Annotated in this window: 56 protein-coding genes (1 of these 56 running past the window's edge); 31 read left to right on the top strand and 25 right to left on the bottom strand. The window is 57.5% G+C overall.

Annotated elements, in window-relative coordinates:
* The 4 genes from selD to ROO76_02190 form a co-directional block, all read right to left on the bottom strand.
* A protein-coding gene (gene selD, locus ROO76_02205) for a selenide, water dikinase SelD (protein MDT8066958.1) crosses the window boundary here: on the bottom strand, window positions 1-536 show its 5' portion. 505 nt of this gene lie to the left of the window's left edge; only the first 536 of its 1,041 coding nucleotides appear in the window; it begins with the start codon at window positions 534-536; its stop codon lies beyond the left edge, outside the window.
* 60 nt (window positions 537-596) lie between these two features.
* Entirely contained in the window at window positions 597-1,061 is a 465-nt protein-coding gene (locus ROO76_02200; protein MDT8066957.1) for a DinB family protein, read from the bottom strand.
* Window positions 1,058-1,366 (bottom strand): rhodanese-like domain-containing protein, encoded by a 309-nt coding sequence (locus ROO76_02195; protein MDT8066956.1) that lies wholly within the window; start codon window positions 1,364-1,366, stop codon window positions 1,058-1,060. Before ROO76_02195 ends, ROO76_02200 begins: the two co-directional genes overlap by 4 nt.
* Before the next feature lie 93 nt (window positions 1,367-1,459).
* Window positions 1,460-1,921, bottom strand: a complete 462-nt coding sequence (locus tag ROO76_02190) for a M67 family metallopeptidase (GenBank protein MDT8066955.1) — start codon at window positions 1,919-1,921, stop codon at window positions 1,460-1,462.
* A 265-nt stretch (window positions 1,922-2,186) separates the two neighbouring features.
* Here ROO76_02190 and ROO76_02185 point away from each other — a divergent pair, with 265 nt between their 5' ends.
* The 3 genes from ROO76_02185 (at window position 2,187) to mnmG (ending at window position 6,034) form a co-directional block, all read left to right on the top strand.
* A complete protein-coding gene (locus ROO76_02185) occupies window positions 2,187-2,660 on the top strand; it encodes a hypothetical protein (protein MDT8066954.1) in 474 nt (157 codons plus the stop codon).
* Window positions 2,661-2,842: 182 nt separating this feature from the next.
* Entirely contained in the window at window positions 2,843-3,583 is a 741-nt protein-coding gene (locus ROO76_02180) for a lipid-binding SYLF domain-containing protein (GenBank protein ID MDT8066953.1), read from the top strand.
* A gap of 462 nt (window positions 3,584-4,045) precedes the next feature.
* The gene (mnmG, locus tag ROO76_02175) at window positions 4,046-6,034 is read left to right on the top strand and encodes a tRNA uridine-5-carboxymethylaminomethyl(34) synthesis enzyme MnmG (GenBank protein ID MDT8066952.1); all 1,989 of its coding nucleotides are present in this window, start codon (window positions 4,046-4,048) and stop codon (window positions 6,032-6,034) included.
* Here the strand turns inward: mnmG and ROO76_02170 are convergent, their stop codons facing one another.
* The 3 genes from ROO76_02170 to ROO76_02160 are packed head-to-tail and all read right to left on the bottom strand — an operon-like array spanning window position 6,035 to window position 8,068.
* Window positions 6,035-6,904 (bottom strand): hypothetical protein, encoded by an 870-nt coding sequence (locus ROO76_02170; protein ID MDT8066951.1) that lies wholly within the window; start codon window positions 6,902-6,904, stop codon window positions 6,035-6,037. It lies immediately after the preceding gene.
* A complete protein-coding gene (locus tag ROO76_02165) occupies window positions 6,901-7,446 on the bottom strand; it encodes a PadR family transcriptional regulator (GenBank protein MDT8066950.1) in 546 nt (181 codons plus the stop codon). The genes ROO76_02170 and ROO76_02165 overlap by 4 nt, the downstream gene beginning before the upstream one ends.
* 37 nt (window positions 7,447-7,483) lie before the next feature.
* Window positions 7,484-8,068 carry an outer membrane beta-barrel protein gene (locus ROO76_02160; GenBank protein MDT8066949.1) on the bottom strand — a complete coding sequence of 195 codons (585 nt, stop codon included), beginning with the start codon at window positions 8,066-8,068 and terminating at the stop codon, window positions 7,484-7,486.
* A 212-nt stretch (window positions 8,069-8,280) separates the two neighbouring features.
* Here ROO76_02160 and ROO76_02155 point away from each other — a divergent pair, with 212 nt between their 5' ends.
* Window positions 8,281-9,348, top strand: coding sequence for a 4Fe-4S binding protein (locus tag ROO76_02155; protein ID MDT8066948.1), 1,068 nt, complete (start codon window positions 8,281-8,283; stop codon window positions 9,346-9,348).
* Between the two features lie 73 nt (window positions 9,349-9,421).
* On the opposite strand, the gene ROO76_02150 is transcribed toward ROO76_02155, so the two are convergent.
* Window positions 9,422-10,075 (bottom strand): hypothetical protein, encoded by a 654-nt coding sequence (locus ROO76_02150; protein MDT8066947.1) that lies wholly within the window; start codon window positions 10,073-10,075, stop codon window positions 9,422-9,424.
* Window positions 10,076-10,173: 98 nt separating this feature from the next.
* On the opposite strand from ROO76_02150, the gene rsmG reads away from it, so the two are divergent.
* The 3 genes from rsmG to ROO76_02135 all read left to right on the top strand — a co-directional run bounded on the left by rsmG (window position 10,174) and on the right by ROO76_02135 (window position 12,990).
* Window positions 10,174-10,794 (top strand): 16S rRNA (guanine(527)-N(7))-methyltransferase RsmG, encoded by a 621-nt coding sequence (rsmG, locus tag ROO76_02145; GenBank protein MDT8066946.1) that lies wholly within the window; start codon window positions 10,174-10,176, stop codon window positions 10,792-10,794.
* A gap of 478 nt (window positions 10,795-11,272) precedes the next feature.
* Window positions 11,273-12,091, top strand: coding sequence for a ParA family protein (locus tag ROO76_02140; protein MDT8066945.1), 819 nt, complete (start codon window positions 11,273-11,275; stop codon window positions 12,089-12,091).
* A 2-nt stretch (window positions 12,092-12,093) separates the two neighbouring features.
* Complete coding sequence (locus ROO76_02135; GenBank protein MDT8066944.1) at window positions 12,094-12,990, top strand: ParB/RepB/Spo0J family partition protein; 897 nt, start codon at window positions 12,094-12,096, stop codon at window positions 12,988-12,990.
* A 70-nt stretch (window positions 12,991-13,060) separates the two neighbouring features.
* Here ROO76_02135 and ROO76_02130 read toward each other — a convergent pair whose 3' ends face one another.
* The 8 genes from ROO76_02130 to rpmH form a co-directional block, all read right to left on the bottom strand.
* Window positions 13,061-13,735 (bottom strand): 3'-5' exonuclease, encoded by a 675-nt coding sequence (locus tag ROO76_02130; GenBank protein MDT8066943.1) that lies wholly within the window; start codon window positions 13,733-13,735, stop codon window positions 13,061-13,063.
* Window positions 13,717-15,645: a DUF294 nucleotidyltransferase-like domain-containing protein gene (locus ROO76_02125; GenBank protein MDT8066942.1), complete on the bottom strand. Its 1,929-nt coding sequence runs from the start codon at window positions 15,643-15,645 to the stop codon at window positions 13,717-13,719. Before ROO76_02125 ends, ROO76_02130 begins: the two co-directional genes overlap by 19 nt.
* 117 nt (window positions 15,646-15,762) lie before the next feature.
* Window positions 15,763-17,031, bottom strand: coding sequence for an amidohydrolase family protein (locus ROO76_02120; GenBank protein ID MDT8066941.1), 1,269 nt, complete (start codon window positions 17,029-17,031; stop codon window positions 15,763-15,765).
* Between the two features lie 179 nt (window positions 17,032-17,210).
* Window positions 17,211-17,759 (bottom strand): R3H domain-containing nucleic acid-binding protein, encoded by a 549-nt coding sequence (locus ROO76_02115; protein ID MDT8066940.1) that lies wholly within the window; start codon window positions 17,757-17,759, stop codon window positions 17,211-17,213.
* A gap of 33 nt (window positions 17,760-17,792) precedes the next feature.
* A complete protein-coding gene (gene yidC / locus ROO76_02110; GenBank protein MDT8066939.1) occupies window positions 17,793-19,523 on the bottom strand; it encodes a membrane protein insertase YidC in 1,731 nt (576 codons plus the stop codon).
* 79 nt (window positions 19,524-19,602) lie between these two features.
* Entirely contained in the window at window positions 19,603-19,878 is a 276-nt protein-coding gene (gene yidD, locus ROO76_02105) for a membrane protein insertion efficiency factor YidD (GenBank protein MDT8066938.1), read from the bottom strand.
* Window positions 19,878-20,285 (bottom strand): ribonuclease P protein component, encoded by a 408-nt coding sequence (gene rnpA, locus ROO76_02100; protein ID MDT8066937.1) that lies wholly within the window; start codon window positions 20,283-20,285, stop codon window positions 19,878-19,880. The genes yidD and rnpA overlap by 1 nt, the downstream gene beginning before the upstream one ends.
* Before the next feature lie 85 nt (window positions 20,286-20,370).
* Window positions 20,371-20,526 (bottom strand): 50S ribosomal protein L34, encoded by a 156-nt coding sequence (rpmH, locus tag ROO76_02095; protein ID MDT8066936.1) that lies wholly within the window; start codon window positions 20,524-20,526, stop codon window positions 20,371-20,373.
* A gap of 921 nt (window positions 20,527-21,447) precedes the next feature.
* Here rpmH and dnaA point away from each other — a divergent pair.
* The 7 genes from dnaA (at window position 21,448) to ROO76_02060 (ending at window position 30,929) form a co-directional block, all read left to right on the top strand.
* Window positions 21,448-22,857: a chromosomal replication initiator protein DnaA gene (dnaA, locus tag ROO76_02090; GenBank protein MDT8066935.1), complete on the top strand. Its 1,410-nt coding sequence runs from the start codon at window positions 21,448-21,450 to the stop codon at window positions 22,855-22,857.
* A 414-nt stretch (window positions 22,858-23,271) separates the two neighbouring features.
* Window positions 23,272-24,552 carry a tetratricopeptide repeat protein gene (locus tag ROO76_02085; protein MDT8066934.1) on the top strand — a complete coding sequence of 427 codons (1,281 nt, stop codon included), beginning with the start codon at window positions 23,272-23,274 and terminating at the stop codon, window positions 24,550-24,552.
* Between the two features lie 356 nt (window positions 24,553-24,908).
* Window positions 24,909-25,832 (top strand): OmpA family protein, encoded by a 924-nt coding sequence (locus ROO76_02080; protein MDT8066933.1) that lies wholly within the window; start codon window positions 24,909-24,911, stop codon window positions 25,830-25,832.
* 264 nt (window positions 25,833-26,096) lie between these two features.
* The gene (locus ROO76_02075; protein MDT8066932.1) at window positions 26,097-28,145 is read left to right on the top strand and encodes a PAS domain S-box protein; all 2,049 of its coding nucleotides are present in this window, start codon (window positions 26,097-26,099) and stop codon (window positions 28,143-28,145) included.
* A gap of 52 nt (window positions 28,146-28,197) precedes the next feature.
* A complete protein-coding gene (locus ROO76_02070; protein ID MDT8066931.1) occupies window positions 28,198-28,701 on the top strand; it encodes a methylated-DNA--[protein]-cysteine S-methyltransferase in 504 nt (167 codons plus the stop codon).
* Window positions 28,702-28,836: 135 nt separating this feature from the next.
* The gene (locus ROO76_02065) at window positions 28,837-29,871 is read left to right on the top strand and encodes a diacylglycerol kinase family lipid kinase (protein ID MDT8066930.1); all 1,035 of its coding nucleotides are present in this window, start codon (window positions 28,837-28,839) and stop codon (window positions 29,869-29,871) included.
* Window positions 29,872-30,050: 179 nt separating this feature from the next.
* Entirely contained in the window at window positions 30,051-30,929 is an 879-nt protein-coding gene (locus tag ROO76_02060; protein MDT8066929.1) for an energy transducer TonB, read from the top strand.
* 76 nt (window positions 30,930-31,005) lie between these two features.
* Here the strand turns inward: ROO76_02060 and ROO76_02055 are convergent, their stop codons facing one another.
* Both ROO76_02055 and ROO76_02050 read right to left on the bottom strand, forming a co-directional pair.
* A complete protein-coding gene (locus tag ROO76_02055) occupies window positions 31,006-31,305 on the bottom strand; it encodes a YtxH domain-containing protein (GenBank protein MDT8066928.1) in 300 nt (99 codons plus the stop codon).
* Between the two features lie 77 nt (window positions 31,306-31,382).
* The gene (locus ROO76_02050) at window positions 31,383-31,967 is read right to left on the bottom strand and encodes a CBS domain-containing protein (protein MDT8066927.1); all 585 of its coding nucleotides are present in this window, start codon (window positions 31,965-31,967) and stop codon (window positions 31,383-31,385) included.
* Between the two features lie 338 nt (window positions 31,968-32,305).
* On the opposite strand from ROO76_02050, the gene efp reads away from it, so the two are divergent.
* The 4 genes from efp to ROO76_02030 all read left to right on the top strand — a co-directional run bounded on the left by efp (window position 32,306) and on the right by ROO76_02030 (window position 35,702).
* Window positions 32,306-32,866 carry an elongation factor P gene (gene efp / locus ROO76_02045; protein MDT8066926.1) on the top strand — a complete coding sequence of 187 codons (561 nt, stop codon included), beginning with the start codon at window positions 32,306-32,308 and terminating at the stop codon, window positions 32,864-32,866.
* 55 nt (window positions 32,867-32,921) lie between these two features.
* Complete coding sequence (locus ROO76_02040) at window positions 32,922-33,209, top strand: acylphosphatase (GenBank protein ID MDT8066925.1); 288 nt, start codon at window positions 32,922-32,924, stop codon at window positions 33,207-33,209.
* Between the two features lie 3 nt (window positions 33,210-33,212).
* The gene (locus ROO76_02035) at window positions 33,213-33,755 is read left to right on the top strand and encodes an adenine phosphoribosyltransferase (GenBank protein ID MDT8066924.1); all 543 of its coding nucleotides are present in this window, start codon (window positions 33,213-33,215) and stop codon (window positions 33,753-33,755) included.
* A 240-nt stretch (window positions 33,756-33,995) separates the two neighbouring features.
* Window positions 33,996-35,702 carry a SpoIIE family protein phosphatase gene (locus tag ROO76_02030; GenBank protein MDT8066923.1) on the top strand — a complete coding sequence of 569 codons (1,707 nt, stop codon included), beginning with the start codon at window positions 33,996-33,998 and terminating at the stop codon, window positions 35,700-35,702.
* A gap of 334 nt (window positions 35,703-36,036) precedes the next feature.
* Here the strand turns inward: ROO76_02030 and ROO76_02025 are convergent, their stop codons facing one another.
* From ROO76_02025 to bcp, 4 genes are all read right to left on the bottom strand, one after another.
* Entirely contained in the window at window positions 36,037-36,294 is a 258-nt protein-coding gene (locus tag ROO76_02025; GenBank protein MDT8066922.1) for a hypothetical protein, read from the bottom strand.
* Between the two features lie 723 nt (window positions 36,295-37,017).
* Complete coding sequence (locus ROO76_02020) at window positions 37,018-38,229, bottom strand: glycine C-acetyltransferase (protein MDT8066921.1); 1,212 nt, start codon at window positions 38,227-38,229, stop codon at window positions 37,018-37,020.
* A gap of 76 nt (window positions 38,230-38,305) precedes the next feature.
* The gene (locus ROO76_02015; GenBank protein MDT8066920.1) at window positions 38,306-38,971 is read right to left on the bottom strand and encodes a DNA-3-methyladenine glycosylase; all 666 of its coding nucleotides are present in this window, start codon (window positions 38,969-38,971) and stop codon (window positions 38,306-38,308) included.
* Window positions 38,972-39,047: 76 nt separating this feature from the next.
* Complete coding sequence (bcp, locus tag ROO76_02010) at window positions 39,048-39,509, bottom strand: thioredoxin-dependent thiol peroxidase (GenBank protein MDT8066919.1); 462 nt, start codon at window positions 39,507-39,509, stop codon at window positions 39,048-39,050.
* A 13-nt stretch (window positions 39,510-39,522) separates the two neighbouring features.
* Here bcp and ROO76_02005 point away from each other — a divergent pair, with 13 nt between their 5' ends.
* Window positions 39,523-40,848: a hypothetical protein gene (locus ROO76_02005; protein ID MDT8066918.1), complete on the top strand. Its 1,326-nt coding sequence runs from the start codon at window positions 39,523-39,525 to the stop codon at window positions 40,846-40,848.
* 69 nt (window positions 40,849-40,917) lie between these two features.
* On the opposite strand, the gene gatB is transcribed toward ROO76_02005, so the two are convergent.
* Both gatB and ROO76_01995 read right to left on the bottom strand, forming a co-directional pair.
* Window positions 40,918-42,390: an Asp-tRNA(Asn)/Glu-tRNA(Gln) amidotransferase subunit GatB gene (gatB, locus tag ROO76_02000; protein MDT8066917.1), complete on the bottom strand. Its 1,473-nt coding sequence runs from the start codon at window positions 42,388-42,390 to the stop codon at window positions 40,918-40,920.
* Between the two features lie 131 nt (window positions 42,391-42,521).
* On the bottom strand, window positions 42,522-43,172 hold the full coding sequence (locus ROO76_01995; GenBank protein MDT8066916.1) for a hypothetical protein: 651 nt from the start codon (window positions 43,170-43,172) through the stop codon (window positions 42,522-42,524).
* Window positions 43,173-43,332: 160 nt separating this feature from the next.
* Between ROO76_01995 and ROO76_01990 the strand changes: the two genes are divergently transcribed.
* Genes ROO76_01990 through ROO76_01960 form a run of 7 tightly spaced genes read left to right on the top strand, consistent with a single transcriptional unit; the run spans window position 43,333 to window position 49,597 of the window.
* Complete coding sequence (locus ROO76_01990) at window positions 43,333-44,607, top strand: 3-deoxy-D-manno-octulosonic acid transferase (GenBank protein MDT8066915.1); 1,275 nt, start codon at window positions 43,333-43,335, stop codon at window positions 44,605-44,607.
* A 5-nt stretch (window positions 44,608-44,612) separates the two neighbouring features.
* Window positions 44,613-45,566, top strand: coding sequence for a tetraacyldisaccharide 4'-kinase (lpxK, locus tag ROO76_01985; protein MDT8066914.1), 954 nt, complete (start codon window positions 44,613-44,615; stop codon window positions 45,564-45,566).
* Between the two features lie 39 nt (window positions 45,567-45,605).
* Window positions 45,606-46,628, top strand: coding sequence for a PfkB family carbohydrate kinase (locus tag ROO76_01980; protein MDT8066913.1), 1,023 nt, complete (start codon window positions 45,606-45,608; stop codon window positions 46,626-46,628).
* Between the two features lie 21 nt (window positions 46,629-46,649).
* A complete protein-coding gene (locus ROO76_01975; GenBank protein ID MDT8066912.1) occupies window positions 46,650-47,120 on the top strand; it encodes an adenylyltransferase/cytidyltransferase family protein in 471 nt (156 codons plus the stop codon).
* Between the two features lie 22 nt (window positions 47,121-47,142).
* Entirely contained in the window at window positions 47,143-48,213 is a 1,071-nt protein-coding gene (locus tag ROO76_01970; GenBank protein ID MDT8066911.1) for a glycosyltransferase family 9 protein, read from the top strand.
* The gene (locus ROO76_01965) at window positions 48,206-48,760 is read left to right on the top strand and encodes an isoprenylcysteine carboxylmethyltransferase family protein (GenBank protein MDT8066910.1); all 555 of its coding nucleotides are present in this window, start codon (window positions 48,206-48,208) and stop codon (window positions 48,758-48,760) included. The genes ROO76_01970 and ROO76_01965 overlap by 8 nt, the downstream gene beginning before the upstream one ends.
* A 15-nt stretch (window positions 48,761-48,775) precedes the next feature.
* Entirely contained in the window at window positions 48,776-49,597 is an 822-nt protein-coding gene (locus tag ROO76_01960; GenBank protein MDT8066909.1) for a DUF3108 domain-containing protein, read from the top strand.
* 100 nt (window positions 49,598-49,697) lie between these two features.
* On the opposite strand, the gene ROO76_01955 is transcribed toward ROO76_01960, so the two are convergent.
* The gene (locus tag ROO76_01955; GenBank protein ID MDT8066908.1) at window positions 49,698-50,840 is read right to left on the bottom strand and encodes a serpin family protein; all 1,143 of its coding nucleotides are present in this window, start codon (window positions 50,838-50,840) and stop codon (window positions 49,698-49,700) included.
* Here ROO76_01955 and ROO76_01950 point away from each other — a divergent pair.
* The 5 genes from ROO76_01950 to gyrA form a co-directional block, all read left to right on the top strand.
* Window positions 50,839-50,970, top strand: a complete 132-nt coding sequence (locus ROO76_01950) for a hypothetical protein (GenBank protein ID MDT8066907.1) — start codon at window positions 50,839-50,841, stop codon at window positions 50,968-50,970. The two genes, ROO76_01955 and ROO76_01950, sit on opposite strands and share 2 nt — an antisense overlap.
* A gap of 70 nt (window positions 50,971-51,040) precedes the next feature.
* Window positions 51,041-52,636 carry a DUF4139 domain-containing protein gene (locus ROO76_01945; protein MDT8066906.1) on the top strand — a complete coding sequence of 532 codons (1,596 nt, stop codon included), beginning with the start codon at window positions 51,041-51,043 and terminating at the stop codon, window positions 52,634-52,636.
* Window positions 52,637-52,750: 114 nt separating this feature from the next.
* A complete protein-coding gene (locus tag ROO76_01940; protein MDT8066905.1) occupies window positions 52,751-53,926 on the top strand; it encodes a hypothetical protein in 1,176 nt (391 codons plus the stop codon).
* A gap of 84 nt (window positions 53,927-54,010) precedes the next feature.
* On the top strand, window positions 54,011-54,769 hold the full coding sequence (locus ROO76_01935) for a hypothetical protein (GenBank protein ID MDT8066904.1): 759 nt from the start codon (window positions 54,011-54,013) through the stop codon (window positions 54,767-54,769).
* 224 nt (window positions 54,770-54,993) lie between these two features.
* Window positions 54,994-56,816, top strand: a 1,823-nt coding sequence (gene gyrA / locus ROO76_01930) for a DNA gyrase subunit A (protein ID MDT8066903.1), incomplete at its 3' end; no start/stop codon positions are given.

Raw genomic sequence — 56,816 nt, 5'->3', positions numbered from 1 at the left:
CCGAGAGGCTTGGTGAGGATGAGGCGGTCTCCGGGACGCGCGCCAGAGTTGGCCATGATCCGATTGGGGTCGATGGTGCCGGTGACGGCATAGCCGAACTTGATTTCTGGATCGCGGATGGAGTGGCCGCCAATGACGGTGCAACTGGCCTCGACCATCTTGCTGAGCCCCCCGGCGAGGATCTGCTCAAGAATTTCGAAATCGCCTTTCTCGGGGAAGCAGACCATTGCGAGTGCGGAGACGGGCTTGCCGCCCATCGCGTAAACGTCGCTCAGCGCATTGACTGCGGCGACCTGCCCGAAGGTGTAGGGATCGTCCACGATTGGCGTAAAGAAATCGACAGTCTGAACCAAGGCGAGGTTGGGCGCGATGAGGTACACGCCAGCGTCGTCGGCTTTGTCGAAGCCAACCAGCACATTCGCGTCCTGTTGCCGGGCTAATTTCCCAAGCACCGAGTCCAGCACCGCCGGACTTAGCTTGCTAGCTCAACCGGCCGCCTTGACCTGTTCGGTCAGGCGCACTCGTTTGTCGGTCATTACACTATTTTAATCATGCCGGACAGCAACCGCGGATTTCGCGGAGCAGGGCGGATTGCCTCAACCTGTAACATAGCCCTTTCGAACCGATTCGATGAAGTCGATGTAGGGCGGCTCAACGCCAAGTTCCCGGATGATACGGACAACCTGGCCGCGGTGATAGTGCGAGTGCAGGAATACGTGCGTCAGGGTGTCGCGAACGTTGCTTTCGAAGTGTTCGCCCTTGGTGTTCGTGTAAGGGTACGTCGAATCGAACTCGGTGGAGCGGAGCAAGTTGTCCCATGCCTCGCGAAGTTTCGGCAATTCCTGGTCGCACGCGTCGAGGGAGATTCCGGGCCAGACTTTCATCGCCGGCGTGGAGCCGTGGATGCGGCCCAGCCACGTCCACTCCGTGCCGAGAATATGGGCCATGATGTCGAGGGCGCGCTGCGGCGGGGAAGTCAGGTTCCGCAAGGCTTCGATGAGTTTGCGATTCGCCCACTCGTCGTGTGCGGCGAGGCGGCGGAAATATGTCTGCTCATTCATACTCTCCCCTTCAGACGCGGATCCACTTTTTCCGCCCAGGCGAGAATGCCGCCGGTGAGATTCTTCACGTTGCTGAAGCCTTGGGCGCGCAGGAATTCGACTGCCCTGGTGCTGCGCACACCGGAGCGGCAGTACACAACCGTCTCCCGATCAGGATCTAATTCGCCAAGTCTCCCAGGGAGGTCGTTGAGTGGGATCAGGTGGCCGCCGATATTGCCGGCCTGATATTCGTGCGGTTCACGAACATCGAGGACGAAAACGTCATCTTGGGCATCGAGTCGCTGTTTCAGATCTTCTGCGTGCATTTGTGGGACATCGGACAAACGTGTACCTCGGCGGCAGTAGCCGCTGCTGTCTTCTGAATGGATGAGCGGGACGGTGGATCGGACGCGATTCTGTTAATGGATTTTGCCGTTTCGGCCACGGTCGTTGGGCAGAACACGGATGCCTTCTTCCTCGAAATTGCGCTTATCCTCGCCGCCTTCCAGCAAATACGATCGGACGTCTGCTGCGCATCCACGGAGTACGCTGGCGATGACGTAGGAGCAGCCCATCCAATACGCCTCGTCGAGATCGTTGCGCGAGAAATGAGGCGGGGCATCGGGATGCGAGTGATAGAAGCCGACGATGCTCAGGCCGCGATCGCGGGCCTCGCGCTGAACGTCTATTAGCTCTTTTGGGGCAATCCTGTAGCGAGTGCGGGCCGATTGGCCGCGGGTGTTTGAGCAGCGCACGACTTCGCTGACGAGGTGGTGTGCGCCCGCGACGTGGCCGAGCAGAACTCCACAGCACTCATTGGGATAGGTCAATTCGCCATGGGTGCGGATCATGTCGAAATTGTTCTGCGACAGTACCAGCATTGTGATTCAGGTTACTCGGGTGCTCGACCTCACGATATAGGGTACAAGGGATCCGTCTTGCTGGAACGCCTCCGATGTGCGACATTCTAACCGGGTCGCCGAGTTTTGTAAGAGCGACGTCGTTTTACAGGTTTTGTAGATTAGAGAAGCGAAGGTTCCGTTGTGTCCTGATATTTCTCGTGCCGCTTCGGGGTGAGACAACCCTGCAACGCAATTGGAAGTCAGGTAAGAGGCTGGGCGCGAAGGGCGACAGAAGCAGGTATTCATGACAAAGAAAGTTCAACCGAAGAAATTTGATGACGCTACAGCTTGGCTGCGCGATCACGCATTTGATCTGCTGGAAGCACCAGGGACACAGGGTCGCGTGTTCTTGAAGAAATATAACGTTTCGGCGGCGATCGAGCGGACAGCCAACGGTGGCGTGAAAATATTTGCTTACCCGGGATACCTGGTCGGCGGCGAAATCTCCAAGCTCGTGGATCGCGGCTACCAGAAGTTCTTGAAGACAACCAAGACGGAAATCGCGGCGACGGCGGATCATCTCAAGGCATTGCATTCATTCAGCGAGGAATTGAAAGACGCGATGGGCTTGAACAGCCTTTATAACGAGTCGCTGGGAACCGTGAGCGAGTCGTATCACTATGACCGCGTCAAAGATCGGGACCTTCCCGAGCAGTCGCGACCGAAGCGTCCTTGGGAAGCGGCGAAGGTGAGTGCAGGAGCGAAAAAGCGCGCCTGAAACGCTAAGTTCGGGAAGTCAACTCAGGTGCCCCCTTTTACTCCACCAACCGGGGCTGTTCGCCTGCAGCTCTGCCGAGCCTCTCTGAATATAAAGACAATTCTCTTGGCCTTTCTGAAAACCCCTGCCCTTCATGACCCTTCCAAATAAAGACGAGCGGTGTATTTAGAGGGGGAGATTCTATGAAGAGAATTGCCGTATCAGCCGTGTTCAGCGTAATGGCCCTGGCGTTTGTGGGATGCGCTCACCACGAGACGACACATGTTAATGCCGCAGGGCAACCGGTTACAGAAGCGCGTGCAGATGTCCTGAGCCGCATGTCGGATTCGGGAAAGATTCTTACACAACTGACGTCTGCACCCGATCAGGGCATCCCTGAGAATGTACTAGCGGATGCGAAGTGCGTGGCCATCGTTCCCGATATGGTTAAAGGCGGCTTCGTGGTGGGCGCACAGCACGGACGTGGCGTCGCCACCTGCCGGACCGCGAACGGTCGCTGGTCTACTCCTGCGTTCTTCACCTTGACCGGCGGTAGTTGGGGAGCGCAGATCGGAGTTGAATCCGTAGATCTCGTAATGCTCATTATGAACCAGAAGGGCATGGATCAATTGCTATCGGCGAACTGGAAGCTCGGCGCCGGGGCTTCGGTGGCCGCGGGTCCGGTGGGGCGAGACGCCAGTGCTAACACCGACTGGAAGCTCCGGTCCCAGGTACTGACGTATTCGCGGACGCGTGGATTGTTCGCTGGATTGACGCTGAGCGGCGCGAACATTCGGCAGGACGATGACTCAACTCAAGCGTTCTACGGAAAGGAATACAGCTTCCGTACGCTGCTGGCCGGAAATGTGGCCCCGCCGCCGCAGGCTCGCGATTTTCTGGCATCGGTGCGGACCAACTTCCGCGAGGCAAACGCGACAAAGTAGGGTTGGAGCGGAAGAACGAGGAGCCGGGCCCGCGGGCTCGGCTCTTTCATTTCTTACGCGGCTTTTTGTCAGGCGGCGTGGCGAAAAAAGTCGACTCGCTTTTTGAAACGGAGGTCAAAGAACCGCTCGTCGCAGTCCAGGCAGCGATAGGGGCGCTGCAGCGTTACGGTCAGCCAAATGCGCTTGCCCATGCTTTCCGACCAGGGATGCACTTGCGAGCTGCGAACTGCGGTGCTTCCACAGTGAGGACACTGGCGATATGTGGAGCTAAATATCATGGCCAACTTCGTCCATCTGTGAGTAGCTGCTCAGTACGATGCGCAGAATGCGCCTTATAGCATTACTCTCTTGGTAAAATGATAGTACGGTTTCGCGCCAAATTCAGCCGCGCGTGGGGAGCGGTGGAGCTTCTTGGTCGAACCCACGGAATCACTCTAAGTTGTGTCTCTTTAGTGCCGCAGAATGCAATACACGGAACAATACGACGTAGTTGTAGTTGGGGCCGGTCATGCGGGATGTGAAGCGGCTATGGCCACGGCAAGAATGGGGCTAAAAACCGCTTTGGCGACTCTGAACGCCGACTTGATCGCCCAAATGTCGTGCAATCCTGCGGTCGGGGGAATTGCCAAGGGACACCTCGTGCGCGAAGTGGATGCGCTCGGCGGCGTCATGGGCGAAGTCACCGATGCTGTCGGAATACAGTTCCGCCTGCTCAACACCTCTCGGGGACCGGCGGTGTGGTCTCCGCGGGCGCAATGCGACAAGCAGCAGTACCGTGTGAAGATGAAAGAGGTGTTGGAATCGCAACCGGAACTGACGATCAAGCAGGCTGAGGTTGCGGAACTGCTCATCGAGGAGTTGCCGGCTGGCGATGGGCAGCGGAGCGAGACCCTGGAACGGACGCGAGTCTGTGCCGGAGTTCGGTTGCGCGATGGGCGAATGATTCGCGCACGGGCTGTCATCGTCACGACGGGGACATTTCTTAACGGGCTGATTCATTGCGGCGAGCAGAAATATTCAGCAGGCCGCAGCGGCGAGCCACCGTCGGTTCTGCTCGGAGAATCGCTGAAGACGTTAGGGTTGCGCGGGTGTCGCCTCAAGACAGGCACGCCGCCGCGCCTGCATGGGCGGACCATCGACTGGAGCAAGTTCCAGGAGCAGCCGGGAGACGAGGATCCGACTCCGTTCAGCTTCCGGACGAAGAAGATCGAGCAGAAGCAGATCTCCTGCTACATCGCGTTCACGACCGACGAGACGCATCGCATCATTCGCGAAAACGTGCATCGCTCACCGATGTATAGCGGGCAGATTCAGTCGATTGGGCCGCGCTATTGTCCCAGCATCGAGGACAAGATCGTCAAGTTCCCGGACAAGGTGACGCACCAGCTCTATCTCGAGCCCGAGGGCCTGCACACCAACGAGATCTATGTGAACGGGATGAGCACATCGATGCCAGTGGAAGTACAACTGGCGATGATCAAGTCCATACCCGGGCTTGAGACGGCGGAGATGCTGCGGCCGGGCTATGCGATTGAGTACGACGCGATCGATCCGACAGAATTGCAGCGGACGCTCGAGACGAAGAAGATTGCTGGGCTCTACCTGGCCGGGCAGATCAACGGAACGAGTGGGTATGAAGAGGCAGCGTGCCAGGGAATCATGGCTGGGATCAACGCCGCATTGGCGATTAAAGGCGAGGGGCCGCTGACGCTGGATCGCACCGAGGCCTACACGGCGATCCTGATCGACGACCTGATCAGCAAGGGGACGAACGAGCCCTACCGCATGTTCACCTCGCGCGCAGAGTTTCGGCTGCACTTGCGCATCGACAACGCTGACCGGCGTTTGACTCCTTATGGTCGGCGCGTGGGATTAATTTCCGACGAAGCCTGGCGCGAGTATCTCGCGAAGCAGGAGCGCATGGAAGCGCTGCGGGAGTGGATCGAGAAGACTCGCGTGAAGGAAGATTTGCCGTCGGCGCTCGCGGAGAAAGTTGGCGGTACGACGGCAGTGATGGGGTCGACCTTCGCGCAATTGCTGAAGCGACCAGAGGTCGGGATCGAAGACCTGGTGCCGGCAATTCGTACGGTGGTGCCGGAGTTCTTCGACCGCAACGGTGTTTCAGGGCCCGACGCGCATCTCTCAGCGGATATCCGCAATGAGCTGAAGTCGGTTGAGACCGAGATCAAGTACGCTGGTTATCTCAGCCAGCAGGAAAAAGCGATCGAGCGGCTGAAAAAGTCGGAAGAGAAGATCATTCCCGACTGGTTCGACTACAAATCCGTCAGTGGCCTTTCCCGCGAGATGAATGAGAAGCTGCACCGCGTTCGTCCGCGAACCCTTGGGCAGGCTAGCCGAATCCCCGGCGTGACACCGGCCGCGGTCTCGCTGATCAACGTCTATATCGAGATCCAAGGGCGACAGCGGCAACAGGCGCGGAGCGCGGTCTAACTAAGCCACCACATTTTCCCGTAGGTTCGCAGCATCAGCGTTCGCTGTCCCACTTTGCTTTCGCGCGGCAAATAGCAACACGAGCACTCCGATGTAGGCGAAGGAATCTAACGTGATTTCAATGCTGTGTGCTACGCGCAGGGTCATGGGAAACCATGAGGCTTGGACCAGGCCGAAGATACCCACCATCATCGATTCAGCAACCCCAAAGGCGATGAAAAGACTTCGCCGCGATCCCGACCATAGCGCGATTATCGGCAGGGACGAAACGAGGAATAGGGCACTACGAATGAAGACAGTCCTCAAAATCACCGGCACCGGGGGTACCGTAAGCCCCGCGATTCCAGCGCGGTAGGCGAACAGCACGAATGGTGCGACACACATCCCGAAGACCCAATAAATGGCGGGAAACGCAACCCAGGCCACTACCAGACGCCAGGCCCACTGTGCTGCAGAGAATCGTGGGGGTTCCGATTGTTTCTCGTTTTTGCTGAACAGGACCGCCAGTGCAGTCGCCAGCAGCAGGGATGGCAGAACATATTGGGCCGTCATCCACGCAATGCCGACCGTGACAAATGTGCTGAAGACCGTCGCCTCGATCATGGTGTTCAGTCCGACTGCAACAAGGATCACCACGAAGAGTGCGCCTGAACGCCGAGGTCGACTACCGCCCAGTCCGACAGCCAGCGGCACGAGTCCAGCCGCGAGCAGTAGCGTTCCCAAGGACATTCCAAACAGAAGCCCGCCGGTTGTGACTCCGGGAATTGGGTGCGGCGCGGGCAGATGCAATGCCCCAACAAGCGTCCACGTCAAAGACACACCAAGCATGTATGCAACCGCACAAACTACCAGCTTAGCCACAGTCTTCATAATTGTCTCTCTATCTGCTTGCGTGCCCTGCGTGTCCACTCCAAGGTCGCTTCATACGAAAGGATTCCGCTTTCGAACGCAAGCCTGCCGGTTATGCTGGCGATGTGGGGTACAGCAGTTTTGTAGTACTGATGCAGTTCGGCGATGTATTCCTTGAGCGCTGCTTCCATTTGAGCCACGAACTTCAGCGTTGCTTCGCGCTCAATGTTCTCTCCGTGAAAAGCAAACCGCAGCATCAGTTCATCGAGATTGTGTATGACGTCTTCGCAGGCAATGGGGAGCGCAAGCCACGCCAGCAGCGCTTTTCGGCCGGCGGGTGTAACTCGGTAAACCTGGCGCCTGCGCGCAGTTTCCGGCTCGGGCTTTGCGGTAATCCAGCCACGCGAGTCCAATCGGCGAAGAGCCGGGTAGATGGACCCGGGACTATCGCTGAAGTGGCGCATGGGTGTACTTGCGAAAGTCCTGCGCAGGTCGTAACCGGATTGCGGGCTCTGCCGCAGCAGACCGAGCAGCGCGTATTCGAGAGTAGAGGCGGTTGGCATAGTACGTAGCGTACTATAGTACGATACGTACTATGTGTCAACGAAGTTCTCTTCGTCCGATGCGGAATATGATTCCGGCGCCGATCCGGACATTGTTGAAGTTCTCGGGCTCGGCGGCATAACGCGTGAAATCGACCTGGATGGCACGAATGGTCACGCCGTGATAAGGCACATCCAATCCGCCACCGGCGGCCCAACCGAAACCGCTGGTCGAAACTTTGTAGTCGATCAGGTGGTTGCTGTACGCGGTGCGGGTCACACCGGCAAGCGCGTGAATCCAGGGCTGCACAGTTCGGTTTGGCGCGAGGCTCACCCGGGGACCGGCGAGGAACGAGAGGGAGTCATTCGTCTCGTCCGGATTTTCGACGCGATATCCGTAAATCCAACAGCCGGAGATGCAATGGTAATGTGTGCCAAACTCGGCTTCGGCGCCGAGCCAACGATTGGCGTTGAACGTTCCACTGAAAAGGAGGCCATTCATGTTGACCCGCGTGCTGCTGTTGGGAACGCGCATGTAGGAATACGAGTATCCGAATCCGAGCTCGACTTTGGGAATGTAGTCCTGGGCGAGCGCTTCGGAGGTGAAAACCAGAAATATGAGGGCAATTAGAATGCGTCGCATGATGCGCCTCCTTGATGAGGCAGCCGCGGTGGGCGTCGCGAGGGGGATTCGCGCCCAGCGGCGGCTCGGCCGGCTTTTCTGGCCCAGCCGAAGACATCTGGGAGATTGTGACCTAAGTCATAGGCGGCGGGATAGGCACTTTTTATTCTTGACCTGAAGGTAAAGAAACTATGTCTGCGCAACCTCATATTACGGAGTCGCCGCTCTCGAAAATGCTTCGGGAGGACCTTGGATTTCCGGCTCAGCCGGGAGCAAAGCCCAGGAAGAAACTTGTCCGGCGCACCGACTTCGATCACTCGCAGCAGATCCGCCGTGCGGTGCAGTTCGCTTTCATTGCGCTTAACATTTATATAGGCGTGCAGTTCTACAATTGGGTTCGGTTCTACGAGACTTCGGGCGCATCCCGTTTCGAGTCGCGGCCAGCGGGAGTTGAAGGCTGGCTTCCGATCGCGGCGCTGATGAATCTCAAGTACTTCGTTCTGACCGGAGCGATCCCGACGATTCATCCGGCGGGCATGTTTCTGCTGATCGCGTTTCTCGCGATGTCATTCCTGTTGCGAAAGTCGTTCTGCTCCTGGCTGTGCCCGGTCGGAACGTTCTCGGAATACCTTTGGAAGTTGGGACGACGTACGTTTCGCCGCAACTTGTCACTCCCGCGCTGGCTCGACATTCCTCTGCGGGGACTGAAGTATTTGTTGCTCGGATTCTTCGTCTGGGTGATTGCGAAGATGGATGCGACAACGATCCGCGATTTTCTTAGCAGCCCTTACGGGCTGATCGCGGATGTGAAGATGCTCAACTTCTTTCGCTTCATGAGCGAGACGGCCGCGATCACGATCGGTGTGCTGGCGATCCTGTCGATCTTCATTCAGAACTTCTGGTGCCGGTTCTTGTGCCCGTATGGCGCGTTGATGGGGCTTGTGTCCCTGTTCAGTCCGGCAAGGATTCGCCGCAACGAGCAGGCCTGCATCGATTGCGCTAAGTGTGCGAAAGCATGTCCGTCGCGGCTGCCGGTGGACACGCTGGTGCAGATTCGCAGCGCGGAATGTACTGCCTGCCTGGAATGCGTTGCCGTGTGCCCGGCTAAAGATGCGTTGAACTTCGAACTGCCGCGCCGCAAGCGTCTCTCGCCGTCCGTAGTCGCTGCGACGATTGCGATACTTTTCCTCGGCCTGGTGAGCTATGCGAAGCTCTCAGGACATTGGGACACGAAGCTCCCGCGGCAGATATACATGCAACTGGTTCCGTCGGCGAACGAAGCCAGCCATCCGGGACTGTAAAAAGGCAAAGGGCAGAGGAAAAAAGGCAGAACGGAAATCGTACCGTTCTTCCCTTTGCCCTCTGCCCTCTCGCTTACATTTTGTGGGCGCTTTCGAAGGCGTGCTTCTGTTGCAGCTTCGCCAGGTTCTCCTGCTCGAGTTTTTCGAACTCTGCTGCGCTCGACTTCGTCTTCTCCGTCGCAATGGCGAACTCGCCTTCGAGCCGCAGCCATCCTTCGCTCTCAAGCTTCTTCGCAAGCCTCAAGAGATTCTCTTTGCTCATTCCGAGGTAGAGAGCGTTCGTTTCATCGGCAAGGCTAAAGCGCTCGCGCCCGAGTTTGACTCCGATCCAATAGGCTGACTGCCGCAGTAATTCACGGACTTCGTCATCATTCGTTGTGGCGAAGTGCCAGGCCCCGGTTTTGAAGTTTTTGAAGCGGCTGGAGAGGTCGATCGGCTGGCGCTTGCCCGAACGCAGAAACTCCAGGTCCTTGGTGTCGACCATGCGGCGCACGACGTTGATGACGTATGGCAGCGCTGTGTCGGCATTCATGCCGGGCATCATCGGATGCATGGTTTGCGTGAGATGGATCGAGAAATCGGATCGCAGGTTGGATCCGTCTTCGAGAAACGCAACGCCGTGTAACACCCAGAAATCGGCGCCCGATGTGGATTTATGGAATGGCCACTGGAATTCAAACGTCAGCGGCAGGCCGGACAAAGTTAGGTATGCGGATCGTTCTGGCATTGAATCAGTCCTGAGAAGGTGCGGGCCCCCACGCCCGATTGTTCTCATGATAGCCGCGACACTCGGCTTCGTTCAATCCTTCAGGTATGCTGCTGGCAATGGATGCAACGCGAATCTCGGAATTGCTGGGACCATATGTTGGGGAAGAGAAGCTGACAGAAGATCAGCTGAACAAAGTATCTACATACATCGATATGCTCATGAAGTGGAATGCGCGAATGAACCTGACCGCGGTGCGCGATCCGGAGCAGATCGTGCAGCGACATTTTGGCGAATCGCTGTTTGCCGCACGGAACCTGGTTGCCAGGGACAGCACCGTCAATGCCGCCGACCTCGGTTCCGGCGCCGGGTTCCCGGGGATTCCGATGAAGATCTACGCGTACGGACTGCATAGCACGCTGATTGAGTCGCATGGGAAGAAGGCGACGTTTTTGCGCGAGGTATGCCGCGAGATTAAATTTACGAATGTCGATGTATTTGCGGGGCGTGCCGAAGACTGGGGGAAGACAGCCGAACTGGTGACGCTGCGAGCGGTTGAAAAGTTCGAACTGATCCTGCCGGTTGCTGCGGCCCTGGTTGCTCCTCGCGGTCGGTTGGCGCTACTGATCGGAGCCGGTCAGGCCAGTGCAGCAGAGAAGGTGCTGAGAGATAGCTGGTTGGATTCAGTCCCCATTCCGAATTCTCGCGAAAGAGTGCTCAAAATCTGGCAAAGAGGGTGATTTGGAGCACGTTTTCGCGAAATTTGAACCCGTGAACCAGGAAAGATAACCCCGGAATCAGGATTAGTAATACCCAGGGCGATACTTCTGAAAAGTGGGAAAAGTGCGATGACGACCACCATGGGTGCGACTGGGGATCAAGTTAGTAATTTGTGGGATATGGAACCAGACTTTCGGGACGGAGCGTTGGATCTATCTGACAATTCTTTCCGTTTCAGGTCAAAAGTGGGACTAGAGTTCAGGTTTTGCGAGTTGTTGTGTGCTTCTGGCGCGCTTGCCTCTCGGAAGCGAAGTGGGAAATCGTCGCAGTGTTCCACGTGGAACAGGTTGTAGTTGCCTGCCGCTGTTCACCCTGTTCCACGTGGAACATCTACTTATCCACTGAATCCACAAGATTTTGCGGTTTCGCACAGGCTGGGACAATTGCCTCGCCCCGGCCACCTCGGGTAGTCTCAACGAGTCTGCTTCAACCATCATCATGGCCAGAATTCTTGCTGTAGCGAATCAAAAGGGTGGTGTGGGGAAAACCACGACCGCCGTCAATCTGGCGGCCTCTTTTGCCGCCGCCGAGGTCCCAACTCTCCTGGTGGATTGCGATCCGCAGTCGAATTCGTCTTCTTCGACCGGCTTCGTTAAAGACCCGGAGCGCCTGAGCACCTATCAACTCTTGGTCGGGGATGCCACCGCCGAACAGGTGGTTCTGCAGGGTCCGCTCGATAACTTGTTCGTTATGCCCTCCAGTAAGAATCTGACGGGGGCCAACTTCGAACTGGTCTCGATCGAGCGACGTGAGTACAGGCTCCGTGATGCCCTCGATTCGATTCGGGACCACTATCAGTTCATCGTGATCGACTGCCCGCCGGCGCTGGACCTGCTTACGCTCAACTCGCTGGTTGCGGCAGACTCTGTCCTAATCCCTATGCAGGCGGAGTACTTCGCCCTCGAAGGCATTTCCGAGTTGCTGGACACAATCGATCGAATCAAGATCGGGCTGAACCCGAATCTGGCCGTCGAAGGGGTTGTGTTGACTATGTATGACGACCGGACCAATCTGGCACAGAGCGTCACAAACGAGCTGAAAAACTACTTTGGCGAGCTGCTATGCCAATCTACGATCCCTCGAAACGTCCGTCTCGCCGAGGCGCCCAGCCACGGTAAGCCCGCTCTCCTTTATGATCCGCGATCCCGTGGCGCCGAGAGTTACATTCGCCTGGCGAAAGAGATCATGGAGCGGAATCAACTGAAGGAAGTGCCAATGAGCGATAAAGTTGAAATCAGCCCTGAAGCGAGTGTCTAAGCATGGATAACAAGAGAAATGTCCTCGGCCGAGGCCTGGAAACTTTGCTTCCGGCCTCCCGTACGGCCACCATCGCAGTCGCGCCGCCAGCGCACGCAACCGCAATGACCGGCGATCTCGTAAAAGAGATCTCGGTCGAACAGATAGACCGCAACCCCTATCAGACCAGGAGCCGTTTCGGCGAAGAGGCCCTCAACGAGCTCGCCGCCAGCATCAAATCCAGCGGCGTTGTACAGCCAGTTGTGGTCAGGCCGCAGTCGAATGGTCGATATCAGTTGATCGCCGGTGAGCGTCGGTGGCTGGCATCGCAGCGTGCGGGAAAGGTGTCGGTTCCGGCTATCATTCGCCAGGTCTCGAACGAGCAGGCGATGGAGATGACCATCGTCGAGAATCTTCAGCGCGAAGATCTCAACCCGATGGAGCAGGCCCGGGCATACGACCGTCTCGGAAGGGAATTCAATCTGACCCAGGAGCAGATGGCACAGCGGACAGGAAAAGACCGCTCGTCCGTGTCGAACTTCCTGCGGCTGCTGAAGCTTCCGGAAGGCGTGCAGACCTTAATAGAAGAAGAGAAGCTGACGTTCGGGCACGCGAAAGCCCTCATGGGGCTCGATTCGCCGGATGCCATGACCAAGCTCGCGCAGCGAGTTGTGACGTTGTCCATGTCGGTTCGACAGACAGAGGGCGCGGTTTCGAACCTGATGAATCCCGGCCCCAAGCAGGAGAAGGCGGAGCGAGTCGTGGATCCCAACGTGCGCGAGGTCGAGCGCGAACTGCAGCGAACATTGGGCGTGCGCGTCATGATTACCGACAAGAACGGCCGCGGCAGGATCCAGTTCGAGTACAAGTCCCTGGAAGATTTCGACCGGATCCTCGACGCGATGGGGATCAAGAAGTAATAGCGGATGTCGAAATCTTATCTAATCGATATTTGTCGATATATCAGAGATTCTCATTTGTAGATATGTTTTAGCGAGCGACTCGAAGCGCTCTGCCTAGCGTGGTGATTCCTGCGTGCTGCAACCGCACCAGAACCTTCTGCCAGAGTTGCGCGGTGATGTAAGCGTCGTAGAGCGCGTGGTGCGCGTCGCGCATTTCCAAACCGTACTCGCTGGCCAAGGTTGCGAGATCGCAATGACCTGGCATGTCGTCGAGGCCGCGTACGTGGTGTTCGTGCTGTTCCAGCCAGCGATGTGCCGCAGCGGTATCGAGCACACAATCCAGGGCAGCCTTTCCTTTGCCGCGCAGCTCCTTGAGCAGGACCTTTCTGTCGATTCCGACAAAATGCCCGACGATCACTGACGATTTCAGGAACTCCCGCAGATCGCGGAGCACAGTCTCCGTCGGGTCGCCCCGTGCGACATCGGCCGGACGGAGGCCGTGCACGAGGATGCTCTCGGCGGGAATCTCCACGCCGGGATTTACGACTCGGTAGAACTCTTCTCCAAAGTTGATCTTGCTCCCCTGCATTGACACGGCGCCGACGGAGAGCAACCGGTTTGTTCGCTTGTCGAGAGACGTCAGTTCGGTGTCGAGCACAGCGAAGCGGACGTGCTCCAGCGGAGTGCTGGGGGGAAATGCTCCAGCGTACTCCCCCCTGATCAGCGACTTGAGCCAACAGGGCATCATCGCAATTGCGTCCACACCCATGTCTCGAATTTCGATTTGATCAAGGCCTGGGCGGCGGCGATCGCTTCGAAGGCCTCTTTCAGCAGACCTCTTTGCAAGGGTGAGAGTACAGCGGGATTGATGTAATTACTGATTGGGATACCGCTCTTGGCCTGCTGGAGCTGGTGCTCCAGGCGCAGCGAGGTAAGGAACTCGAGACCATCGCGAAGTTCGGCGAGCAGCTTGGTATCGACGGTACCTACTCCATCGAGCGCACGCAGACGGTCGATCGTGTTTGTCTCCTCTACACCCGCCTCGAGGCTCCACATGCGAGCAGCGTTCACGATCGGGCCAGTTCCCTTCAGCTTCAGGTCGAACTCGTGCTTGTGCTGGCCGCTTCGTTCCACGACAAGCTGGCGAAAGAACCCGAGCGGCGGTTTGTGATTGATGGAGATGAAGGCGAAGATCGACTTGAAGAGGTTAGCCGAATCCAGCAACTCGCGGTTGTGCTTCCACAGTTCCTCGTGGAGATGAGGTGAACCCGCAACGGGACGCATGTCGAATAGGATGAATGCATCTTCAGCGGTTGCCTGCACTGGGTCCGTGATCCAGGTGGTGAAGTTGTGTTTCCAGGCACTCAATGGCTGGCGCCAACGAGGGTTGGTAGCCATGAAGCCGCCTTCACAAGGCGGATAACCGCAGCGTTGCAGGGCCGCGCTCACGAATTGGGCCAGTCTTTCGAAATACTTTTCGGTGACCGACCTCTCCTGTATATCGTCATATATCAATCCGTTGTCCTGGTCGGTTTTGAAAGTCTGCTCCTGGCGGCCCTCGCTGCCCATTACAACCCAGCAGTACGGGCCGGGAGGCGTTCCCAGCTCCTTCTCGGCGAGTTCGAGGATTTTCGCAACCACCCGGTCGTTAAGTTCGGCGACTACGCGAGTGATGTGGCTTGGCTTCGCGCCCTCGCGCATCAGCAGCGGAATCAGTTCCGACGTGCGTGCCTGTGCGGCTACCAGGTCGTCCAGAGTCGACTGTTCTCCGACGTGGCGCATGAGGGTCAATGGCGATTTCCCCTGTAACAGCAGCAAGTCGTGGTTGCTCAGAACCGACTCGGCGACCCCCGCACGAGTGATCAGCAGATGGTGGATGTTGTGGTTCAGCATTTGCAACAACGCATAGAAGACCGGGTCGGTGGCTTCGACGGAGATTACGGGGCTGCTCATGATCTCGGTCACGGGCGCATCGAGTGGCCTGGCGGAGGCAACGACCTTCTCCGCGAAATCGTTGTCGGTCACGACCCCGATCGCGTGTTTCTTGCCGTCGGCCACGAATACACACGTTGATTTCGTAGCAGCCATCAATTGGGCGGCGGCGCGGATTGTCGTTTCCGGAGTGCACAGAAAAACAGGACGCGTAGCGACGTCACTCGCGGACAGAGAATAGAGCAGGCGTTCGCCGTCGCCGAGGAGGCGTGTACGCTCGCGGATTTCGTTGAGACTGCGGTCGATGTAGCGAGTGACGGAGGTCTTCACGAGATAGCCTGCTGCCTCGGGATGGCTTAGCAGGTGTTGTCGAACCTGGTCGCCCGGTACGGTGTAGCAGATGGTGTCCTCAACCGCGGTGACATTCAGCCGGGTAACATCTCCCCCGAGCATCGAAAGCAGGCCAAACAGTTCCCCCTCGCTCCGCATGTCGAGGATAACGTCCGTGCCTTCGCCGCTGGCGATCGATAGCTTTACTCCACCCTTCTTGATTACGTAGAGCGAATCGGCGGCTTCGCAGCCGGCGCTAAGGATGACGGTATCGCGCGGGAAATACTCCTGCGACATGGTCCTGGCGAGCGTCTTGAGTTCGGAGGCGGAAAGAAACTGGAACGGGGGAATGGCCTTCAGGAAATCGGTGACGGCATCCAGCACGACCGAGGTGGAGTGGGGCGATACCATGGTGCGCTCGCGTGGGCGGAATGGTAGCACCGGGTTGGGACGAAACTATAGGACTTGTTGCTACACGAGTGACGAAATGACGAATTTCGCATTGACGAATGAGACGGCAATTCGCAGCTATTGAATCTTGTAGAGTTCGGCTGCGTTCTTTCGCAGGACGTCCTCGGCGATCTCTTTCGCGCGAGTTCGAGTGATAGCGCCATCGTTCATCATCTGCGTGAGAACGATCCCCAGGGCGCGCCGGGCATTTCGAGATCCCACCCACGCCGTTTCCTCCCAGTTAAAGCCCGGGCCGAAGGGACCGGAATCTGTTCCGAAAATGACGTGCTCGGGCATAACCTCGAGCCAGGGACGCAGGATGTGCGCAAGCTCCGCTGGGGAATAGAAGAGTTCAAGGACGGAGGTATCGACATAGACATTCGGCTTCATAATGAGAGCCGCGTTGTGGCGCTCGAAGGGACTGCCGCCATGGAGCAGGACAAAGTTCGTCTTGCGCAAAGAAGGGTCGTTCAAAACGCCCTCGAGCAGCATGGGGTCGGAGCCGCGGGTTTCGAAGTACTCGCCGCAACCGACTCCGGTGTGGATGTGAACCGCAAGGCCAAGCTCGCCAGCGTGCTCGGCAATGTAGTGAAAGAGATAGTCCTGCAGGACTTTATAGTCGGTATTCGAAGGAACTCCGCTATTGAGATGCTGTGCATAGATCCGCGCCGCGTCGGCCTGGGTCGCTGGAGCAAAGTCGAGCGGACGCAGGTAGGCAACTTCGAATTTAATCGCCACCGCGCCGGCCTTTTTCTGCGACTGCAAGATCGGCAGGACCACCTTGTCGAGGTAGGCGTCAAGGGTGGTGGGAATCGATTGCATGCCGGCCGTCTGAAGATAGGCTTTCAGGTGATCCTCTTCGGCTCCGTATAGAACCTTGCGATCCGGTGAGACGGCCTTCTCCGCTTCGTTGTTCAGAGGAAACAACAGTGCGTCATCATATGGAACCCACTTGAAGTGCCTTGCGTCGAGTTGTGGCGCCATCGCGACACGATTCGCCAGAACTACGTCGAATCCTGCCTGTTTCAAGACCCAATCGAAGTAGTTGGCGCCCTCTCTTTGGCGAACTGCCTGCTGGGCCGCGTCGACCTTCTTGACGTTCGCCGGGGAATCGGAATCGGCCACCACATCGTAGAGCGCTTTCCACGCAGCCATCACGTCGGGGCCGAAGCGCGTGTTCGCAGGTGCGAGTCCGGTTGCAGCGGGCAGGATCTCGCAGCGAAGGGCGTCGTAGTTGACGTCGTGTGCAAGGTCGGGCGCAACGACGTGGGCGTGATTATCGATCGCCTGGATGGAGTCGATGTAGGACATGAGTTGAGGATCAATTTGTTGAGCGGAGACAGTCATACAGGAAATCACGATACAACCCAAAGCGCAGAGGAGTCGCCTCATTCTTTTGCCTCTCAATCGTCAGCTCGCGATTTTCTCGCAAGGAGCAGGGAGAAGCAATCGGACCCCCAAAACAAGAACCCGGCCGAGGCGACCGGGGCTACTAAAACATGTATCTTTGCGCTATTGCGGCTTTCTTATCTTCTTCCCCTGCCTCGCCGCATTACCGGTGCGGCCACTTTTCCCTTGTAGTCCTTGGGATATACCACGAGGTGGCGCTGCGGACCCTCGCCTTCGCTCTCGGTGCGTAGTTCCGCATCGTCACGGAGAGCCAGGTGGACGATGCGTCGTTCACGGGACGACATCGGCGCAAACGAGTATGGCATCTTTGAAGTCTTTACCTTTTCTGCCGCGACGCCGGCCGCAAGCTTGAGTTCCTCGATACGTGCCGCGCGGAAACCCATGCAGTCGAAGGCAACGCGATCGTGCTCTTCGGAGCCGATGTGAAGCGATTCGATCACGACGGTTTCGATGGAGCGGAGCAATTCGCCGCCGCGCTCCAGAAGCATCCCGCTGTCGGCACCGCTGAAGTCCACCAGAATCACGGGGCGCTCCCAGTCTCGGTCTTCCGGGACCGGCGGATCGACGGTGATGCGGTATTTGAGGCGAAAATCGCCATACTTGATAATGCCGGTGAGCAGCTCGTTGATTCGTTTCGCGGTTGCGATCTTGTCCTGGATCGTCATCTCTGCTCCGAACTACTCGTCCTCATTCATTGCCTACTTCTTGGCGTGCTTGGCCGCACGTTTTTCCTGGATCGCGCGGATTTCCTTGCCCAAGGCGGTCCGGTTCATGGCCCACTGCTGTATCACGCCCACGATTGTACCCGTCAGCCAGTAAAGTCCAAGCCCTGAGGCTACCGACCAGCTCATGAATCCGAGCATCAGTGGCATCATCAGGTTCATCATCCTCGCCTGCTCCGGATTCATACCGGCCTGCGGCGTCATTCGCTGCATGATGAGGGTGGAGATGACGATCGTGATCGGGATCAGGTACAGGTGGTCGGGCTGAGAAAGATCCGTAAGCCAGAGCCAGTGAGCGCCGCGCAGTTCGATGGCCGCGGAGAGCATGGTCCAGAAGGCGAACAGGAAGGGCATCTGTACGAGCAATGGCAGGCAGCCGCCGGCCGGATTGACATCGTGTTCTTTGTACAGCGCGCTGATTTCCTTTTGCGCTTCCTGACGTCGCGGATCCTTCAGCGAGTACTTCTTGTACTTGTCGTTGATTGACTGCACTTGCGGCGCAATCTTCTGCATCTTCAGCGCGGAACGCATCGCCATGATACGGAGCGGAAGCAGAGCCGCGTTGATGACAACCGTCAGGAAAATGATCGCCCAGCCCCAGTTGGGGATCCAGTGATCGTAGGTCCAGTGCAGCCACAGGAACAGCGGGCGTGCAATGAAGCTGAAGCGGCCGAAGTCGACTACCGGGCGCAGATCCCAATGCTGGCCAGGAGTCGTGGGGTGGACGGTTCCCAACACATCCAGCGCCTTCGGGCCGACAAACATTCTTTCGTTTACCGGGGCTCCGAGAGGTCCAACGGCGGCACCGAGCACCTGGACTGGCGCTGTATCGTTCGGATCCTTCGGAGTCTTTGGAACCTGAATGGCGTTGCGCAACTGGATCATCGCAGCCTGCTGCGGGTTATCCGGCATGAAAATGGCTGCGAAATACTGGTCCGAGACTCCAGCCCACTGGAAGGGCGGCTGCATCACGCGGCCACCGCTAATTGACTTGCCGCTCTTATCAGGGCTCAACCGTTGTACATCATTGCCGTTGAAATAATCATTTTTCTGTGCGGCGTACGTTCCCGGGATAGTCATATCCCCGAAGCTGCTTGGCCACGCGGGGAGAGCGGTCACGTAATTGCCGTTGCGGACGACCGACGTATGGACGCCGATCACGTATGAGTTGTCGAACGTGAACTCTTTGTGAACAGTAATGTCGCCGTCGGAATAATCGAAGGTAAGCTTGCCGGGGACGGTTAGTTTAGGGCCGGCGCCGGTGACGTAGAGAACTGAATTCAGCTTGTCGCGGAGGTTCTGGTCATTGGTGTAGAGCGACAGAGGATATCCGTATTGCGGAGCGGCTTTGTCGTTGACCAGTTCGAGTGGATTGCCCTTGTCGTCTTTGTACTTCTTCAGGACCCATGACTTAACCAAGCCGCCCTTGTTAGAGAAGGTGATTTTGTAGAGATCGTTTTCGACGACGGTTCCGGTCTCCGCTTTGCCTTCTTCGACGGCCTTCGTTCTCGAGCCTGGAGGAGGAACAGGAGCCGGGGTGGTCGTGGCGGCCGCTGGCTTGGTGGGTGCGGCCTGCGGTTGCTGCTGGCTCTGTTGCTGCTTCTGGCCGGATTGCTGCGCCGGTTCTGGCTTCTTGAAAAAGAACTGCTCGCTGATGATGACGATAACCGCCATCACGACGAACACCAGGATGAGATTTCGATTCATTCCTGGTTCTTGTTGTGGATTGTGGTACTCGCTCAAGCTTCACCGTTCCGGCGCGGATTCACGTTCGCGCCTCTACTGCTTAGAATTCCTGGTGCCCCATCCAGGCATCTCTTGGCCGGGGCCGTTCGTGGCACTTGCAGTCGTTTCCCTTCACCGGGTCGTAGCCGTGGCCGCCGAGCGGATTGCATCGCAGCAATCGCCAGATCGCCTGCGTACTACCGCGCAGCACTCCCTTGCGCTCAATGGCCTCCATGGCGTACTCCGAGCAGGTCGGCACATACCTGCAGGCAGTTGGGAGCATAGGCGAGAGGTATCGCTTATACGCGCGCAAGACGGCGAGAATGATGGTCTCCATTACTCAGCCTGTGCCTTTCCCTGGCGTTCCACGTTCTTCTTTACCACCTGGAAGGCCTTGGCAACCTCTTCCGACAATACGGAAAAGCCGAGCCCCAGGACCGACTTTTTCGGATGGAGGATGATATCCACCGAATCCGAAATTCCGTTCAGGTCGTTCAGGTGATAACGAACCGCCTCACGGGTTCGCCGCCGAATACGGTTACGCTCGACGGCTCCGCCGAGCACCTTCCCCACGGTGAAACCAACTCGAACCCGACTAGCTTCGCCGGCGCCATGGCGCCGCAAGTAGAAGGTAGTCAGGTTCCCTGAAAAATGGCGCTTCCCATCTTGGTACACGCGCTGAAAGTCAGCATGCTTCAGCAGGTGCGCCGACTTGGGAAACGGGGTTCCAGAAACGCCGCTCACGGTTGAACCGGTCCGGCATTCAAACGATGCCCGGATTCGACGACGTAAACCATAGCAGCAAAGAATTCGCCTGGCAGCGGGGGAGTTACTCGCGATAGCCGGGCTTCACTGAAACGCGCTTACGCCCTTTGGCGCGACGACGCGAAAGTACCGCCTGACCGCTCTTGGTCTTCATGCGGCTACGGAAACCGTGCTTCTTGGCACGTTTGCGGCGGTTGGGTTGGAATGTGCGCTTGGGCATGGAAAAACGGCGCTCCTCTACTGGGCAAAATGGATGCTAAGCAAATGAAAAGTATAAAGGAAAGGCCCGGATATCAGCAAACCGCGTTTTGCCCGGTGGCGTCCCCAGAGGACTTAGCTGTTAGCAAATTGAGTTGATATCACGTCTTCCAAGCCTACAATTTAAGTATGGACCGACTAGGTGCCTGGATACACAGCAACTACTCGTGGTTTTGGTCCCTGTACATCATTGTCGTGTTTTCGTCGCTGGTCTGTTACGAGCATCTACGCAATGGTGCAGGTTGGCGGCAGTCTGCCAACGAATTCTGGTTAATTATCCCAGTGCTCATGATCTGCGCAGCCTTCAATTGGTTCGACAATGGAAAACAACGAGAACGCAAGCCGGGAATAGTGAATTTGGGTACCTGGATTTTTATGACCCCTGTTGTCCTCGGTCTAGTGTTCGTCGTAGTTTAGTTATCATGTTGCTTCCAATGCTCTCTGTCCTCTGGTATTGGGTTCGAAGGTGACTCTCGCTCTTGATAGGAGCGGATGGGATTTGATTCATCACACTCATCTCTGCTAGTCGTCACTGCATCATTTTCTTGCTTGCGAAATGTATTTGCACTGTCCTCGCGGCAGTTATAAACCTGCCACTTGACAACTCCTCCATTCGGCGTAAGGTGAGCGCTCAAATAAAAAAATCAGGTGAAACCATCATTGCACTTGGTGCTTTCATTCGTGCTAGTATCCGGAAGTCGAAAAAATCAGGCTCTGCCCAACATTTGGTGCATTCGAAATTCAGTTCTTCAACACGTTGACTTCAGCAGTTGAATCACAATGACCTGTGGAAAGCTGATACCCTTCCACAGCAATAATTCGATTGCTTAGACAACGAAACATTAGAAGGGCCGCCCAAGAGCGACTCCGAACGGTATTATTCATGTCTGCTTCCTCATTAGCTACCGCCTCCGGAAACCCATGGCTTCGAATCCTCGATGCCCTCGAAAAGAAAATTAACCGCCACTCCTACGAGACGTGGCTCAAGCCGACGAAATACAGCCACGCCGATAAAGGAATTCTCTTCATACAAGTCCCTACTGTTGAATTTCGCCACATCGGCGAGCGCTATGCCGACCTTATCCACGAAGCGATGGACGATCTCGGACTTGAGTTCCAGGACGTCGAGTTCGTAACCAGAACTCCCGAAGAAAATTCGGCGTCTTCGGTTGCGACCGCCACGCCGGTTCGTCATGATGGCGGATTCCCCCCGGCTTCGGTTGGCTCAAATGGCGCGCGTCCGGCGACACAGGTGCGTTTCGACTTCGACGGCGCGGCGCAACTCAACCCAAAGTACACGTTCGATAACTTCGTCATCGGCTCCGGAAACCAGTTCGCACACGCTGCGGCCAGGGCCGTTGCCGAGCGGCCATCTAAGGCCTACAACCCGCTCTTCCTGTATGGCGGCGTCGGTATGGGCAAGACCCACCTGATGCAGGCGATCGGGCACGAGGTAAAGCAGCTCAATCCGGAAGCATCGATTTCGTACGTGTCGTCCGAAAAGTTCACCAACGAGATGATCAACTCGTTGCGCTACGACAAGATGAGCAGCTTCCGCGACAAGTTCCGCACGGTCGATGTGCTGCTTATCGACGACATTCAGTTCCTGGCGCAGAAAGAGCGTACCCAGGAAGAGTTCTTCCATACGTTTAACGCGCTGCACGAGTCGATGAAGCAGATCGTGATTGCCAGCGACCGGCCGCCGAAGGAACTCGCCGAGATTGAAGACCGCTTGCGTAGCCGTTTCGAATGGGGTCTTATTGCCGACATTCAGCCGCCGGATCTTGAGACGAAAATCGCTATCCTGCAGAAGAAAGCGGAAACGGAAAAGGTCACACTACCCGGAGATGTCGCCCAGTACATCGCTTCGAACATTCGCAGCAACGTGCGCGAACTGGAAGGCGCACTCATTCGTCTGATCGCCTACGCTTCACTCACCGGCGTGGAAATCAACCTGATTACCACGCAGCAGGTGCTGAAGAACTTTATCGATCAGCAGAGCCGAAAGGTCACGATCGAGGCGATTCAGAAGCAGGTGGCGGAGCAGTTCGGTTTGCGTCTGCCTGAGATCAAGGCCAAGAACAACTCACGGCAGATCGTTTTCCCACGGCAGATTGCGATGTACCTGGCTAAGCACATGACGGAAGCATCGCTGCCGGAGATTGGGCGTCAGTTTGGTGGAAAGCACCATACAACGGTTCTGCACTCCATTGAGAAAATCGAAGAGCAGCGGAAGAACGACAAAGATCTGAACCGTTTGCTCAATAAACTTTCGGAGCAACTGAGCAACTAGAACCGTTCTATGCTTTAGCCGAGCCCCACGTCACTGCTGTGGGGCTTTCGCTTTTTGAGGAACATGTGTTCCACGGAATTCCGAGTTTTCGAAGGAAGAGTTGTGGATGACTTGTGGAAGGCGTGCAAGAACGGGTGATTCAACGATCGAAGGTCAGTTTAGACACAGGTAGCATCGCTGGAGCTGGATCGATTTCCAGCGTGGAAATCACGTCCTGATCGCGAATAATCTACTCACGATTCAGATTTCCACTTTTCCGCAGCCCCTACTGTTACTACTGGTTTTAGACTTATTTTTCTGTAATTAGAGTTAAAAGCAGTTCCGATCATCGGCACACAATGTTTATTCGCAAATCTTCCGGAACAGTTTGTAGTTAGCCAGTGTCTCTAGATGTGAGAAGTGAGTGGAGGAAACATGCGGCGCTCGCTTGTTCCATTGGTTGTACTTCTTGCACTGACGGCCGTTCTGGCCCAAAGCGATCCCAAGTCATCCGGCACTATCATTCAAGCCACTCCTAAGAGCGAGTACGTTCACCCACAGCTTTCGCCGGAGTTGGAAAAAGATCGTCGCTATTCAATGGAATTGGTCAGCAAGAACAAGTTTCTGGAGGCTTTGCCCTGGCTGGACAAACTTGCGAAAGCGGCACCAAATGATGCCGAGGTCCTGGTGAGTTTGGCTGAATGTCTTTACGCACACTCGGCGACGCTGACGAATGCGGGAGAGAAAAAAGCGGAAGTACTTCGGACGCGCCAGTTGTTACTGCAAGCGCAAAAGTTGGGATACAGTTCCGACTATCTTGAGACCCTGATCGCGGGGATTCCACCAGACGCTGCCGATCCCGCGTTCTCCGACAATGCTGAAGTTGACCGGATTATGAAGCACGCAGAAGCCGATTTTGCCGCAGGTAACTATGACGCAGCCAAGCAGGGATATTTACAGGCGATCTTGTTGGAACCGAACAACTATGACGCTGTGCTCTTCATGGGCGATATCTATTTCGCGAAACGCGACAGCGTAGCCGCCGGGCAGTGGTATTCACGCGCAATCAACATCGATCCGAATCGCGAAGTTGCGTACAGGTATTGGGGTGACGCCCTCGCAATGGCTGGAAAGCTACCGGAAGCCCGCCACAAATACATAGAGGCCGTTGTCGCCGAGCCCTACAAGCGCTCCAGTTGGAATGGGATCAACAAGTGGCTGCAATACGCTAAGCAGCCCATCACCTGGTACCACTTTCAATCGCCGAACTCGCACGAAGTAAAGGGAAAGAATGCAGAAGGAAAAAACGACATCAACATCAATATCGACTCGTCTTCATTGAATAAGAAGGACGGCAGCAGCGCCTGGATGATGTACGAGATGACGCGCGCTGTTTGGCAGGGAGATGAGTTCAAGAAGAATTTCCCGAACGAGAAGGAGTACCGCCATAGCTTGAAAGAAGAGTTCCAGGCCCTCTCGGTAGTCGCTGAGACGGCCGATTCACTCGCTACCGGGAAGAAACCCGAGAAGCTGAATGCCGACCTCGCCGCCCTGGTCAGATTCAACAAAGCGGGACTGCTGGAACCATATATTCTGCTGAATGCCGCGGACGCGGCCATCGCCCGGGACTACGAGGGCTACCGGAAGGATCATCGGGACGTGCTCATCCGCTACCTGGATGAAGTGGTGGTTCCACCAGTGCCCAAGACGGAATAGGTGTGCATTTTTGACCGACCTCGACCATCGCCAGTGAGCACTTCTACTTACAAATTTACCTGCCTTAGGCTTTTCCTTCCTGTTGGAGCCGAGCAGGTCAAGTTGATACACAAAGAAAATAAAAGACTTAAGTGTGAAAACAAGCTGTTCCTGTTTGGCACCTGACGTGTACTAGGCCAAGGTGCTCGCGTTTACCAAGACGCGACTCGGTAGGGGCTCTCGGGATCGACGGGCCGCAAGATGGCCCGTTCGACCCAGAGGGATGGCCCGCAATTTTGCGATTGGCACACGGAATGTGCCGGGCGGACCGGGGGCGAAGCACCCAGGCAATACCCACCGCCGGAGGATCGAAGACCATGAAGAACCGATTTCTACTTGTGCTGCCGCTAGCTGCGACAATGATGATCCCCGCTATGGCGCAGCAGAGCTCATCGACTGACAACCAGCAACCGGCGGCGACAACGACCCAGAGCGCACCAGCCCAGAACACGCAGGATCAGAACGCCTCGAGCGATCAAAACACCAGCGCGCGCCAACCGCTCCAGCCCCAGCTGAAGCAGGGATTCTGGGGTCACCTGAACCCATTTGCCCGTAAGAAGTACCTTGAGCGTCAGATCTCGCCCATCCGCAACCGCGTCAATGAGCTTGATGAGCTGACCGCTAACAACTCGAAGGCGCTGACGGATCTCGATGCGCGTACGACCGAAGGTCTGAAGGAAGCCAACGCGAAGGCCGATACCGCGGATCAGCATGCAGTCGCGGCCGGCAATGCCGCGCAGCAGGCGAACCAGACTGCAACCCAGGCTGGTGCGCGTCTCCAGACGGTTTCAACCGTGGTCGGGAACATCGATCAGTACAAGCCGTCGACGCAGGCCGAAATCCGCTTCCGTCCGGGCCAGACTGCTCTGAGCACGAAAGCCAAGGAAGCTCTCGATGACATGGCCCAGAACCTGAAGGGCCAGAATGGCTACATCATCGAGGTCCAGGGCTTTGCTCCGGGCCGTGGTTCGGCCGCGGTCGCGCACTCCAAGGCGATGGCCGACTCCGTAGTTCGTTACCTCGTTCTCAACCACGAGATTCCGGTGTACCGGATCTTCACGGTTGGCATGGGCAATGCTCCGATGCAGAACGCCGAGGGCAAGGAAACCCGCCTCCGCTACAGCAAGGTTGACGTGACGCTGATGAAGAACGGCATCGACCAGCTCGCCACCAGCCAGACTGGCGCCGAGGCCCAGCCCCAGTCGCAGCAGCCTCAACAGATGTCGCAGACTCCGCAGTAACTTTCAAGATCCGGGAACGCGGCCTTCAGGGGGGTTTGCGTTCCGGGAGACCGCCCCTCGCTTCGGCGAGGGGCTTTTCTGTCGTTTGGGGGGTGAGGCTACGTTGCATTGACTTGCCCCTCATCTAGATGCCAAAATCTCGACTTTCAAGTGCACAATCGCGGGGCTCTCAGGACTGAAGCTGGCTCCCCGCAGCCGGATCCTGATGGGAGGTTTTGACCCCGAACTCCAATGGCCCAGCAATCGTCACAATCACCAAAGAGAATGAACCTGCCGGAATGGGTCGAGGCGAACTTCCGTCTGCTCCTGGATGCCGCGCCAGACGCGATGCTCGTCGTCAACGAGGCAGGTCAGATCACATTAGCCAATTCTCAAGCGGAGACCTTGTTTGGTATTGCGCGTCAGGATCTTGTTGGAAAACCGGTCGAAGTCCTTATCCCGGAACGCTACCACGGTCGGCATGCGGAACACCGGGCAGAATTTGCGGCCGACGCGCGGGTACGGCCGATGGGTATGGGCCTGGAACTGTTCGGCTTGCGAAAAGGCTCCAAGGAGTTCCCGGTTGAGATCAGCCTGAGCCCATTGAAGACCGACAACGGAAATTTCACCATTGCGGCGATTCGCGACATCACCGATCGGAAGCGGACGCAGGAGCAGCTGAAGATCCTGAACCAGCAACTCCGAGAAAACGTGGATCAGCTCAGCCGAACCAATGAAGAACTCGCGGCTCTGCGGCTGGCAGAAACAGCGAGCCTGAGGGTAGAGCGCGACCGCGCCGAGAACCAGCTTCGTTTTTCAGAAGAGCATTTCCAGACCATGGTCGAGCGTTCTCCATACGGCATCTACGCCGCCGACTTGTCGGGCAACATCGTCTGGGCGAACCCTGCACTCGTGCAGATGCTGGGTTACGAGTCGGTAGACGAGGTACTTCAACTGAACACGGTTCGCAATATCTATGCGGATCCTCATGATCGGCAGAATGCCGTAGGTTTCTGGGATGCGATAGCGCGTCCGGATCCGATCGAGACCAAGTGGAAGCGTAAAGACGGGAAACTGATCACGGTTCGTCTCGTGGGCCGGCGCATCTCTCCAGAAGGAAGCGCGCCAATGCACGAGGTTTTCGTCGAAAACGTCACTGAACAGCGAGTGCTGGAGAAGCAGTTCCAGCAGGCGCAGAGAATGGAAGCTGTCGGCCGCCTGGCGGGCGGCGTGGCACACGACTTCAACAATCTGCTGATGGTCATCGGCAGTTCGGCGCAGATGGTGCAGGACGCCAAGCACGATCCCGCGAAGGTCGACCATTACACGACTATCGTTCGCAGCGCGACGGATAAGGCTGCCGTACTCACGCGCCGGTTACTGGCATTCAGTCGACAGCAGGTATTGCAGCCGGCGGTAATTTCCCTCAATGACGTTGTGATCGATATCTGCCGGCTACTCCCTCGCCTGCTGGGCGAGGACGTTGAGGTTGTACTCGGACTGGATGATGGCCTCAAGAAGATCTACGCCGATCGTGGGCAGATCGAGCAGGCGCTGATGAATCTCTCCGTCAATGCGCGTGATGCGATGCCGAACGGGGGCCGCCTGACCATCGAGACCAAGATCGTCGAACTGGACGCCCAATATGCCCAGCAACGCTCGACGGAAATATCTCCAGGCGAGTATGTAATGCTGGCGATCAGCGACACCGGAGTCGGCATGACGCCGGAAGTGCAGTCGCAGATCTTCGAGCCGTTCTTCACGACCAAAGAGGTTGGCAAGGGGACCGGACTCGGCCTGGCAAGCGTGTACGGCACGGTTCGGCAGAGCGGCGGTTTTATCTGGGTCTACAGCGAAGTAGGACGGGGGTCGTCGTTCAAGCTTTACTTCCCGGCGCTCGAGGCGGCAGCAGAGGTGGCCGAGGCCAGGACTCTCGCCATGCCGCATCCGGGTGGATCGGAAAGGGTGCTGCTCGTCGAAGATGAAGCGACTCTTCGCGAACTCACTTCCACGTTCCTGCAGGCGAAGGGTTATCGAGTGCTCGAGGCCTCCAATGGCGTTCAGGCGCTGGAAATCTGCAGAACCCACCCCGATATAGCTGTTCTGGTCAGCGACGTAGTCATGCCGGAGCTGGGCGGGCCCGCTTTGGCAGCATATGCAACCAAGCTGTTGCCTCAGGTAAAAATTATCCTGATGTCCGGATACACAGATCGCGCACTGGACAACAACGCTCTTGAGCTAGGCATGGAGTTTCTGCAGAAGCCTTTCAGCTTCGATACGTTGGCGAAGACGATTCGACGAGTGCTGGATAACGCGAAGGAGAAAGCGTCGTAGAATCTCTCCTACCCCTCTTCCCAATCGCCTTCCGACTCGCTAGGCTGGTCGCATGCTCGCCCTGTACTACTCCCGGATGGAGTCACCGATTGGACCACTCGTAATCGGCGTGTCGCAGGAAGGCCTCGCCCTAATCGAATGGGATCGCGGTGAGTTCCCGGAAAGTCGTCTTGCGCGCATGGCGGAATGGCAGGAGTCGGAGGAGCGCACCATGGCAGCGAAGCGGCAACTGCGGGAGTATTTCGCTGGAAAACGCCAGGTCTTCGATGTAAAGGTCGATCTTCACGGCACGGAGTTTCAGAAGAAGTGCTGGCGAGCGCTGCTGAACATTCCATACGGCCAGACCCGGACGTACGCCCAGATTGCAAAATCAGTCGGGAAGCCGCGGGGCTTTCGCGCCGTCGGCATGGCGAATCACGATAATCCGGTGCCAATCGTTGTTCCGTGCCATCGCGTACTCGCGTCCGATGGCACACTCGGCGGCTACGGCGGGGGCCTGGAGGTCAAGCGCAAACTGCTGGAACTGGAAGGGGCCTTACAGCCGACTCTGCTTTAAACCTACTCACCACAGGGACACCGAGACACAGAACTAGTGAATCATGAAAGCCCAATCTTCGAGGGCCAATAGTTATCGCAGTTTTGAATTTTCGCAGTTCTGCCTTGAAACCCCTGTCCCCTCTGCATCTCTGTGGTGAATTGTTTTTTCGTCCTTTACAATCCAGCGGTGCGCGTTGCGGCCATCCTCCATCCTTACGAAAACGACCGTCTTCTCACGCCTTTCCGGCTGCCCGGCGCGAATGTCTTTCGCGGAAACTCGCTCGAGGCGGGCGATCTGCCGGATGCAGCAATTGTGTTTGGTGGGGACGGTAGCGTGCATCGCGTGATCCAGGCACTTGCCGGATCCGAATGTCCATTGCTGGTTGTCCCGACCGGAAGCGGAAATGATTTTGCCAATGCAATCGGAATGCGAACGGTTGACGATGCATTGCGCGCCTGGAAGGCCTTTCTCAAAGCAGAGGGGAAGATCCGCACCATCGACATCGGCCTGATCACGCCAATGACGGAGCGTCCGCCGGTGCAGGACGAAGATGCTGTCCCGGTGCAGAGCCGGACATTCATTCGCGAAGATGGAACATTTGAAAAGCCGAGTGAGAAACTGGCCCCGGCGATCATGCGCCAGCATCTCCACTTTCTCTACGACGCCATCAATTCCGAAAGATACTTCTGTTGCGTTGCCGGCGCGGGGCTTGATTCTGAAACGAATCGAATTGCGAATCGGTTGCCGGGCTGGATGCGGAAAATTGGTGGCTACCTTACCTGTGCCGTCTACTCGCTATTGCGCTATCGACCGCAGCGCATGACGGTGTCGCTTCCGGACGGAGAAGGATCGTTTCGCGTGCGCATTTCAGAGCCAGCGTTGTTCGTGGCCATAGGCAACAGTCCATCGTATGGAGGCGGAATGCGAATTGCCGGCCACGCTCAGTTGGATGACGGCGCACTGGATGTCTGCTTTGTTCGTCAAGCTGGGACGCTGCGAATCCTGCGAGTACTGCATACAGTTTTCCGCGGCGATCATGTGTCGCTGCCGGAAGTTGAATACTTCACCGCCAAAGATTTGTGGTTGGAGAGCGAATCCCCGCTTCCAATCTACGCCGACGGTGAGTATATCTGTGACACCCCGGCTGAAATTCGAGTGCGTCCGCACTCGCTTCGTCTGATCGTCTAAACCGCTGCTGCCCAAAGTGGAACTTTAGTGGGACACCGAACGTAATTCTCAATGTAAATGGTTTAATTTGAGCCTGTTACGTGCAGAGCTACTGGGAATGTCCGAGTGTATGACTGAGGCAATCCAGAGAAGTTTCTGAAACAATTTTGTGTGTAGCGGGTCTATACTGATGAAGAAACATGTCCAGTCCCACCATGTCGCAGACGCCAAGCCCGGCGGCGCAGAAGTTCGACCCTGTCCTGCCGACCCTTTTCGGTGAAGGGTACGGTATTTACAAGGTCCAGAGGAATTCGTTTATCCTCTCGTTCCTGCTGAACACGCTGTTTGTAGTTGGGTGCGTCCTCATCGGTTCCTTCGCCTGGCAGAACAAAGAACAGATCAAGAAAGTAGTACTCGACCAGGCCATAGAGATCAGCCCGTATGTGATGCCCCCCGCCAAGGATGCTTCTGGTGGCGGTGGTGGCGGCGGCGATCGCGACAAGTTACAGGCCTCCAAGGGCGCGCTGCCAAAACTCTCGCGTCAGCAGATTACGCCGCCGGTGGTTGTCGTTCGCAATGACAATCCGAAGCTTGCAGTTCCGCCTGAGGTTGTCGTCCCGCAGATGAACCTGCCGCAGGTCGGCCCGCTCGGTGATCCGCTTTCGCATGTGACCTTGGCTTCGAACGGTACTGGCTCGGGCGGTGGCATTGGCAGCGGTTCTGGCGGCGGCGTCGGCAGCGGCCGGGGTCCCGGTGTTGGTCCAGGATGGGGCGGCGGCATCGGTGGCGGCGCTTATCGAGTTGGCGGCGGCGTCAGCGAACCCCGCGCGATCTACGCGCCCGATCCCGAGTATTCGGAGGAAGCGCGTAAAGCGAAGTGGCAGGGTACGGTTGTGCTCTGGGTAGTAATCGGTCCCGACGGAAGGCCGCGTGACATACGCATCCAGCGCTCGCTGGGAATGGGTCTGGACGAAAAGGCGATCGAGGCGGTGAAGACTTGGCGTTTTGAGCCGGCCAAGAAAGACGGACAGCCCGTCGCCGTGCAGGTCAACGTAGAAGTCAACTTCCGGCTTTACTAGATTCGAAACAAAGAAATCATGAAGGCAGAAGCTTAGCTTCTGCCTTTTAAGTTTGGTGAGCACGCCGGCGCTCGTGCTAGTCGCGTCGCATCTTCTTGGCGATGGGGGCGACTTTTTCTTTCGCAGTATTCGCCCACTCGCGGCCGCGATCCATGTAGTCGCCAGCCTGGTCGCTTAGATCGTCAAACACATCGCGTGCGTCCTCGTACTTGCGCCGAATGGTGCGGCGCATCTGACGGCCGGATTTCGGCGCAAATAGCAGTGCAACAACGGTGCCGATGCCCACCCCTATGAACAAAAAAGTCAGCGCGGTTGCGGTGCTGCTGCTGTTCTTATCCGAGTACTTGTATTCGCCAAAGGTGCCGTAATCGCTCATGGAGTTCTGATCCTCCTGCTGAATTTTACTCCGGCGGATGCTACCGAGAGCTCCACCTCAAATATCACTGTGCGAGACTAACCGGACTTGCGGCGCGGATTGCGCCGTGCACCGGGGGCTTTCTCGCTGGATTTGATCGGCACTACTCGATCCTGACGCTGTATCCTTTCATCAACACGGCGGTTACCAATACCCTGCTGCTCTTCGGCCCGCTGTGCACGCAGTGTGGGCTGCTGCGATCGCCACTTCACGCCTCTGGAGACACCTTCAAGGACATGTTCAGGACCTCTCTTTCTTTCTTCCTTTATGGCGAGGTCGCCAAGCGAAATTATGCCCTCTAAGCGTCCTTCATGAACCACGGGTAAGCGGCGGATTTGGTGACGCGCCATCAACTCCTCCGCTTCCTGAACGTTGGCTTCCGGAGAGACCGTCACCAAACCTTCGGTCAGAACGTCTTCCGCTGTGGATTCGCCGGGATCGCCGCCTTCAGCGACGCAGCGCAACACGATGTCACGATCGGTGACGATTCCGACGAGTTCGTCATCATCGACAATTGGCACAGCGCCGATGTCTTCGTGGCGCATGATGGTAGCAATCTCTTCGAGCGTGCTTCCCAGCTCGGCAGTAGTTATGTCGGTAGTCATGAGTTCGCGGACCTTCATGGGGGACTCCTCGGCAGGCGTTTTCTCAAACTTAGAACGATGGGGAACGGCGGCTGTTGCCCCCGGATTTCAACTGCTTTACTCTGCCCCGTCGCCGGTTTCCAAACCTCATGCCCAGCCTGTACAATCAAGTGTTCGTCTCTCCAGCGCGCGGCAGTTCTGTAATCGGAATCCGCGAAGGGCGTTCCTCAACGGGAATTCTTCCGGGCGCGAGCGCGCCGCCTTGAGAGCCGCTCCGTCGACTTGTTGCCCTACATCCGCCGCGTGAGCGGATGCAGGTTACTTCGGCGGATATGAGCAAACAAACGCGAAATCTACGATAGGAGCCTTTGTATCCCATGGCGATCCCGGCCACCCAACTGCGTCCCGGCATGATCATCAAGCACAACAATGATCTGCACTCAGTGTTCAGCGTCGAACACCGTACCCCGGGAAACCTCCGTGCCTTTATCCAGGCCAAGCTGCGTAACCTGCGTACCGGCGCAATGTTCGAACACCGTTTCCGTTCGGCTGACGGCATCGAGAAGATTACCGTTGACGAAGTGAAGATGGAATTCCTCTACAACGACGGCGACGACTACTACTTCATGGATACCGGCACCTACGAGCAGACTAATCTTAAGCGCGACACACTCGGCGACGCGGTAGAGTACCTCACCGCCAACCTGCAGATCACTGTCGAGTTCTTCGACGGAAAGCCCGTGGGAATTGAGCTGCCGCAAACCGTGGACTTGACGGTGATTGAGACCGAGCCTGGCTTGAAATCAGCGACCGCCTCCAGCGTTACAAAACCGGCCAAGACCGAAACCGGCCTGGTCGTCCAGGTGCCGCCGTTTATCAACGAGGGCGACCGCATCAAGGTTGATACGAGCGAAGGCGCCTACCTGAGTCGCGCATAGCGCATGATGTTTCAGTAGCCCCGGCCACGTCGGCCGGGGTTCTGTTGAGAGTTCAATGGCTGCTACGCAAACTCGTCGCTACGTCGTGACCGGCCGCGTTCAGGGCGTCGGCTTCCGCTGGTATGTCGAGCGCGAAGCCCGGGCCCTTGGCCTCGGCGGTTGGGTGCGTAATCGTGCTGACGGCAGCGTCGAAGTTCTGGCCGCGGGCTCAAACCAGCAGCTGAACGCCTTGTATGACAAGCTCAAGGCAGGGCCGCGCGCCTCGCGGGTCGACAACGTGGAAGTGGAAGAAGCAGCGCCCCTGAAGGACAGCGGTACATTCCGTATCGAAGGAGCTTGGTGACGAATGCACCAGCCAAAAACCACCTGTGATTCCCTGAAAAAACTCGTTCGCGAAGTCCCCGACTTTCCCAAGCCCGGCATTCTCTTCTACGACATCACCACGCTACTTAAGGACAAGCTGGGTTTTGCGACCCTGATCGATTCGCTGACGGAGTACTACATCAACAAGGACATCGATCTTGTGATCGGAATCGAAGCGCGCGGATTCATCTTCGGTCCGGCGCTCGCCTATCGGCTCAACGCTGGCTTTGTGCCGGTGCGGAAACCCAAAAAGCTGCCGGCCGAAACCGTTCGCTGGACCTACGAACTCGAGTACGGCTCCGACACGCTGGAAATCCATAAGGACGCGATTGCCCCCGGCCAACGCATCATCATCGTCGACGACCTGCTCGCCACCGGCGGAACCGCGAAAGCGACGGCGGAACTGGCAAGCTCCCTCGGCGGCGAAATCTGCGGGCTTGGATTTGCCATCGAACTCGACTTCCTGAAGGGGCGCGAGAAGCTCGGCAATTACGACGTGTACTCACTCCTGCATTACGACAAATAGCCACCACCAGGGCCGCCAAGGGACACAAAGAGAAGATGCCTTCGTGTTCATTAGTGTCCTTCATGGTTATCGTTCCATTGCCTAAGCCGGAACTGTCGCACTAAACTGTTTCGACCAATTCCCCGCGAAAGGTTACGTGTGGAAGCCTCAGGAGCTGTCAAAGGAAAACCCCAGGACTACATCGGCGCTTTCGCGAATGCGTTGACCTGTCTTGGCACTCAAACCTCTCACGAAGAAATTTTGTCGCAGGTCCCCGCGCTCCTCTGGAAGGACTTCGAGGCGGTGCGTTCGGAGCTTTGGCTGTGGGATGAATCCGGCAAGGGCTCGGGATACCTGACGCACTCGGCGGGTGCGGAAGCCAGCCATCGCAAAGATTACGTTTCAATCGGCGCCGGAGTTCTCGGGCGCGTCGCGCAGGCTCGCCGTGAAGAGCATAACGTGCCGCTCAGCGCTACAGACATCGAACTCACCCAGGCGCAACTAACCCACGTTTCCGTGTTCCCGCTAAATGCCGGAAAGAAGCTGGTCGGGGTAATCGCGAATTACAGCGACGGTCCAACCGCTGATGAAGTCATCTCCTGGTGGCACGCGTATTCCGAAATCGCGGGATTCGCCGTAAGCCGCGCACTCTCAACCGAAGAAAGCCAGCGCCAGATCCAACAGCTGTCGCTTCTCTTCGAAGCCACGCGACTGCTGAATTCGACGCTCGATCTCGCCGAGTTGCTGGAACTCATCCTGCGCATCGCCCGCACCGAGGTGAAGGCCGACCGCGGCACCGTATTCCTCGTCGACAAGCAGAAGAAAGAATTGTGGTCCATCGTCGCGCAAGGTCTCGAAAGCCAGGAGATCCGCGTTCCTTTCGGGCGCGGTGTCGCCGGCCATGTCGCCGAAACTGGCGAGATGCTGAACGTGGCCGACGCGTATGAGCTTCCGTTCTTCGATCCCAGCTTTGACCAGAAATTCGGTTACCGAACCAAGTCGTTGCTCTGCCTGCCAATCCGCCACAAGTCGGGCGAGATCGTCGGCGTGTTGCAATTGTTGAATCAGACCGTCGACGGCAAATTCACGAAGAAGGACGAGGAGTTCCTCAACAAGCTCAGTGGCCACATGGCAATGGCTCTGGAGAACGCGCGCCTGCATCGCGAGGCCCTCGAGAAGCAGCGCATGGAACGCGACCTCGCCGTTGCCCGCCAGATTCAGCGCTCGCTGTTGCCCGAGCATCCGCCGGTACTGCAGGGATACGACATCGCTGTCTTAAACGAGCCTTGCTTCGAATGCGGCGGCGATTACTACGACTTCCTGAATCTTGGCCCGCAGACTCTGCTTGCAGTCGTCGCCGACGTGGAAGGAAAAGGCGTCGGTTCGGCACTGGTAATGTCGAATTTGCAGGCGACGCTGCGCGCGCTCGCCATGCACCTGCACTCCCTCGAAGTGCTCATGCTCTCGCTCAACGAAATGATCTACAACGACACCAAGAGCGAAAAATTCCTGAGCTGCTTCCTTGGACTGATCGACACGCGCCGCAATGGCCTTCATTACATCAACGCTGGGCACTGCCCGCCGATCGTCGTGCGCGGCAAGGACGGCTCGCACCAAGAACTCTCGACCGGCGGCACCGTCGTCGGCCTGTTCCCGGACAGTCAATACCAGCGCGGCTCCACACCGCTTGAGCCTGGAGATATTCTCGTCTGCTGTACCGACGGCATCACCGAGGCCTGTAACACAAAAGAAGAAGAGTTCGGGATCGAGGGCCTCGCAAAATGCGTTGCGCTGCATCGCGCCAAATCTGCGCAGCAGATTGTCGACGCCGTCCTCGACGAGGTGACGGCCTTCTCCCGCGGTGGTCCCCACCAGGACGACAAAGTCCTCATGCTGATCAAAGTCACGGCATCCGGGGAATTACAGCAGGCTACGAGTTCCGGGGAACCACAGCAGGCTACGAGCTAGGGAAATCCAGGAAAACGCTGGATCAGCGGTCCTAGGCTGGAATCAGCGGTTCTAGAAAGTAGCCCCGCACGTCAGAGTCCGTGTGAGAACCTGCTCGGAGAAATTACGGTCGCACGTGAGAGCCTGTGCGAGAATGCGGTTTTAGAAAGTAGCCCCGCACGTCAGAGTCCGTGTGAGAACCTGCTCGGAGAAATTACGGTCGCACGTGAGAGCCTGTGCGAGAATGCGGTTTTAGAAAGTAGCCCCGCACGTCAGTGCGGGGAACGACCGCCCTGGATTGCGGCAGAGTCGCTTCAGCGACGACAGAGGCAGTGTTTTCGTGCCCTCGGATGAGTCAGCCTTCTTCTACAACCAACTTCGCTTCTTTCGCCAGATAGCTCTTCCGCCGAAACCAGTCTTCCATCCGCTCGCGCAGCAATTCCAGTGGCACCCGCGTCCCGATCTCAATCACTCCATCACTGACCGGCAAAGTGTCGTCAAACACCTGGTCGTTGGTGAAACTGCGCATGGCAAAACTGTCCAGCCACTTAATGGGCGCGGGGTGGCGCTGGCCGGCGTCTTCGTATTCGACGCGAATTTTGCGGGCAAACAATGCTTCGTTCTCCGAAGCTCAGTATAAATGCGCGGATGAACCCCTTCCTTCAAAACCCCGAGGGTGCCCCGTCCTAGCTTCGCTAGGGCGGGTAGTTTCTTTGTTCAGGCACAAGCCTCAATTGATCAACTCACGGCCTTTGACCCGTTCTCCTATTCCAACTCTCACAACGAACGAAGAACTGAGAACGAACAACGAACTCCATTCCCATTTCGGAACCACCCGATTTTTTCCCCTTCACATCACAGACACCGCCCCGCAGCACCCTCTATCCTGACCATGGATCAGTCCAACAACGGCGCCCTCTGTGGGTGCCGTCGTCATTAGCTCTTTGGAAATTTCGCCGTCTGCGAGCGCCAAGACCGCGGACGCCTCGAATCAATGCTTTTCGATCGTCAATGGGACAATCGTCAATTCGGTCGAAACGGCGGCGTCTTCCCACGCCAACCCCTTCGGAATCTATTATTTCCCCCTAATCCACTGATTCCAGAGCATTTGGTTCAATTCTGTGACCTAACTTGCTGATTCTGAAGTTTCGAGGGGCGGGGGGGTAGGGGTAGGGTACCCCAATTTGGTACTAACCAGTAACCGGGGTATTTTCAGATTTAACCCGAGTGTTTTCATAGATCTACACGGAGAATTTCCGTAAGTCTCTGAAAACAGGAATCACGAAAATGGGGGGTGGATCAGGAGTCTAGGCCTGATCAAGTTCCTTCAGGCTTCTTAGATAATCCCCATGTTCTTCCCGACCTTCTCCAGTACCTGCAGCGCCTGGTCGAGCTGCTCGCGCGTATGCGTCGCGGTCATGATGGTGCGGATGCGGGCTTTGCCCTCCGGAACCGTCGGAAACGCGATGCCGGTTCCAAGTACGCCGTTCTTGAAGAGCTCGCGAGAGAACTCCATCGTCGTCTTGCCGTCGCCGATGATGATTGGCGTGATCGGCGTCTCGCTCGCCGGCGTATTCACCCCGCCGATGTTGAATCCGAGCAGACCGAGTTCTTTCTTGAAGTACTTCGTATTGTCCCAGAGCTGCTCCATCCACTGCGGCTCTGTCTGGAGAACATCGAAGGCCGCGATACAGGTCGCCGCGACCGACGGCGGATGCGAGGTCGAGAACAGGAACGGCCGCCCGCGATGGTAGAGGAACTCGATCAGATCGCGTGTCCCGCAGACGTATCCGCCGAGCGCGCCGATCGCCTTCGACAGCGTGCCGACCTGGATGTCGACGCGCCCGTGCTGCCCAAAGTGATCGACGGTCCCGCGCCCCTGCCGGCCCAGAACGCCGGAAGAGTGCGCGTCGTCGATCATCATGATCGCGCCGTATTTCTCGGCCAGATCGCACAAGCCGGGCAGCGGCCCAATGTCGCCGTCCATGGAGAAAACGCCGTCGGTGATCAGCAACTTTTTGCCGGGTTGATCCTTCACGCTCGCCAACTGCTCCTCGGCATGCGCCAGGTCCTTGTGACGGAAGACGAGGATCTTGGCGCGCGACAGGCGGCAGCCGTCGATGATCGAGGCATGGTTCAGCTCGTCGCTGATGATGAAATCATCTTTGCCGAGGATCGCTGAGACCGTTCCCGCGTTTGCCGTAAAGCCTGACTGGAAGACCACGCAGGCCTCAACGTTCTTGAAGCGCGCGATCTTCTCTTCGAGTTCCATGTGGATCGACATGGTTCCGGCAATGGTGCGCACCGCGCCCGAGCCGACTCCGTACTTCTTTGTCGCTTCCAGCGCCGCCTCGCGAAGCTTCGGGTGGGTGGTCAGACCGAGGTAGTTATTCGAGGCGAGGTTAATTACATTTTTGCCGTCGAAGGTGCAGACCGACGCTTGCTCGTCTTCGAGGACGCGCAGCCGGAAGTAGGTTCCCTTCTTCTTCAGAGCATTCAGTTCGTCGGTGAGAAATGCGAGTGGATCGGTTCGAGTACTCGTGGTCATGCACAAACCTCTTCGGCTGCGAAATGCAAACCAGCTAGTTTAATACCGGAGCCGCACTCGCCACAAAGAGGCGCGCCTACACGCGTCTTCCGCTGACAAACGGATTGCCAGAGATGACGAAGCGCAACGGTTCGTCGATGGCTTTTGTGATGCCGATCCGAGGAGTGATAGTCACGCTCTCGGGGCGGAAGCTGTCGTCGGCGAGCCAGAGGTCCGAACGCGAGGGATCGGTGAGGTCCTTGCCATTGTCGCGATCACGGGTAATATCCAGAGCCTCGGCCATTCGTCCGGGACCTGACGTAAGCACACGAAGCTGCGTGACGCGAGGCTCGGGAGGGAGTTCGAGATTGCGGTAACGCGCCATGCGAGGTAAGCCGGCGACCGGTTCCATAGCCCGGAAGAGCACGCAACCGGCATCGCCTTCGGGCATGCAGCTCACGTTCAGGCAATAATGATTGCCGTAGATGAAATAGACGTAAGCGTGTCCCGGCGGGCCAAAGAGAACGGCATTGCGCTTCGTGAGCCCGGCAGCGCTGTGGGCGGCCGCGTCGGTCACGCCCATGTAGGCCTCCGTCTCTACAACGCGTCCGGCCAGCAGGTGACCGTTTTCGTTACGGATCAGCAGCTTTCCCAGCAGTTCTTGCGCAACCTTCCGCGGATCACGATCGAAGAACCTTGGTAGCAACGGGCGAGCCCGTTTGAGCGCAGAGTCGGGAGCGCCATTCGGAGTATGTTTATGCATCGAGAGTTCCTGAATTGCGACCGTTGCGGCGAGGATCCCCGGCCGGGGGAGGCCGGGGCTACTGAAATACAGTCTGCTACTTTGAGGCTTTGATCTCCGCCAGCACCTCTTCGGCGTGGCCATCGGGTTTGACGTTCTCGAAAATGTGGACGATTTTGCCGTCTGGGCCGATCAAAAACGTCGTTCTCGCGATGCCCATCACCTTTTTGCCATACATGTTCTTCTCTTTGATCACATCAAACTGTTTGGCAACTGTTTTATCCTTATCGGCAAGGAGTGTGTAGGGCAGCTCGTACTTCTCTTTGAACTTCTTCTGGGCCGAGGGGGTGTCGGCGGAAATGCCGAGCACGGTTACACCCGCCCGAGTGAGTTTGCTGTATGCGTCGCGGAACCCGCACGCTTCTATCGTTCAACCGGGTGTATTGGCTTTTGGGTAGAAGAACAGGACGACGGGTTTGCCGCGAAACTGCTTCAATTCCACCGTGTTCCCATTCTCATCCGGTAGACTGAATTCAGGGGCTTTGTCTTTAACTTTCATGCGGAAGATTCTAATGCGAGTTGGCTTTAAACGGCGCATGTGGATACGGAATTTCCTCGCCGTAATATTTTTGGCGGAACTCACCCTCGCGGTACCGAGCCACGCCCAGTACGCCTCGAGTTCCATCGATAAGAAGACTTCGCTGCGCGCTTTGGGCGTCGTCGAGCAACTCCCGAACGGGACCACACGGCTCTTTCCCGTCAGCATTTACCACGACGGCCAGTATTACGACGCGCGCTTCTATTACGCCAAGCCCGTTCCCATGTCGCTCTATGACCAGACGGAATACATCGCTCTCTCCGATGGCATGCCGGTGGGTAAGTTCATTGTGCATACCGCGCAGCAGATTCCCGACGGTGCCGTCTGGTGGGGCATCGGAGACTGGAAGCCGAATAGCACATCGGATGACAGCTCCAAAAAGGCCGAGACCAAGGCCGGAGACAAGGATGACGGCCGGCCGATTCTGAAGAGGGCGCCGGGCGCCGACGGTAAGAGCCCGGATGATAAGAAGAGCGGCGCCAGGACTGAGGCCAGCGACAACGGCGGTTTCAAGCCTGACAACGATACGGATCGCCCGATTCTTCGCAAGCCGAAAGAGGGAGCCAAGCCGCAAGAACAGATAACCGAGGCTACCGGCGAAAAAAGCCACATTGACCCCTCGGAGAATGATCCCGACCGGCCGATCCTGGTAAGAAAACAACCGGTGCAAAACGATGAACCGGTGGCGCTCGTCGCGCCAAAGCGCGGCGAAAAGGGAGCGAAGTACCTGGTCGCCATCTCCGATGCAGCGGCGATGAACAACCGTCCCTACGACTACGATATGGCGCCTTCTGAGAAGCAGAAATGGGCAGCTCAATTGACCAGGATGGGTATGGATGCGCTGCGTAAGTATGCGCAGACGCAGGCCAACACGCCACTTCCCACAAATGCAAAATTCGCCGAGACGCACATCAAGGCGTTCGATCTCGATTACAGCAATGCCCCGTACATGATCTTCACGGGCCGTGTCGAGCCGACGGTGGAGGCTCCGCAGTTATCGAGAAACAAGAAAGTCGCGCAGGAAGCACTTCCCCGGGCACAACTGTCGACGTTTTACGTGACCGTGGTGGCGCGCCTGAATTCGCAGGACCAACTCAACCAGCTTATGGCATTGCCTACGGATTCGCTGCACCTCGACCTGACGCCACGCCTCGATCTGATCGACGCGGTGGACGCAAACGGCGACAATCGCGCCGAACTGCTCTTCCGAAAGACGACCGATTCCGGTGCCAGCTATGTGCTCTACCAGATGACACCGTTCCAGATGACGAAGGTGTTCGAGGGCGGATCAGGAAACTAGAAAAGGATTAACCACGAAGGTAAAACTTCGTGTCTTTCTTCGGGGGGGTTATCCGCGAAAATCCGCGGTTCAGCCCTGTAGTTTCTTTGGCAGCAGCTCGTTGACCAGCGTTGGGTTGGCTTTTCCCTTCGACGCCTTCATTACCTGTCCGACAAAATAGGCGATGACGGTTGTCTTGCCGCCGCGATACTGCTCGAGCTGCTTGGGGTTCCCGGCTATGACCTCGTCGATGATGCGCTCCAGTTCGGCAGTGTCGGAAATCTGCTGCGGGTTTTCTTTTTTGTAGACGGCCGGGAAGTCTTCGCCGCGCTCGAAAGACTTGTCGTAGAGGTCCTTCAGCATCTTGCTACTGATGGTTCCGGCCTCGGCGAGATCGGCCGACATCACCACGCCGTCGATGCTGATCGGCGACTGTTCCAATTCGAGATTCCGCCCGCGCAGGCGGCCAAGCAATTCTGTAAGGATGAGATTCGCTACGCGCTTCGGATTCTTCGCCTTCTTCGCTGCCTCTTCAAACCATGCGGCGCGAGCCTGGCTTACCGAGAGCGTCTGCGCATCGTCTTCGGTGACCCCATATTGCTCGACGAGGCGCCGGCGTAGTGCGTCGGGCAGTTCGGGCATCCTGGCTTCGATCTCGGCCTGCCACTTGGCGTTTACGATGAGCGGGAGGAGGTCGGGCTCGGGGAAGTAACGGTAATCGTGTGCGCGCTCCTTGCTGCGCATGGGGAAGGTCTTCCCCTCGGGGGGGTTATAGAGCCGAGTTTCCTGTGCTATTTTGCCGCCCGCATCGAGCACTTCCGCCTGGCGCTCGATCTCGTACTCCAGTGCCTGCCGGATGAAGCGGAACGAGTTCACGTTCTTCACTTCCGCCTTGGTGCCGAATTCCTTCTGGCCCTTTGGACGGATCGAGACGTTGGCGTCGCAGCGCAGAGAGCCTTCTTCCATGTTGCAGTCGCTTACGCCGGTGTAGAGGATGATCTCCTTCAAACGGGTGAGGTACTCGTAGGCCTCGTCGGGCGAGGAAATGTCGGGTTCGCTGACAATCTCGATCAGCGGCACGCCGGAGCGGTTCAAGTCGATGGATGTCTTCTCCGAGCTGTCCGCAACTCCGTCATGAAGGCTCTTGCCGGCGTCCTCTTCCATGTGCAGACGGGTAATGCCGATCCGCTTGCGTCCTGCGGCCGTCTCGACATCGATCCAGCCGTATTCGGCAAGGGGCTTGTCGTACTGCGAAATCTGGTAGCCCTTCGGCAGGTCGGGATAGAAATAGTTCTTCCGCGCGAAAATCGAAGTTTCATTAACGCGGCAGTTGAGCGCTTTTGCCGCAAGCACGGCGAATTCGACAGCCTGCCGGTTCAGCACCGGCAACGCCCCAGGCAGTCCAAGGCACACCGGGCAGACATTGGAGTTTGGCGGGGCGCCAAAAGCGGTCGAGCACGAGCAGAAAATCTTGCTCCGCGTCAGGAGCTGTACATGGACCTCAAGGCCGATCACCGGTTCGTATTTTGTTGTCTTAGGTGTGATCGCGGAGGCGGTCGGCATGTTGCAATTATACGGGGGGATCCACCGCAGAGACACAGAGACGCCGAGGCACAGAGTTTCAGGATTATAAAACCCAAGTTTCAGGGTGTAGGTTTTGACCCCAAAAGCTCTGTGCTCTCGGTGAATCGCGATTAGTGCGACGGCTGGGCCGAGAGATACTTTTCCAGCGGGATTTCGAAGTACATCAACTCGTTCCCGTGGTTGTCGTCCACGCCGGTGATGTAGAGTGTTGCCCCGGCGACAGGATTCGAGAGTCCGCTGTAATCAAAGAACATGAATCCGGCTCGGGTTGCGTGCGGTTCCACGGCCTTCACTTTGAACATTGCCTGGTCGAGTTCGTCGAGTGCGCCCTTGGGAATGCCGCCCTTGGATTTCTTGGGAAGTGGGATCGGGTAGCTGCGCGGCAACTCGCCGCCACGATTCTTGATATGAGTGATGCGGCCGAGGATGTTGTCCTCAGTTGCAGGCGCCACTTTGCTGCGGTCGCGGTACTTCAACGTGGCTTCCATATTCGTCAGCGTTATCGGCTGGTCGCCGTCATTGGTAATGATCACGTAAACCGGCAGGAAGTCGTGCTCGGCATACTTGATTGTGAAGATCGAGGCCTTGTCCGGCATGTCGTAGGGATCGGCAGCGATTGTGACCTTCTCTTTGGGATGCTGATCGTGCGCCGGATACGTCTTGGCGTCTTCCGCGCGCGGCATCTGGAACTCTTTCTTCGCCCACAGTAGGGCGGAGCAAACGAGGACTAGGGCAATCGACAGCACAATGCGACGATGCATATAGGAATTATCGGTTGTGACAGCGCGGAGAACAACCGCCTCTGCACGGTTGGATGCAGAATTCCTGCTGGATGGTTGAGGGAGGCCCAGCCGCCTCGGCTGGGCGCTTTTCGGACATTAGCGGTGACGCGAGAACTTGAGACCAATAGAATGGCTCCCAGTGTTCATTCTCTACAGCGCGCTGCTGGCGGTCGGCCTGGTCTTGACGTCCCCGTATTGGGTCGTTCAGATGTTGCGACTCGGGAAGTATCGGGCGGGGCTGGCCGAGCGCTTTGGGCGCGTGCCGGAGAGAATTCGGACTGGTGACCCGCGGCCGGCGGTATGGATTCACGCCGTCTCGGTCGGGGAGGTCCTGGCGATCAGCGGGCTCGTGGCGGCGCTGAGGCGGGCGATGCCGGATTATCGGATCGTGATCTCCACCACGACGTACACCGGCCAGAAAGTGGCGCGCGATCGCTTCGGGGCCGAGAACGTCTTCTATTTTCCGCTGGATTTCGCTTTCTGCATCCGCCCGTACGTCAAGGCGCTGCGCCCTGCTCTTATCGTTGTTGCCGAAACCGAGTTCTGGCCGAATTTCCTGCGCGTTGTGAGCGGCTCTGGTGCGCGCGTCGCCGTCGTGAATGCGCGAATTTCGGACCGTTCGTTCCCGAGGTATCGTCGCTGGCGTGGGCTTCTCTCCCGAGTCCTGAGCTATGTCGATCTCTTTCTCGCACAGAGCGAGGAAGACGCGCGGCGCCTGCGTGAAATCAGCGCTGCTGCACAGCGCGTGCACGTGAGCGGCAATCTGAAATTCGATGTGAAGCCGCCGGAAGAAACTCCTGTGGTTACCGAACTCGGCAGCGCAATCTCCGAGTGCGGAGCAGGTCCGGTTATCGTCGCGGGGAGCACGGTCGAAGGAGAGGAAGAGCCGATCCTTGCGGCGTTCGAGAAGATTCGCGGCCAGTACCCGCAGGCGCTGCTGATTCTCGCACCGCGTCATAAGGAGCGATTTTCAGCCGTGAATGAACACCTGTCGCGCTCCAGCGTCCCATTCGTCGCTCGTTCGGCGATGAATGGGAATTCACCCCTTGCCGGCTCCGTCCTTCTTCTCGACAGTCTCGGCGAACTCGCGTCGGTCTATGCACTCGCGGATGTCGCCTTTGTAGGGGGTAGCCTAGTGCCCCGTGGCGGCCACAACATCCTCGAACCCGCGCATTGGGGAGTCGCAACCGTTGTGGGCCCGCATACCGAGAATTTTCGCGACATCGTTGGTATTTTTCGGCAGGCCGATGCCGTACGCGTAGCTCAACCGGAGGATCTGGCCGACGTATTGCTAGAACTCTTGCGAAACGATGAAGGTCGGCGCGGCCTCGGGCAGCGTGCCCGGAAGGTGGTTGAGGAGCAAATGGGCGCGACCGAACGTACTCTGGAGGCGCTTCGCGCCCTTATACAATAATCGCGATGATGAAGCTGTTTTCCGCCATCTACGGCTCCGCCGTCAATGCCCGCAACCGGCGTTTTGACGAGGGTAGGCGCGAGGCCAAACGCCTCGAGTCGCCGGTTGTGAGCATCGGCAACATCAGCGTCGGAGGATCCGGTAAAACGCCGTTTACCATTCTGCTCGGGAGTCTGCTGAACCAGCGTTCTATTCCATTCGACGTGCTGTCACGCGGCTACCGTCGGGAATCCACGGGTATCAAGATTGTCGATCCCAATGGCAGCGCCACAGAGTTCGGTGACGAACCTTTGTTGATCGCAAAGCGGCTGGCGGTTCCGGTGATCGTCGGCAGCAATCGATACCAGGCGGGTGTACGTGCCGAGCGTCGCTTCATGTCGGGGATGCACCTGCTTGACGACGGCTTCCAGCACCGGCAACTTGCCCGCCAATTCGATATCGTGCTGGTGAATGAAGAGGACCTTGACGACCGACTGCTACCTTCCGGTCATTTGAGGGAACCAGTTTCCGCACTCGAACGGTCGGATGTCCTGGTCATTCCGTCGAACCAGTCGAGCGAACGGTTCTCCGCATTTGGTAAACCGATCTGGCGCGTGATTCGCACCATGCGAGTGCCACCAAAGGCGCCAACCCGGCCGCTTGCGTTTTGCGGTCTGGCAAGGCCGCAGCGATTCTTCAAGGATCTGGAAACGCGTGGGATCAAGCCCTGCGCCATGGTCGCTTTCCCGGACCACCATCGCTATTCACTGGGAGAAATCGACAAGCTGCGGAAGATTGCTGACCGCAACCGTGCCGACGGCTTCATGACCACCCAGAAGGACCTGATGAATCTTGGTGACATGGTGAAGCGCCTGGACCCTATCGCAATCCCAATCCTGGAAATGGAACTGCTGAACGCTAAGGCCTGCCTTGACCATCTGCTTTCGACAATTGAGGCGCGCCGAAGCCGTCCCTCGTGAGAAAATCCACCTTCCAGTCATTTGTACTGGCCCTTAAGCATGAAACAGCTCTCCAAAGGATCCGAACACCTGCGCAAGATCGTGCAGTCGTTTCCTAACGTCACCATAACGGTGCTCGCCGATCTGGTCGCCGACGAATTTGTCTATGGCGAGATCACGCGAGTGTCGCGTGAAGCCCCGGTACTGATTCTCCGCCATCGCGAACGCAAGGTCGTTCCCGGCGGCGGCGCCAATGCCGTGATGAATCTTGCCGATCTCGGCGTCAATGTTCTGCCAGTCGGCATCATCGGGGACGATGAACCCGGCCGGCTTCTGATGCAGGCCTTCAAAGCGAAAAAGATCGCGACCAGCGGTGTGCTGAAGCTGAAGACATTCACGACGACGACTAAGACGCGAATTCTCGCGGGACAGAATCACTCCGCGCGCCAGCAGGTCGTACGCGTCGACCGTGAGCCCGAGCCTCTGCATGAGAATCACCCGGCACTGCTGGAATTGATTTCGTCGGCGCGGGAGTACGCCCGCGCCAGCGATGGCTTCCTCCTCTCCGACTACGGCTATGGTTCGGCGACACCACGGCTGCTTACGTTTATCCGCTCGAACGGTTCGCTTGACGGTATGCCCATCACGCTGGATTCGCGCTTCCGGATGCTGGAATACACAGGCGTTACGGCGGCCACGCCGAATGAGCCTGAAGTGGAAGCAGCGCTCAGAGTGAAGATTGGCAACGACCAGGAAAAGCTCTTCTCGGCTGGCGCGGAACTGATGAAGCAGATGAAGTTGGAGTCGCTCGTCATAACGCGCGGCAGCGACGGCATGGTGGCTTTTCAGAAGAAGCACAAGCCGATCGAGATCCCGATCCATGGAACCGACGAAGTCGCGGATGTAACGGGTGCGGGCGATACGGTGATCGCAACCTTTACAGCCGCACTTGCTGCCGGAGCCGACACCGAATCTGCCGCACGTCTGGCGAACTTTGCTGGAGGCGTCGTCGTGATGAAGCGTGGCACCGCGACCGTTTCTGCGCAGGAACTCATTCACGCCATCGAGCATGCGGAGCTTTGAGTGAGCGACCACTCCGGCAAAATCGTCTCGCGCGAGGAACTTCGACATCGTGTCGAAGACTGGCGCACCGCCGGCGATAAGGTGATTCTCACGAACGGTTGCTTCGACCTGCTGCACGTGGGACACATCCGATACCTACACGCCGCCAAGCAACTCGGCGGCAAGGTCGTGATTGCGTTGAATTCCGATGCCAGCGTTCGACAACTCAAAGGTGAAGGGCGTCCGTTGATGAATGAACAGGAGCGTGCAGAGATACTGGCTGCTCTCGCGGACGTCGATGCCGTCGTGATCTTTCCCGAGCCCGATGTGCGGGCGATCATTCGCGAGATTCACCCGGACGTGCAAGCCAAGGGAACGGATTACACCCTTGAGTCGGTGCCGGAGCGGGACGAAGTGATGGCTTACGGCGGACGCGTCGCGATCGTAGGCGACCCGAAGAATCACTCGACAACCGTATTTCTCGGACAGATGCGGAGCGAGAACAACCCGTGAACAACTTCACTTTGCGCCGATAATGTCACCGTCCGCATCCACTACGGGAAGCATTCTCATCGTCCGCCTTGGGGCAATGGGCGACGTGTTGCACGCGATGCCCGCGGTTTCGGCACTGCGGCGGGCGTTGCCGGAGGCACATCTTGGATGGGCTATTGAACGGCGCTGGGTTGAGCTGCTGAAATCCGCTGATGACGGACTTGCAACCTGCGGAGAACGCCACCTGGTCAACTCCATTCACGTGGTGGACACTCACATGTGGCGGAAGCATCCGCTGCATGCGTCCACCATGCAGGACATCAGAACCGTAATCGGCTGCATACGCGCGGAGAAATTCGAGCTGGCGATAGACCTTCAAGGAGCGGGCAAGAGTGCACTCGTCGCAAAGTTCAGCCATGCGCGATCGATTTACGGGTTCTCCCATCCACGAGAGCAACTCGCCACGCTGGTCTACTCGACCAAAGTCGATACGCACACCCCGCATGTCATAGATCAGAACCTGGAACTCTGTTCGGCGGCTGTTCGCCAAGCGCTCACCGCGGGCGAATTCGATCTGCCGCGATCCCCAGAAGGGGAGCGATGGTGCGAAGAAAGTCTGAAGGAACTCGCTGTCAGCAAGTTTGCGATTCTGAACCCGGGCTCGGGTTGGGGCGCCAAGTGCTGGCCTGCGGAACGCTACGCCGAGGTTGCGCGTGTGCTCCAGCGCATTGGAACGATGTCAATCGTGAATTACGGCCCAGGCGAAGAGGATCTCGCAAATTCGGTTGCGAAGCTCAGCGAGGGCGCCGCGCGTGCGGTGTTCGCGACCATCCCGCAGCTCATTGCTCTTACGAGGCGAGCCGGGCTCTTCATCGGCGGCGACACTGGCCCACTGCACCTTGCGGCGGCGTTGAAAGTCCCAGTGGTCGCGCTGTTCGGACCCACCGACCCGGCGCGCAACGGCCCCTACGGGACGCGCTCGGTGATCCTTCGCAGCGACCGCTCCGTCACAAGCTATAGTCATGTAGCCGCGCCTGACCCCGGCCTGCAGTCCGTCACCGTGGGCGAGGTCGTCGGCGCAGCCGCGCAACTCCTGGGAGTAACGATTGGCTGAGACCGCAAAGCGATGGACGTGGAGGCGGATCGCCCGAAGAATCCGGGTGCCGCTGGGCTTCGTCTTTGCGGGGCTTTATATCTGGCTCGCTCGTCCGGCCTGGTGGAGCATCTCGCTGGGGGTGGGCATTTCTCTCTTCGGAGTCCTGATTCGCGCGCTTGCTTCAGGTCACGTCCGCAAAAACGAAGAACTCACGACGACAGGGCCTTACGGGTATACTCGCAATCCGCTTTACCTCGGGTCGATCATCATCGCAATCGGCTTCGCGGTCGCTGCACGCAGCATCTGGATCGGGATCGGCCTGGTTGTGCTCTTCCTGGCGATCTATCTGCCGGTCATTCGCGCGGAAGAAGAATTCCTGCGCGGCAAGTTCGCCGATTTTGATGATTACATGGCGCGAGTGCCCCGTCTGGTGCCCCGCCTGACATCGGCCTCGCGTGAGCCGGGCTCTTTTTCCCGCCAGCTATACATTCAGCACCGTGAATACAATGCCCTGATTGGTACAGTCGTGATGGTTTGTGCGCTCATAATCAAGCTGGTCTGGTAGTCTCGTAGTAGAGACATGCAGCGAATTGCACTGATCCCCCTGTTCCTGCTGCTGGTCGTGTGCCTAACCACGGCACAAGCTCCCTCGCGGACGCAGCCGGCGAAGCCCCCGAGTGCGCCCCAGGATACGATCGGCCCGCAGTCATACATTCGGCCCGCGCCCGCCAACTATCACTTCCCCAATGGCCAGGTTTTGCATTACACGGTGGAATGGCGAATCTGGGATGCCGGGGTTGCAACCTTGCGCATTGATCCGGCTGGCTCCGAGCAAAAGGTCTCCGCGACCGCTGACTCCACCGGTTTCGTATCGCTTCTTTACAAAGTTGCGGACCGCTTCGAGGCCTACCTGGACCGCAACAGTTTCTGCTCGACGCACATCTACAAGCATTCGGAAGAAGGCCTGCACAAGCGCGACACCAACATCCGCTTCGACCAGGTGCGCAGGAAAGCGATCCTCGACGAAAAGAATCTTCGTAACAATGAAACCAAGCACGTCGAGCAGGACACTCCCGGCTGCGTTACTGACGTTATCTCCGGGATATTCTACGTTGCTTCTCTGCCCCTGGAACCGGGGCGTTCCTACACCTTCCCGCTGAACGACGGCGGTAAGACCGTCGATGTGAAGGCTCACGTCGAGGCCCGCGAAGACATCAAGACCGATGCCGGCACCTTCCACACGGTCCGGGTCCAACCGGAAGCCGAGTCAGGAGTCCTCAAAAGCAAGGGAAAGGTCTGGGTCTGGTACACCGACGACGCAAACCACATCCCGGTCCAAATGCGGGCTCATTTGTTCTGGGGAATGCTGACGTTCAAGCTGGCGAGAATCGATAAACAGTAACAGCGAGGGAACATCATGGGGAGCATCGCTCGTCATAAGTCCTCCATTACTGCGCATCCCGCAGCTCGATTCCGGCTCCAGTCTGGTTCGGTGCTCCTTCTCAGTGTTCTCCCCAAGATGGGGATGCAGGATTTGCAACCCGCCCCATGAAGACAACCACCCGGGTGAAGTTATCCATGATCAAGAAGTAGAAGGGTCGATCAACGATCATGCGGAAGGGTTTGGGAGGCTTGTAGTTCCCTACTGCGCTCATGACCATGACCCCGGTGACTGCTGCGGCCTCCGTCCCGACTTCGTCAACTCGAATCCACACTCGCTGCTTCATACTGACGGGGACTTCATCTCTGAGCGTAGCAGTTACGCTGGCCCGGTCGATCCGGAGTGAACTTGGAAGGCCGAGCATCTCGAAAGTGAGCCGCGGGTCGCATTTGAACGTGAATCGCGGCCATTCCAAGTGGCCTGGGCGAGGTACGAAATCCTCTCGCAATGTTCGTCCGCTTGGGTCTCTTAAGACCGCAGGCAAGTCGCTGCCTTTTGGTAAGACGACTACCATCGCGAATCGGGATTGCCCGAGGGGACTGCCGCCGTAGTTGAGGCTCACGGCCTGGCATTCCGAATCCTCGTGATAGGCGAAGCCCCGGTCCATTTGCATTCGCGGATGCTGCACCTTGGATCCATCAGCCAACGTGAACCACTGTATTTCCGTGAGCGATTCCTCGAAGGGCTTCAGCCATCTGCCACAGAAGTAGATGACGTTCAGTGCGAGCAACAGATCCAACGACAAATCACTAACGATCCCAGAAATGCGCCCGGCGGTGTTTCGTTCAACCCAGCCATTCAGTTCGCGGACGGTCGACGGCCCGAAATCACCATTGAAAAGTTCGCAACCGTATTCCTCTATGAATTTTTCCCTCGCTGACGAGGTGAATTGCTGGGGATCTCGCAACCACAAAGAATTCAAAACTTTGATAGCTGGCTCGTCTGCGTAGACGCGTCGAATTCTGTGCAGAGCGCGCATATTTTCAGCGGGTGAATCCCAACCGTATTCGAAGACTTTCAGGAAAGACTCGCGTGCCTCCGCCGGTAAGAGATCTTGCATAAGAGAAAGTACGAGTTGAATACCGAATGGTGAGTAACAGAGATTCTCAGTCGCAGGTGTCTTTTCCAACAATTTTTGAAAAGTAGTGAGGGCAAATGAGTAAGAGGTGGGGTGAGTGGCGACTGCTCCAGAGGAAGTCTTCATGCGCACCTCCGAAGGCTGCGAACCGAACTATATCAGTGCAGAAAATTTGCGCAACAAAAACAAGGAAGGGGGGTTAGAAAACGCCTTTGAACGCTTAAGCCTTCATTTCTTGCACACTATTTATTTTTGATTTCGAGTGCTGATCTTCGAAACACTTCCGCTGGTACCAGTGTCAAAGCTCATGAGGTCTGGAGAAATTCATGAGCAAACGAATTGGGCTGTTGCTGATTCTTTCGGTGCTTAGGATGTTGCAGTTGCCGGTGAAAGCGCAGGAGAAACAAGAGGTCCCCTCGGCGGGGTTGGGGCAGGCTCTTCGACTCCGCGCGACTCCGTCGCGCTCCGCTCAGGATGATACGGGTTCTGGATCACAGGTGCAGAACGTGAGGCCAAGCGAGCCGCCGGCGATCACCATCTATAACGCGAACTTTGCGGTCGTGCGCGAGATGCTTCCGCTCGATCTGGGGCCGGGCGTAAATGCGGTTCGGTTCGGTGGGATCACCGCGCACGTCGAGCCGGATTCGGTCATGCTGCGTGACCCGCTTGCCACGAGGCAGGTGCAGATCTGGGAGCAGAACTATCGCAACGACCCGGTTACGCAGGAACTGCTGCTGTCGCTCTACAAGGGCCAGACGATCACGTTCAAGACCGGCCGCGGCGGCGACCAGGAGTACGTGAAGGGCAAGGTGATTCGGGCAGGATATGTTCCGCGGATGACCGGCTACAGCGATGCTTACGTGCAAGCGAGTTCGACGCCGATCATCGAGGTCGATGGACAGCTCCAGTTCAGTCTGCCGGGACAGCCGATGTTTCCGTCGCTAATTGGCGACACGGTGCTGAAGCCCTCGATGAACTGGCTGGTGCAGACGGACAAGCCCGGAAAACTCGATGCCGAGCTCAGCTACGTAACGGGCGGGCTGAGCTGGGAGGCCGACTACAACCTGGTGGCGCCGGAGAAGGGCGACACCATCGACCTGGTCGGATGGGTGACGATCCAGAATCATTCGGGAACGGTTTTTGACAATGCACGCATCAAGCTTATGGCGGGAGACGTGAATAAGATCCAGCCAACGCGCGGCGTCGTCGGAGGGATTGTCGCCGAAATGAAGACTGCCGATGTTGCGATGGCTGCACCTGTAACTGAAAAATCCTTCGACGAGTTTCATCTCTATTCACTCGCGCGGCCGACGACGTTGCATGACCAGGAGACGAAGCAGGTGGAGTTCGTCGCTGCGACGGGCGTGAAGTCGACACGGTTTTATCTGTATGACGGCTCGCGCGACACGCAGTACGGCTACTACTGGCAGGTTGGAAACGATCCCAACTACGGCACGCAGTCGAACCCGAAGGTCGCGGTGATGCAGGAGTTCGTGAACTCCGAGGCGAATCACCTGGGGATTCCGCTGCCGAAGGGACGGTTGCGCTTCTATCGCCGCGACAGCGATGGTCATCTCGAGTTTACGGGCGAGAACACGATCGACCATACGCCGAAGGACGAGACGATCCGCGTTTATACCGGGAACGCGTTCGACATCACGGGCGAGCGCAAGCGGACGGATTTCCATGTCGACAGCGGACAGCGATGGCTCGATGAGACCTACCAGATCAAGGTTCGTAACCACAAGAAAGAAACCGTTACGGTGCGCGTGCTCGAACACCTTTATCGGTGGAACAACTGGAAGCTCACGGCGCAGTCGGACCAGTACCGGAAACTTGACAGCCGGAATATCGAGTTTCGGGTGCAGGTGCCGCCGGACGGAGAGAAGGTCGTGACCTATACGGTGCACTATTGGTGGTAAGACTGCAACCGAAGAACTGAGGATCGGGTGAACCGAAGAACTGCACGTCGGAATGTGAGGTTCGGTCGGCCCGATCTTCTGTTCTGCTGTCCGATCATTTAGTCTAGTTATTTCATGTCCTTCTTCATCAAGATCAAGCGCGAGCAATTTGGGACGCCGCAGGCCATTGCGGTGCTTCTGTTGCTTGCGCTGGTGGGGCAGTGCGCGTGGTTCATCTCGATGGTGCCGCTGACCGAGGTGGAGGCCGCGTACGTGGGCGGCGGACTGGACTACCTGTCGCACAGCGCGGTGAGCTTCGATACGATCCGGTCGCCGCTCACTTCCCTGATGGCGGCGGTTCCGTTGCGGGTCGTGTATCCGCAGGTGTTCTCGAACACTTCCAACCAGTTCTATCTTGATGCGCACCGATGGATCATTCGATTTCCATTCGTTATCTGCGGGCTGCTGCTTGGGGCGTCGTTGTGGTACGTGGCGCGACGGCTGTATGGGAATACCGGTGGTTACATTGCGCTGGGGCTGTATGCGTTCAATCCGGCGGTGGTGTCGCATATCTCTTTCGCGAACCCGGATGTCATCACAGCGTGGGGAACATTCGGTGCGATTTTTACGGCGATTGCAGTGGCGCACACGTTGTACGCTCCGCGTGAGGTGATCCTCTGGAACTGGCGGCGGATTCTTTTGCTGGGGTTCTGCGTTTACCTGATGGTAGGAGGATTGTTCTCGGCGGCGGTGCTGCTGGTACTGGGTCTGGCTTTCATGCTGTGGGCTGTACCGGAACGGCGTGGAGCGGCGCTGGCGATCTTCTTCGCCGGCATTGTGGTCGGGTTTATGTTTCTCACGGCAGCGTACCTGTTTCGACTTCCGCAGTACTGGCATGGGTTAATGAGGGCAGACTGGTTCCATGCTTCGGCGCAGGCGATGGTTACGCCGTTCGTCTACAGGGTGGCCGGCTTCTTCTACCTGCACCAGGCTCCGGCGGCAACACTGCTGGGAGCGCTTGCGCTACTCGTTTATGTTGTTTGGCCCCGCACGCGCTTCTTCGGGAATACGGCGCCTTTGCTGGTGCTGATTGCGGCGCTCCTGTTGGGATTCGTCATGCCCGGGGTAGTGGGATATGGGTTCTACTTCGTCGCGCTTACGTTCATTATGCTGTTTTCGGCGGGAGTTCTTACGGACGTGCTGGAGCATCCCAAGCTGGGTTTGGCCCTGGGCGTGGTAATGGGAGTGCTGCTTACGCAGGCGGTAATTGGATTGATGAGCCTCGCAGAGATGAGCCGCAGCGCAAGGTAGAAGCGTGGATTGACGATCCACGATGCAGCATTCACGATTCACGGCTTTACAACTTCAGTGCCGAAATGGGGTTATCATTTACGTATGAAAACCCTTCTGCGCACGTTTGCGGTGGTTGCTGGTCTGGCGCTGGCAGTGCCGATGCTGGCGCAGAGAGGCGTGTCCCCTTCGATCACGAACGGCACACACCTTGGTTATCCTGCGGCTTCTATCCTGACGCCCAACAACATGCGCTACGGCGATAGCGCGCCGCGAGGTACGCAACGGTTCGGCTCGTTTGCGGCACCGCGGATGTACAACCCGCAGCGCGAGCACCGTGAGCACCGGGAACATCACTTCCAGAACGGGTTTTATTCGTATCCGTATTACCCGGCCTACTACTACGATCCGTTTTCATACGGCTACGACGACACCTACGTTCAGGGCAGCTCTTCGTTGCCGGGTGCAGGCACGTTCAATACGCAGCAGCAGCCGCCCGCGAATGAAGGCTATGTGGAATACCCACAGTACCGGCCATACATTGAATCGAATGAGGTGATCGACAACGAGGGACACGTTTACGTGCGGAAGACCGAACAACCACCCGCGCCTCAAGCTCCTGCCGCGGAACCGGAACAGCCGTCACAGTCCAGTGCCGCCGGTGCGGAAGAAGAACCTCGGACCATACTCATTTTCAAAGATGGGCGGCAGATGGAAGTATCGAACTACGCGATCATGGGCTCGACGTTGTACCTGTTCTCTGGCGATCATCGGAAGATTTCACTGGCCGATTTGGACCTGCCGGCAACCGAAAGGGCGAATGACGACCGCGGGATCGAGTTCCGTGTACCGAACGCCTCGTAAGCACCCAGAAATACAACAGTTAGCCCACCATCCCGGCCCGAATTGCGTGTCCCCTCGCGTGTTATAATTTGAGTGGCTCTTCTGGCGGCTAAATTCCTGTAAATGCAAGCATTTACACGTGGAAAAGTAACTCTCCCACAGTACTGCGGGCTCAGGGTGGGGCACCCACGGCGTGACTGAGCGTTTGGGAAGAAAGAAGAACCAGGAACTTAGAACTGACTTCTATGGCAGACGAACAGAACCCACAACTTCCTCTTGGCGGTGACGGCGGCGGTCCGGGCGCAGCGAATGTGCAGCCCATCAACATTGAAGAGGAGATGCGGCGATCGTATCTCGACTACTCGATGTCGGTCATCATCGGCCGCGCGCTTCCCGACGTTCGTGACGGGCTGAAGCCCGTCCATCGCCGCATTCTTTACGCGATGCATGACATGGGTTTGCTGCACAACCGCAAGCACATGAAGTGCGCCGGTGTCGTCGGCGAGTGTTTGAAGAAATATCACCCGCACGGAGATAGCGCTGTATACGACGCGCTGGTGCGTCTCGCACAGAATTTCTCGCTGCGCTATCCACTGGTCGATGGCCAGGGTAACTTCGGCTCCGTCGACGGCGATCCTCCAGCGGCGTATCGATACACCGAAGCGCGCATGACCGCGCTCGCCGAAGAGATGCTTGCGGATATCGACAAGGAAACTGTCGACTGGGCAGCGAACTTCGATGACACCACGGTTGAGCCATCGGTGCTCCCGACGAAATTCCCAAACCTGCTGGTGAACGGTTCCAACGGTATTGCTGTCGGCATGGCGACGAACATCCCGCCGCACAACATGAGTGAGATCGTCGAGGCCTGCATCATGCTGGTGAACAAGCCTTCGACCACGCTCGAAGAGATGATGACGGTCGTACAGGGACCGGACTTCCCAACCGGCGCGTACATCAACGGGCGCAGCGGGATTCTGAACGCCTACCGCACCGGGCGCGGACGCTTCATCATGCGCGCCAAGGCAGCCATCGAGCACATCAACAAGGAAAAAGACGCCATCGTCGTCACCGAAATTCCTTACCAGGTGAACAAGGCACGGCTGATCGAGCGGATCGCCGACCTGGTGAACGACAAGACCATCGATGATATCGGCGACATTCGCGACGAGAGCGACCGCGAGGGAATGCGAATCGTCATCGAACTGAAGCGTGGCGCCGAAGCGCAGATCGTGCTCAACCAACTCTACAAGCACACCTCGATGCAGGAAAGCTTCTCGATGATCTTCCTGGCGGTCGTGAATGGCCAACCCAAGGAGATGGGGCTGGTGCAGGCGATCCAGCACTTCATCGATCACCGCATCGACGTCGTCCGCCGCCGCACCGCCTTCCTGCTCGCCAAGGCGCGCGAACGCGAGCACGTCTTGGAAGGGTATGTCACGGCGCTCGATCATCTTGATGCGGTGATTACCATCATCCGCGCCAGCAACAACCGCGGCGAGGCTCGCGACAACCTGGTCGCGTACTTCGGCGGCAAGAAGATCACGATCAACGTGACAGGGAAGGCACCGAAGGTCGATCCCGAGAAGCCGTTTACCTCGAAGCAGGCCGACGCGATTCTCGAACTGCAGTTACACCGTTTGACGCGTCTCTCGATCGACGAAATCATGAAGGAACTAGGCGAAATCCGCGAGCGCATCACCGAGTACGAGTCGATCCTCGGTTCCGACAAGAAGCTGCGCGGCGTTATCACGAAAGAGCTGCAGCAGATCAAGGAGGACTTCGGCGACGAGCGCCGAACGATCATCCAGGACGAAGCGAAAGAAATTCATCTCGAGGACCTGATCGCCGACGAGCAGGTTGCGGTCACTGTCAGCCACCAGGGATACCTGAAGCGCACGGCAGTTACGACCTATCGCCAGCAGCGTCGCGGAGGCGCAGGACGCACGGGGATGAAGACGCGCGAAGAGGATTTCGTCTCGCATCTCTTCGTCGCGTCGACGCACGCCTACATCCTGATCTTCACGAACACCGGGCGTGTCTACTGGCTCAAGGTGTACGAGGTGCC

It is taken from the genome of Terriglobia bacterium, from assembly GCA_032252755.1.
Lineage (GTDB): Bacteria > Acidobacteriota > Terriglobia > Terriglobales > Acidobacteriaceae > JAVUPY01.
This window is presented reverse-complemented; position numbering and strand designations above follow the sequence as displayed.

What these genes read in the sequence shown, in the direction of transcription:
- ROO76_02060 (MDT8066929.1), top strand. Translation starts at nt 30,051, where the DNA reads ATGTCCAGTCCCACCATGTCGCAGACGCCAAGCCCGGCGGCGCAGAAG.
- ROO76_01940 (MDT8066905.1), top strand. Translation starts at nt 52,751, where the DNA reads ATGTCCTTCTTCATCAAGATCAAGCGCGAGCAATTTGGGACGCCGCAG.
- efp (MDT8066926.1), top strand. Translation starts at nt 32,306, where the DNA reads ATGGCGATCCCGGCCACCCAACTGCGTCCCGGCATGATCATCAAGCAC.
- ROO76_02170 (MDT8066951.1), bottom strand. Translation starts at nt 6,904, where the DNA reads ATGAAGACTGTGGCTAAGCTGGTAGTTTGTGCGGTTGCATACATGCTT.
- ROO76_01945 (MDT8066906.1), top strand. Translation starts at nt 51,041, where the DNA reads ATGAGCAAACGAATTGGGCTGTTGCTGATTCTTTCGGTGCTTAGGATG.
- yidC (MDT8066939.1), bottom strand. Translation starts at nt 19,523, where the DNA reads ATGAATCGAAATCTCATCCTGGTGTTCGTCGTGATGGCGGTTATCGTC.
- ROO76_02020 (MDT8066921.1), bottom strand. Translation starts at nt 38,229, where the DNA reads ATGACCACGAGTACTCGAACCGATCCACTCGCATTTCTCACCGACGAA.
- ROO76_02200 (MDT8066957.1), bottom strand. Translation starts at nt 1,061, where the DNA reads ATGAATGAGCAGACATATTTCCGCCGCCTCGCCGCACACGACGAGTGG.
- ROO76_02120 (MDT8066941.1), bottom strand. Translation starts at nt 17,031, where the DNA reads ATGACTGTCTCCGCTCAACAAATTGATCCTCAACTCATGTCCTACATC.
- ROO76_02125 (MDT8066942.1), bottom strand. Translation starts at nt 15,645, where the DNA reads ATGGTATCGCCCCACTCCACCTCGGTCGTGCTGGATGCCGTCACCGAT.
- ROO76_02005 (MDT8066918.1), top strand. Translation starts at nt 39,523, where the DNA reads ATGCGAGTTGGCTTTAAACGGCGCATGTGGATACGGAATTTCCTCGCC.
- ROO76_02150 (MDT8066947.1), bottom strand. Translation starts at nt 10,075, where the DNA reads ATGCCAGAACGATCCGCATACCTAACTTTGTCCGGCCTGCCGCTGACG.
- ROO76_01935 (MDT8066904.1), top strand. Translation starts at nt 54,011, where the DNA reads ATGAAAACCCTTCTGCGCACGTTTGCGGTGGTTGCTGGTCTGGCGCTG.
- dnaA (MDT8066935.1), top strand. Translation starts at nt 21,448, where the DNA reads ATGTCTGCTTCCTCATTAGCTACCGCCTCCGGAAACCCATGGCTTCGA.
- ROO76_02055 (MDT8066928.1), bottom strand. Translation starts at nt 31,305, where the DNA reads ATGAGCGATTACGGCACCTTTGGCGAATACAAGTACTCGGATAAGAAC.
- ROO76_01980 (MDT8066913.1), top strand. Translation starts at nt 45,606, where the DNA reads ATGAAACAGCTCTCCAAAGGATCCGAACACCTGCGCAAGATCGTGCAG.
- ROO76_02070 (MDT8066931.1), top strand. Translation starts at nt 28,198, where the DNA reads ATGCTCGCCCTGTACTACTCCCGGATGGAGTCACCGATTGGACCACTC.
- rpmH (MDT8066936.1), bottom strand. Translation starts at nt 20,526, where the DNA reads ATGCCCAAGCGCACATTCCAACCCAACCGCCGCAAACGTGCCAAGAAG.
- ROO76_02135 (MDT8066944.1), top strand. Translation starts at nt 12,094, where the DNA reads ATGGATAACAAGAGAAATGTCCTCGGCCGAGGCCTGGAAACTTTGCTT.
- ROO76_02190 (MDT8066955.1), bottom strand. Translation starts at nt 1,921, where the DNA reads ATGCTGGTACTGTCGCAGAACAATTTCGACATGATCCGCACCCATGGC.
- ROO76_02080 (MDT8066933.1), top strand. Translation starts at nt 24,909, where the DNA reads ATGAAGAACCGATTTCTACTTGTGCTGCCGCTAGCTGCGACAATGATG.
- ROO76_02195 (MDT8066956.1), bottom strand. Translation starts at nt 1,366, where the DNA reads ATGCACGCAGAAGATCTGAAACAGCGACTCGATGCCCAAGATGACGTT.
- ROO76_02165 (MDT8066950.1), bottom strand. Translation starts at nt 7,446, where the DNA reads ATGCCAACCGCCTCTACTCTCGAATACGCGCTGCTCGGTCTGCTGCGG.
- ROO76_02085 (MDT8066934.1), top strand. Translation starts at nt 23,272, where the DNA reads ATGCGGCGCTCGCTTGTTCCATTGGTTGTACTTCTTGCACTGACGGCC.
- rsmG (MDT8066946.1), top strand. Translation starts at nt 10,174, where the DNA reads ATGGATGCAACGCGAATCTCGGAATTGCTGGGACCATATGTTGGGGAA.
- ROO76_02160 (MDT8066949.1), bottom strand. Translation starts at nt 8,068, where the DNA reads ATGCGACGCATTCTAATTGCCCTCATATTTCTGGTTTTCACCTCCGAA.
- ROO76_02140 (MDT8066945.1), top strand. Translation starts at nt 11,273, where the DNA reads ATGGCCAGAATTCTTGCTGTAGCGAATCAAAAGGGTGGTGTGGGGAAA.
- ROO76_01960 (MDT8066909.1), top strand. Translation starts at nt 48,776, where the DNA reads ATGCAGCGAATTGCACTGATCCCCCTGTTCCTGCTGCTGGTCGTGTGC.
- ROO76_02115 (MDT8066940.1), bottom strand. Translation starts at nt 17,759, where the DNA reads ATGACGATCCAGGACAAGATCGCAACCGCGAAACGAATCAACGAGCTG.
- yidD (MDT8066938.1), bottom strand. Translation starts at nt 19,878, where the DNA reads ATGGAGACCATCATTCTCGCCGTCTTGCGCGCGTATAAGCGATACCTC.
- lpxK (MDT8066914.1), top strand. Translation starts at nt 44,613, where the DNA reads ATGATGAAGCTGTTTTCCGCCATCTACGGCTCCGCCGTCAATGCCCGC.
- ROO76_02185 (MDT8066954.1), top strand. Translation starts at nt 2,187, where the DNA reads ATGACAAAGAAAGTTCAACCGAAGAAATTTGATGACGCTACAGCTTGG.
- ROO76_02015 (MDT8066920.1), bottom strand. Translation starts at nt 38,971, where the DNA reads ATGCATAAACATACTCCGAATGGCGCTCCCGACTCTGCGCTCAAACGG.
- ROO76_02050 (MDT8066927.1), bottom strand. Translation starts at nt 31,967, where the DNA reads ATGAAGGTCCGCGAACTCATGACTACCGACATAACTACTGCCGAGCTG.
- ROO76_01950 (MDT8066907.1), top strand. Translation starts at nt 50,839, where the DNA reads ATGCGCACCTCCGAAGGCTGCGAACCGAACTATATCAGTGCAGAAAAT.
- ROO76_01995 (MDT8066916.1), bottom strand. Translation starts at nt 43,172, where the DNA reads ATGCATCGTCGCATTGTGCTGTCGATTGCCCTAGTCCTCGTTTGCTCC.
- ROO76_02075 (MDT8066932.1), top strand. Translation starts at nt 26,097, where the DNA reads ATGAACCTGCCGGAATGGGTCGAGGCGAACTTCCGTCTGCTCCTGGAT.
- gatB (MDT8066917.1), bottom strand. Translation starts at nt 42,390, where the DNA reads ATGCCGACCGCCTCCGCGATCACACCTAAGACAACAAAATACGAACCG.
- mnmG (MDT8066952.1), top strand. Translation starts at nt 4,046, where the DNA reads ATGCAATACACGGAACAATACGACGTAGTTGTAGTTGGGGCCGGTCAT.
- ROO76_02040 (MDT8066925.1), top strand. Translation starts at nt 32,922, where the DNA reads ATGGCTGCTACGCAAACTCGTCGCTACGTCGTGACCGGCCGCGTTCAG.
- ROO76_02155 (MDT8066948.1), top strand. Translation starts at nt 8,281, where the DNA reads ATGCTTCGGGAGGACCTTGGATTTCCGGCTCAGCCGGGAGCAAAGCCC.
- ROO76_01955 (MDT8066908.1), bottom strand. Translation starts at nt 50,840, where the DNA reads ATGAAGACTTCCTCTGGAGCAGTCGCCACTCACCCCACCTCTTACTCA.
- ROO76_01970 (MDT8066911.1), top strand. Translation starts at nt 47,143, where the DNA reads ATGTCACCGTCCGCATCCACTACGGGAAGCATTCTCATCGTCCGCCTT.
- ROO76_02035 (MDT8066924.1), top strand. Translation starts at nt 33,213, where the DNA reads ATGCACCAGCCAAAAACCACCTGTGATTCCCTGAAAAAACTCGTTCGC.
- ROO76_02180 (MDT8066953.1), top strand. Translation starts at nt 2,843, where the DNA reads ATGAAGAGAATTGCCGTATCAGCCGTGTTCAGCGTAATGGCCCTGGCG.